The following is a 57,671-nucleotide window of genomic DNA, read 5'->3' on the forward strand; positions in this document are numbered from 1 at the left end:
AAGCCCATGCCCCAGCCGCCGATCTGGTTGAGCATCCAGGCGATAGTGCCGGTCTGTTTGCCGACATCCGGGCCGCCGATCACCTGGCCGAGCGCGATGCAGATCCCGGCGGCGACGATCAGCGGGATCATCCACGAGATCCCGGTGAGCAGATGCCCTTTGATCTCCTGGCCGTACTGACGTTTGTTGTCATTCATGATGGATCTCCTCAGGCGCGCGCCAGTGAATCCGCCACTTTTTCGAGGAATTTCACCGGTGACTTGATCACCACTTCGGTTTTCACTCGCACAATGGGTTTGCCCTGAAAGCGCTCCTCGCCTTTGATCTTCACGTCAACGGCGAGGATCACCACGTCAGCGGCGGCGATGTCTTCCTGCGTCAGCGCCGTTTCGGTGCCGATGGTGCCCTGGGTTTCAACGTGGATGGTGTGGCCCAACGCGTGGGCCCCTTTAATCAGTTTTTCGCGCGCAATATAGGTATGCGCGATGCCTGCCGTGCAGGCCGCTACACAGACGATATTCATGTGTCACCTCAGAGAGTTAGGGTGTTAACAGAGGTCGGTTTCGGCGTACTGACTAAACAGCCGGATGATATTGCTGGCGTCATTTTCGACCAGCAGTTGGGCTATCACCTCATCATCGGCCAGCGCACTGGCCACCTGCGACAACAGGCGAATATGGGTGGTGTTCTGATCTTCCAGTCGTACCGCGAACAGGATGATGCAGCGCACCTGGCTGCCATCGAGTGTTTCCCACGGAATGTCGTGTTGGGTGCGACCAATGGCGAGCGTGGTTTGTTTCACCGCGGCGGATTTACCGTGCGGAATGGCAATGTGATTTTCGAAGCCGGTGGAGCCTTCGGCTTCACGCAGCCAGACGTCTTCGATAAAGGCGGCGCGGTCGCTGATGGCGCCGTCGTGGTAGAGCAAATCGGTCAGCTCATTAATCGCTTGTTCTTTGGTGGTGGCGGTCAGCGCCAGGTTAACGCGGCGTGGCGTCAGAATGCGCGAAATATCCATGATCAATCCTCATTCAATTAATGTTCAGCCAAAGCGCAGGAGGCGCCGTCGGGCAGCTGGCTGCCAATCATGGCGTCTGTCACCCGCCGAATATCGTCATCGTTAAAAAAGGCACTGACATACACCGCCGGAACCGATCCGGCATTGAGGTGAATGGTGGTGATCACCAAATCCACCGTTTCTCGCTGGCAAAACTCCGCATGATTGCTGGCGGAAACTACGCCGACAATCGCCCAATCCGGGAAGGCGCGCAGGATGCGGCTCTTCAGCAAATGCGAGGTCCCGACGCCGCTCGAGCACACCACCAGAATACGTTTGTGGGCAATTTGTCGCTCCAGCGCCGCCTGGAAATGCACGCACAGATAACCTATTTCGTCATCCGCCACCGATGAAAGTCCCTGGCTGCGCGCGGTTAATTGCATCGCCTGTTGAGTTAAGGAAAATATTTCCTTCATCTCCTGCTGAATATCTTCCAGCAGCGGATTGCGAATATGAATGTGATATTTGAGTCGATTTAATAATGGCTTTATATGGACTAATAACCCTTCAAATAATAATCGGTCCTGTGATAAGTCCTGCTGAATAAATGACGCGAAACGATCGATTAATTCACAGGTTATTTTTACGGATTCAGCGGTGGAAAATTGATTATGCAGCGGCGCATTATCACCACGCTCTTCCACCACAATGCCGGACGAGACAATATATTGATAAATAAAACCCACTTCATCGGCTGGCAATGCGCAGCACATGCGCTGTTCAATCTGGACCACCATCTGCTGGGCAATGTTAAGAATACGCTGGTCGAGATCCTGCGCGCTGGTCAGGGTTTCCAGCGCCAGCGCGTTACCTTGCGCCATGCGATGCATCATGATCAGAATATGTGTGCAGAGATTGAGATACCACGCATCGCCCAGCGGATAACTCAGCCGCTGCTCCATCTGTTGCAGCAGCGCCTGCACAAACGCCACATCCTCATCGCCAAAATAGTGCACCAGCGCCTGCTGGCTGCCGGGATCGAGGCGCGGTAGCAGCGGCGTACCGGCAACGTTCTGCTGCATCACATCATTAATCAGCGACACCATCGCCTGGCGCAGCGTCTGCTCGTTGCCTTCAATGTGCGTGCCGCCGGGGCCGCGCTGCAGTACCAAACCCAACGGCAGCAGCCACTCTTCAATCACTTTCAGGTCATTCACGATCGACGCATGGCTGATAAAGTAGCGCTCTGACAATTTGCTGATTGAGGTCGCGCGTGGTGCATCACTCAACAGCTGCGAGGCAATCTTCACCCGTCGGCTGTTATGGCTCAGCGCATCCGAGCTGCTTTCGTCACCGTTAAGCTGCTGCTCTAGTTGCAGACGCTGCTGCAGATCGTCCACTCGCAGGCGCACGCCGCGTCCCGGCATTTTTTCCAGCTGCATCGACCAGTCGCTCAGCCAGCTCTCCAGCCACTGTAAATCGCGCTGAATGGTTTTCTCCGACACGCCAAGCTGTAACGCTAATTCTTTACTCGGCTGCGGTGCAGCATGATGCAGCAGCAATTTTACTAATCGGTGTTGTCGCGAAGTCAGTATTTGCATTCGGTCACCCTTATTTTGGCAAAACGTTTATGGCTAATTGATGTTTATATTTATTCCATGCCAGAAATCAGAAGCGCAAAAATGTGGTGCTTGTGGAGTATGAATTTAGGAGAGTAATCAGTAAGCAACAATACTAAATGTTGTCCCGGCTTGCGGACACTATTAATACGCTGAACGCATCGCGATATTAATTGCGAAGTTGCTCACATATTATTATCGATATTCACTGTGACATGGCTCCCATTCCGTTTTAATTTTTCAACCAATATCACGTTATTAAATGTAAGCCGTTTCTGTTTGCTGAACGGGCTTCTCTGTGACTAAACCGCACGAATAAGGTAATATCCTCGCCAAATGACCGCCGGATGTCCCGCCGTTGCGGGCCACGAAGTGAGGATGCGAGCTGAATGAGCGAATTGACGCAGGATGGTGCAGAGCGTCTTGCCCTGCACACGTTTACGGAAAACGCGTACCTGAACTACTCCATGTACGTGATCATGGACCGCGCGCTGCCGTACATCGGCGATGGCCTCAAGCCAGTGCAGCGCCGTATTGTGTATGCCATGTCGGAATTGGGCCTCAATTCCAATGCCAAATTCAAAAAATCGGCGCGTACCGTCGGTGACGTATTGGGTAAATACCATCCGCACGGCGACAGCGCCTGTTATGAAGCGATGGTGTTGATGGCGCAGCCATTCTCTTACCGCTATCCGCTGGTGGATGGCCAGGGAAACTGGGGTGCGCCGGACGATCCGAAATCCTTCGCCGCGATGCGTTACACCGAATCGCGCCTGTCGAAATACGCTGAAATCCTGCTGGGCGAGCTTGGCCAGGGCACGTCCGATTACATCCCGAACTTCGACGGCACCATGCAGGAGCCGAAGATGTTGCCGGCGCGCCTGCCCAACATTCTGCTGAACGGTACCACCGGCATCGCCGTGGGCATGGCGACGGATATTCCGCCGCATAACCTGCGCGAAGTGGCGGAAGCGGCGGTCAAGCTGATCGACAACCCGAACACCACGCTGCATGAGCTGCTGGATATTGTGCAAGGTCCGGATTACCCGACCGAAGCGGAAATCATCACGCCTCGCAACGAAATCCGTAAGATTTATGAAAGCGGGCGTGGTTCGATTCGCCAGCGCGCGGTGTGGAAAAAGGAAGATGGCGATGTGGTGATCACCGCGCTGCCGCATCAGGTTTCGGGCGCACGCGTGCTGGAGCAGATCGCTAACCAGATGCGCAATAAAAAGCTGCCGATGGTGGAGGATCTGCGTGATGAGTCCAACCATGAAAACCCGACGCGTTTAGTGATTGTGCCGCGCTCCAATCGTGTGGATCTCGAGCAGGTGATGAATCACCTGTTTGCCACCACCGATCTGGAAAAAAGCTACCGCGTTAACCTGAATATGATCGGACTGGATAACCGTCCGGCGGTGAAAAACCTGCTGGAAATCCTCTCTGAGTGGCTGGTGTATCGTCGCGATACCGTGACGCGCCGCCTCAACTATCGTTTAGACCGCGTGCTGCGTCGTCTGCATATCCTTGAAGGTATGCTGGTGGCGTTCCTCAATATTGATGAAGTGATCCACATCATCCGTACCGAGGATGAGCCGAAGCCGGTGCTGATGTCGCGCTTTGACATCAGCGAAACCCAGGCCGAAGCGATTCTTGAACTGAAATTGCGTCATCTCGCCAAACTGGAAGAGATGAAGATTCGCGGTGAGCAAGCGGATCTGGAAAAAGAGCGCGATCAGCTGCAGGCGATTCTGGCGTCCGAGCGCAAGATGAGCAATCTGCTGAAAAAAGAGCTGCTGGCTGATAGCCAAACCTACGGCGACGATCGCCGTTCGCCGCTGCGCGAGCGCGAAGAAGCCAAAGCGCTGAGCGAAACTGAGCTGGTGAGCGCCGAGCCGGTAACCATCGTGCTGTCGCAGATGGGTTGGGTGCGCAGCGCCAAAGGTCACGATATCGATCCGGCGGGTCTGAGTTACAAAGCGGGCGACAGCTATCTGGCCGCCGCACGCGGCAAGAGCAATCAGCCGGTGGCCTTTATCGACTCTACCGGACGCAGCTACACGCTGGATCCGACGTCATTGCCGTCTGCGCGCGGGCAGGGCGAACCGCTCACCGGCAAACTGACGCCACCACCGGGCGCGGTGATTGAGCAGGTGCTGATGGAACCCGACGATCAGAAGCTGTTGATGGCCTCTGACGCCGGTTACGGCTTCATCTGTACCTTTGCCGATCTGGTATCGCGCAACCGTGCCGGTAAAGCGCTGCTGACGCTGCCGGAAAACGCCAAAGTGATGACGCCAATGGCGGTGCACTCAGGCGATGATATGCTGCTGGCGATTACCCAGGCCGGACGCATGTTGATGTTCCCGGTTGGCGATCTGCCGCAGATGTCGAAAGGCAAAGGCAACAAGATCATCTCGATCCCTTCAGCGGAAGCCGCTGCGGGCACCGACAAACTACAATGGTTGCTGATTCTGCCGCCAGGCGCCTCGATCACCGTGTATGTCGGTAAACGTAAGCTGATCATGCGTGATGAAGATCTGCAGAAAGTGCGTGCCGATCGCGGTCGTCGCGGCAGCGTGGCGCGTGGCCTGCAACGTATCGATAGCGTAGAAGTGAATGCACCAGCGCGTCCGAAAGCCGACGCGAGTGAAGAGTAACGCTGTTATTCAGGCGATGGAATGCCCAATTTGAGGAATCTATGTTACTAATTTTACGAGCAATTATTGTTATTGTTTATTCGATTCTGGTTTGTATCTTCGGCAGTATCTGGTGTCTGTTTTCACCGCGTAACCCGCGTCATGTTGCGACGTTCGGCCATATGCTTGGTCGTCTGTCGACGATATTTGGTCTCAAGGTGGAACTGCGTAAACCGGCGGAAGCCGCGCATTACGGTAACGCGATCTATATCGCTAACCACCAGAACAACTACGACATGATCACCGCAGCGAAAATCGTGCAGCCGACCACGGTGACCGTGGGCAAGAAAAGCCTGTTGTGGATTCCGTTCTTTGGCCAGCTCTACTGGCTGACCGGTAATCTACTGATTGACCGTGATAACCGCTCCAAAGCGCACGGCACCATCGGTGAGCTGGTGGATCAGTTCAACAAAAAGCGCATCTCGTTCTGGATGTTCCCGGAAGGGACGCGCAGTCGCGGACGTGGTCTGTTGCCGTTCAAAACCGGCGCGTTTCATGCGGCGGTTGCGGCAGGTGTGCCGATCATTCCGATCGTGGTTTCTAACACCCACGACAAGATCAAGCTGAACCGCTGGAACAACGGTCTGGTGATTGTTGAGATGTTGCCGCCGGTTGATACCTCGCAGTTCGCTACCACCTCGGTGCGCAAGCTCGCCACGCACTGCCGTGAATTAATGTCGACTAAACTGGAAGAATTGAACGCCGAAGTCGCCGAACGCGAAAAAAACGGTAAACTCTGACCAGCCAAAATGGGGCAGGTGATCATCTGCCCCGTTCTCAAGCCACACAGCAACTAATCATTAATTAGAACAACATGGACACGGCGTCCTCACGCCACGCTCAAAAGGTCTGAAGTTTTATGTCTTGCAGCAGACGTCAGTTTATTCAGCTTTCTGCCGGTGTCGCACTGGCTTCCGGTGCTATGCCTTTCGCCGCCCACGCCGCCGCGCCATTGGGCGATACGCCACTTCCAATTCCACCGCTGATTGAATCCCGTCGCGGTCAGCCGCTGTTTCTCACCTTGCAGCGCAGCCATTGGTCGTTCAGCGGCAACAGCAATAAAGTGCCGGTGTGGGGCTTTAACGGCATGTATCTCGGCCCAACGGTGCGCGTTTACAGCGGCGACGATGTGAAGCTGATCTACAGCAACCGCCTCAACGAACCGGTATCGATGACCGTCAGCGGTTTGCAGGTGCCGGGCGCGTTAATGGGCGGTGCGCCGCGCATGATGTCGGCGGGAGCTGACTGGGCGCCGGTGCTGCCGATTCGTCAGGGCGCGGGCACATTGTGGTATCACGCCAACACGCCAAACCGCATGGCACCGCACGTCTACAACGGACTCGCCGGCATGTGGCTGGTGGAAGATGACGTGAGTAAATCGCTGCCGCTGCCGAAGCATTATGGCGTCGATGATTTCCCGCTGATTATTCAGGACAAGCGCCTCGATAACTTCGCCACACCGGTTTATAACCCGCCATCCAGCGGCGGTTTTATCGGCGACGTGCTGCTGGTGAACGGCGTGCAAAATCCTTATGTCGAAGTGTCACGCGGCTGGGTGCGCCTGCGTTTGCTGAACGGCTCGAACGCGCGTCGCTTCGATCTCAGCTTCTCCGATAATCGCCCCTTTACGGTGATCGCCAGCGATCAGGGCTTCCTGCCTGCGCCGGTGGCGGTGCAGCTGCTAACGCTGGCACCCGGCGAGCGTCGCGAAGTGCTGGTGGATATGTCGCAGGGCGATGAAGTTTCGATTACGGCAGGAACGGCGGCGGGTTTGATGGATCGTCTGCGCGGGCTGTTTGAGCCGTCATCAATTCTGACCAACACGCTGGTGCTGAGCTTGCGCCCAACCGGCTTGTTGCCGCTGGTAACCGACAATCTGCCGATGCGTTTGCTGGCGGATCAGATTCTCGATGGCGTAGCGACACGTACGCGTGAATTCCGCATTGGCGACAGCGAGCCGGGCATTAATGGCGTGCTGTGGGACATGAACCGCATTGATACCACTGTGCAGCAGGGCACCTTTGAGCGCTGGATTATCCACGCCGATCGCCCGCAATCGCTGCATATTCAGGGCGTAATGTTCCTGATTAAGAACGTCAATGGCGCGCAGCCGATGGGTGAAGATCGCGGCTGGAAAGATACCGTGTGGGTGGATGGCAGTGTGGAGTTGCTGGTGAGCTTCCCGCAGAGTTCGTCGGATCACTTCCCGTTTGTCTATTACAGCCAGACATTAGAGATGGCGGATCGCGGCACGGCGGGGCAGTTGTTGGTGAATTCAGTCTCTTAATAAAACGGTGCGCATAATCGCGCACCGTGGGGTCGCCATTTATGGCGACCTTTTCACATGACTACCCGTTAAACGCTTCCGGATCCGGCCCCAAACGGTTACCGCTATCCAGCTTACTGATCTCACTCACTTCAGTTTTATCCAACCTAAAATCAAACACCTGGAAATTCTCACGAATACGTTCCGGGGTAATCGACTTCGGAATCACCACCAGGCCGCTATCCAGATGCCAGCGGATCACGATTTGTGCCGGCGTCTTGCCATACTTCTTCGCCAGCTCGCGGATAATCTCCTGATCGAACACGCCTTTACCGCCTTGCGCCAGCGGGCTCCAGGATTCGGTTTGAATCTGGTGCAGCGCATTCCACGCATGCAACGTGCGCTGTTGCAGCATCGGATGCAGCTCAATCTGGTTCACCACCGGTGACACACCGGTTTCATCGATCAAACGCTTCAGGTGCGCCTCGTGGAAGTTACATACGCCAATGCTCTTGGTTAAGCCCTGTTGCTGCAGCTCAATCAACCCTTTCCAGGCTTCAACGTAGTTATCTTTTTCCGGGCACGGCCAGTGCATTAGATACAAATCCACCTGCTCCAGCTGCAACTTCTTCAGGCTGGTTTCCATCGCCTGCTGCCAGTTGGTTTGATCGTCATTCCACAGCTTGGTAGTGATAAAAATGTCTTCACGCGCCACGTCGGTCTCTTGCAGCGCTTGCCCAACCGCTTCCTCATTTTTATAGATAGCGGCGGTATCGATGGAGCGATAGCCGACTTTCAGGGCTTCCAGGATAGCGTTACGCGCATCCTCAATGCTCGCTTGCCACACGCCGAGGCCAAGCTGCGGCATCATGTTGCCGTCGCGCAATTTAATAATGGGTTGCTCTGCCATAGTTGCTCCTTATCTGTTGCAGTGACTTACCGTAGAAAAGATGTGCTTAAGTCTAGTCAACAAACCTCACCTCAGGATCATTGTGGCAAGCGGACGGCACTTTTGCCTGATGGATTTCTGCAAGAATCTTGCCTGATTCTCCAGAATGGTGGAGCTTTGCACAGCCTTACGGCAAACTGACTTTTTTGCTGCCCGAGAGAGATGCATGCCAAACGACGCCCTTTGTCGCCAGCTGGCGCAGCGCGTAGTTGCGCTGATGAGTGACCTGCATAAGCCGCTGTGCGCGGTAGAAAACGTCAAGCTGATCTACGCCTGCGAAACCTTGCCGCGTACGCCGATGATGTATCAACCCGGCATTGTGATTCTGTTTCAGGGGCGTAAAACCGGTTATCTCGGCAGCACGGTTTTTCACTACGACGCCACCAAATATCTGATGCTCACCGTGCCGCTGCCGGTGGAGTGTGAAACCGAAGCCACGCTGACGGAGCCGCTGGCCGGCATGTGTTTAAGCGTGGATGTCGCCAGCCTGCAGGATTTGCTGATGGATATCGGCGATGACGAGCAGTTCCAGCCACAGGCGCAAACCTCCGGCATCCATTCGGCGTTTATGAGCGAAGAGATGCTGTGTGCGGCGGAACGCTTGCTGGATGTGATGAACACTCCGCGCGACGCTCGCGTGCTCGGTCCGCAGCTGGTGCGTGAGATTATCTATTACGTATTAACCGGACCGATTGGCGGCGCGCTGCTGTCGCTGGTCAATCGGCAGACGCAGTTCAGCCAGATTGCCCGTGCGCTGCGTCGCATCGAAAGCCACTTTGCGGAAAGCCTGAGCGTTGACATGCTGGCCGCCGAAGTGAACATGAGCGTTTCGGCGTTTCATCACAACTTCAAAGCGGTGACGCAAACCTCGCCGCTGCAATACCTCAAGCGCTATCGCCTGCATCAGGCACGCCTGATGATGCTGCAGGATGGCATGAAAGCCAGCGCGGCGGCGGTGCGCGTCGGTTATGAAAGTCCGTCGCAGTTTTCGCGTGAGTTTAAGCGCTATTTCGGCGTGACGCCGGGAGAAGAGGCGAGCCGCGTGCGTCAAACCTTACCGTTTGACGCCGCGTCGTAATCAGGAGATTTTCTGGCGGCGTTTTTTCCAGATCACCACAATGCTGCCGGCGAGGCCGATAAACAGCAGCGCGATCGGCAGAATCATCAGGATCGCCATCACCTGATCTTCGTGGCGCTTGATAAAGGGCACATGGCTGATGCCGTAACCCAGCGTCACCACAATCCCAACCCACAACAAGCCGCTCAGCCAGTTAAACAGCTGGAAGCGGCCATTGTTCAAACCGGAAATACCGGCCATGGTGGGCAGCAAGGTGCGTACAAAAGCGAGGAAGCGGCCAACCAGCAGCGCCATCAAACCGTGGCGGTTAAACATATTCCACGCGCGCTGATGATATTGCGCGGGCAAATGCAGCAACCAGCTTTTCACTAGTTTGGTGTTGCCGAGCCAGCGCCCTTGCAGATAGCTGAGCCAGCAGCCGAGACTGGCCGCCGTGGTCAAAATCACAATCGTCGGCACAAAATCCATCACACCTTTGGCGACCATCGCGCCCGCCAGTAATAGCAGGCTATCGCCCGGCAGGAATGAGGCGGGCAGCAAACCGTTTTCCAGAAACAGCGTTAAAAACATCACGCCGTAAACAATCCAAACGACATCCGGATTACCTAGCGCGGCAAAATCCTGATGCCAAAGCGCCTGGACAATCTCATGTAAAACACCCATCAGCTATTCCATCGAGTCACAAGGAGTCTAATTTTAACCTTCTGTGGCATCGTATACGTTGATCTCTCATCGCCGCCACAGCATGGTTTATCTTCTGTTTAACTTCTTAAACGTGCAAAACCGGCTTTAAGGTCATCCAGCAAGTCATCGACATGTTCGAGGCCGATATGCAGACGCACCAAAGTGCCGTCAAAATCCACGCCGCCCGACGGACGAATCGCCGCCAGCTCTTCAGGCTGATTTGCCAGAATCAGTGATTCATAGCCGCCCCACGAATAGGCCATGCTGAAATGGTGGAAGTGATCGAGGTAATTCGCCAGCTGCTCACGGCTCAGTTTTTCATGCAGGATGAAGGAGAATAAACCGCTGCTGCCGCTGAAATCACGCTGCCAGAATTCATGGCCCTTACACTGCGCCAGCGCCGGATGATTCACGCGCGCTACTTCCGGCTGCGTTGCCAGCCATTCGGCCACCTGCAATCCGCTCTCTTCGTGCTGACGCAAACGCGTGCCCAGCGTACGAATGCCGCGGCTCGCCATATAGGCAGTATCGGCATCAACCATCTGGCCCATCAAATAGGAATTCTCGCGCAGCTGTGGCCAGCAACGTTCATTCGCTACCGCAGTGCCAATCATCGCATCGCTGTGACCAATGATGTATTTGGTACCGGCCTGAATCGAAATATCGATGCCATGCTCCAGCGCGTTAAACAACACGCCCGCCGCCCAGGTATTATCGATCATGATGATCGCATCCGGCGCTTTGGCGCGCACGGCGGCAACAATCGCCGGAATATCCTGCACTTCCATGGTGATCGATGCCGGTGATTCCAGGAACACCACGCGCGTATTCGGCTGCACCAGTTCGCCAATTTCGCTGCCGATGCAGTGGTCGAAATAGGTGGTGGTGACGTTCAGCTTACTGAGAATTTTCGAGCAGAAATCCTGCGTCGGTTCGTAGACCGCGCCGCTGACCAGAATATGGTCCCCGGCTTCGACAAAGGACAAAATGGCATTGGAGACCGCCGCCGCACCGCACGGATAAAGTGCGCAACCTGCGCCGCCTTCCAGCTCGGTCATGGCGTCTTGCAGAGAGAAATGGGTGAGGGTGCCGCGACGGCCATAAAACAGCTCGCCTGAAGCGCGACCGGCGGTAGCACGTTTCTTGTCGGCGACCGTGTCAAAAACCAGGGATGAAGCGCGTTGAATTACGCTGTTAACTGAGCCTTGAGTGTAACGTTTACTGCGTCCCGCGCTGACAAGCGTGGTGTCTATTTTCTTCGTTGCCATCACTGCCTTTCCTGACATTTCCCACAAAACATCCACGTTACCACGAATCAGCGTAGTGGGTTGAGCCTGATTGCGGATTATCAGAGTGAGGCCAGTATTGCGCATAACATCAGCTAAATTGTGGAAATTGTTGGCCTCTTTGCTTTGTAAATAGTAATGAGAACCACTATCACTTCGGTCGTTTTTTTTGCTATGATCCGCGCTTCAATCGTGAACTGTGCAACAGAAGTTGGAGATGCAGCGTGGTAGCCAGTGATTTGATGCAAACGGATCTCTCCGTTTGGGGCATGTATCAGCATGCCGATATCGTGGTAAAGATTGTGATGATTGGCCTGTTACTGGCTTCCGTTGTCACCTGGGCAATTTTCTTCGGTAAGTTTGCTGAGCTGAGCGGGGCGAAACGTCGCCTGAAACGCGAGCAGCAAGCGCTGGGCGAAGCCCGCTCGTTAAACGATGCTTACCGTGCTGCTGAAACCTTCAAAGCCAACAGCCACAGCGCTGTGCTGCTTAACGATGCGCAGAATGAGCTGGAGCTGTCCGCTGGCACCGAAGATCTGGATGGCATTAAAGAGCGTACCAGCTTCCGTCTCGATCGCCGCGTGGCCGCATTCAGCCGTCATGCCGGTCGCGGTAATGGCTTCCTCGCTACCATCGGTTCCGTTGCGCCGTTTATCGGTCTGTTTGGTACCGTTTGGGGCATCATGAACAGCTTCATCGGTATTGCCAAAACGCAAACCACCAACCTCGCCGTGGTTGCGCCGGGCATCGCCGAAGCGCTGCTGGCCACCGCGATTGGTCTGGTTGCGGCAATCCCTGCCGTGGTTATCTACAACGTCTTCGCGCGTATGATTGCCAGCTACAAAGCGTCGCTGGGCGATGTCGCCGCGCAGGTCATGCTGCTGCAGAGCCGCGACCTTGACCTCGGCAACGTTGATACCGCGAAAGAAGCCAACCGTCCAGCGGCGGCACAGAAACTGCGCGTAGGATAAGTATTATGGCGATGCGTTTAAACGATGACTCGGTCGGCGATGGCGAAATGCACGAAATCAACGTGACGCCGTTTATCGACGTCATGTTAGTTCTGCTGATCATCTTTATGGTCGCCGCGCCATTAGCCACCGTCGATGTGCGCGTTAACCTGCCAGCATCGACCAGCGCGCCGCAGCCGCGTCCGGAAAAACCGGTTTATCTCTCTATTAAGGAAGATAAGCAGATTTTCATCGGTAACGATGCGGTCACCAAAGAGACGCTGGTGAATGCACTGACGGCACAAACCGAAGGCAAGAAAGACACCACCATCTTCTTCCAGGCGGATAAATCGGTTGATTACGCCACCCTGATGGAAGTGATGGATCAGCTGCGTGAAGCCGGTTATCTGAAGATTGGCCTGATGGGCATGGAAACGGTCAAAAAGTAATATTTTTCAGCGTAGACGTAGGGTCGCCATTAATGGCGACCTTTTTTATTTCCCGCACTTAACTTGTTAATTTATTGTTACTATTGGTCTTATTTTTGTAAACTGCAATGGTGAAGAAGATCACGTTTATTCCTGGCCCGGCACGTTAAAACGGAAGAAAAACTAGGAAGGACAATATGAGCTCGAGTCACTCTTTACAAAAGTCGTCGCAAGGCGGTGCCAAAACCATCTTTAGCGTTACCAGCGGTAACTTCCTTGAGATGTACGATTTCATGGTGTTTGGCTATTACGCTACCGCGATCGCCAAAACCTTTTTCCCCGGCGATGATCCCTTTGCCTCTTTAATGCTCACGCTGATGACCTTCGGCGCAGGCTTCCTGATGCGCCCGCTCGGCGCGATTATTCTCGGCGCTTACATCGACCATCACGGCCGTCGTAAAGGCTTGCTGTTAACGCTCGGCTTAATGGCGATTGGTACCTTAACTATTGCCTTGGTGCCCGGATACGCCACGTTGGGTGCTGCCGCGCCGATTTTGATTCTGCTTGGCCGTTTATTGCAGGGCTTCTCGGCGGGCGTTGAGCTGGGCGGCGTGTCGGTTTATCTGGCGGAAGTGGCGCCGAAAGGGCGCAAAGGCTTTTATGTCAGCTGGCAGTCGGGCAGCCAGCAGGTGGCGGTAATCTTCGCCGCGCTGCTCGGTTTAGGTCTGAACCATCTGCTGGCGAAAGACGCCGTCACCGAATGGGGCTGGCGTATTCCGTTTGTGGTGGGATGTATGATCGTGCCGTTCCTGTTCTACATTCGTCGCATGCTGGAAGAGACCGAAGCCTTCAGCCAGCGCAAACATCATCCTTCCATGAGCCAGATAATGCGTTCGGTCGGGCAGAATTGGGCGCTGGTGCTGGCGGGAATGTTGATGGTGGTCACCACCACCGTGATGTTCTACATGATCACCGCGTTTACCCCGACGTTTGGCAAAACGGTGCTGATGATGAGCGATAAAGAGAGTTTCCTGGTGACGCTGTTTGTCGGCATTTCCAACCTGTTCTGGCTGCCGGTGATGGGTTCGTTGTCGGACCGCGTTGGCCGCCGTCCGCTGCTGATTGTCTGCACCATTTTGATGATTTTAACCACCTGGCCGGTGCTGCATTGGCTGGTGGGCGCGCCGACCTTTGCCCGTCTGGTTGAGGCCGAACTCTGGCTGTCATTCCTGTATGCCAGCTACAACGGCGCGATGGTGGTTTATCTGGCTGAGATCATGCCAGCAGAAGTGCGTGCTTCGGGCTTCTCGCTCGCTTACAGCCTGGCAACCGCACTGTTTGGCGGCTTCACGCCAGCGGTGTCGAGCTACCTGATTCATGCCACCGGAGATAAAGCGATGCCAGGCGTGTGGCTGTCATTCGCGGCGGTGTGCGGGCTGGTTGGTACGCTGCTGATTGGCCGTATGGTGAAGCAATATCAGTCACGACATAACGCAGCACCTGTCAGCGCATAACCGTAGGGTCGCCATTCATGGCGACCTCTTTTCTCAAAACGACACATCCACCACCACGCTATCGGTATAATTCCCCGCCGCTGGCGTATTCTGCGTCGTCAAAATCTGCGCCGTATAGGTAAAGTTGCGCGTCACGGTATCCGCATTCAACGAGGTCGAGGTGGTGCTGCTCCAGCGATCGGTGCCGGTCGGTCCCCAGCGCGAAGTGGTGGTGGTGCCTTTGTAGATGTCATACGCCAACCGGTTGGTTCCGCTCGCCATCTGCCGCGTGGTGCCGCTGTAGTAACTGCCGTTGCTCAGGCCCACGGTATAAGTGCTGCCCTTCGAACACACCACGTTAATCGTCTGCTGCACGGTTGAGAAACTGCCCACCAAAGGTGCGCTGCCGAAACTAACATTCGGCGCGGTGATGGTGGTGCAGTCGTTGGTAACCACAAGATTCACGGTAATCGGCATCGCCGTACCGGTGCTGCTCTGTACCGTTCCCACGCACAATCCCCCCACGTTCAACCCGGCACACACCGTATAACTCACGGTCAGCGTGATGGTGGTGGTATAGGTGCCGGCAGCGATCACCTGCCCGGTAAGGGTGCGGAAGTAGAGCGGAATGTTGAAGTTGAGGGTGTTACCCAGCGCCAGCAGTGATGCGGAACTCCAGCGATAGCTGCCGCCCTGCTGTAATTCGGTGGCACAGGCGCTGTCGATACACAGCTGTATCGGAATGTTATCGGTGCCGCCGCTGGCGGTTTTCAACACGGCGCGTGTGCCGCTGAGGTTAGAGGCGGTGGTAAAGGCATAGGTGATGTTATCGGAGCCCAACAGCGAAAGCGTGCCAGAGCCGCAATTCACGTTGGTGGTGCTGGAGGTGTTATTCACCGTCGAAGCCACCGAAAATGTGGTGACCGAACCAAAGGTCGCAGTAGGCGCGGATAAGGTACAAAGCGCATAGCTGGTGCCAGGCAGTAAAAACAGCGCCAGCAGGAGCAGAAGCTTTCTCATGGTGAAATCCCTGACTGTGAATTATCCGCGCTACTCACCGCCGAACCTTGCGGCGGCGGTGGCAGCGGGCAGGTAAGCGGTCCGTAGGTTTCCAGCGCTTTTGGCTGGCCGTCGGTGATGTCCAGTTGCGTATCGCAGCTGCGTCCATCTGGCGTCACCACGTGAATCGGGTTGCTGGCAGCGAGATCTTCCATCCACACAATGCCGTCCCAGCCGACATATTCGGTGGCCTGATTCGGACGTAGCACCTGGCTGGAAATCGGCAGCGGCTGATGATTGCTGTCATGCAGTACCACGCTGGCGGCACGCAGGCGCTCGACCGGGAAGTTGAGCAGATAACCGCTCTTTCGCTTCACGGCAAAGCGCTGTTCGACCTTCGGCGCGGTGCGATCGGCAGGCAGATCCAGCGTATCGATATCGTACTTCGCGCCGTAATAGCTGCTGATTGAGGGCACCAGCAGATAGCCTTGTTTATCGGTGCGGCCCATGGTCTGGTTCTCATAACGCACCGTTACGTCGGGATAATCGGTTTTCACCACCACAAAGGCATCGTTGATATCGTTGGCAGCGAACACGCGGTTATCCATCAACACCACCGAACCGGTGAAATCGGCCCATTGCGTGGTGTTGTCGTTGTCGCCATAGAAACCGGCTGAGGTATCAATTTTGTTGTTGCGATAACGCAGGCTGGCCTGGCGATAATCGCCGCTGTCGCTGGCCTGATTAGCCCATGCAGCATCGTAGGAGAAACCACCATCGGTTGGCATGGCGCGCGATACATACAGACGCTGGCTGTTATTGCCCTCCTGATCGCGTTCGGTGCTGACCGAGGCGCTGCTCTGTTCGCCAAACGGGATGACCAGCGAAATCGCGCCGCTCCAGTTGCCCTGTTCCTGATCGCGGCTGGCGGAGATGTACAAACTGCTGTTGCCCCACAGATTTTTACTCCACGACAGATTCAGTAACCGTGTGCGGTCGCCGTTACCGCCGGAGATATCAAAATAGGCCAATCCCAGGCTGCCGTAATCATTCAGCGACACGCTGGCGGTGTACTGCGCGCTGCGTCGCGCCAGTGAATAGCTGGTGTTCGCGCTGTCGCCGCGACTGCCAACCAGCGCGAGGTTGCCGAAATCGGCACTGCGAATGATGTGCTGAGTTCCGAGGCTGAACCAGCTGTTGTTGTACTGATAGCCCCAGCTGTATTGCGTGCCTGGATTGCCGTCCATCTGGCTTTGTGCCAGCGCACCATTCACCACGCCAAAACTGCCGAGCTTCACCAGCCCACCTGCGCCGCCCATCGCCACGCTGTCGCTGCCTTCTGCGTGACTCTCCAGCGTCAGCCAGTCGTTGATACCGTAGCGATACGAACCGCTGGCCGCCGCTGCGCCGTAATCAAAATTGTTTATGCCGTAGTTTTCGCGAATGGCACCGGCGGAAAACGAGTAATCGGATAACCCGGTTTTCAGCAAACTGCTGGAGACGTAAAACGGCAGCGTGGTGGTGACTTGTCTGCCCACCGCATCGGTGGTGGTGATCACCGCATCGCCAGCGCCGTTAACGAAAGGCACGTTAGTGAGCGACCACGGACCCGGCTGCACATCGGCCTGCGTGCTGCGGTAACCATTAATGAACAGATCGACCGAAGAGGGCACCGCCGCCTGGCCGGAAAACGCCGGCAGCGGATAGGTCACTAAATCTGGCCGCACGCTGAAGTCGCGGCCAATCTGCACGCCTCCCAGCCGCACGCTGTTGCTCCAGCTCAACGCATCTGTAACCAAATCCCCAGCGCGCCAGCTGATCGCCGCATTCTCGTTTTCATTACTGAACCAGGTGTCGTAGCGGATGTAGCCTTCCTGCTGACCGGCAACGCCACCTTCCAGTTGCTGCACATAAACACCGTTGGTAGAAAACTGCCCAACCGGACCAAAGAAGCGCAATTCGTTCCAGCTGGAGAGGCGCGAACCGGCATTATCGGTGCGCGTGGCGTAGAAGTCATAATTGAGCAGGGCACCGTTGCTGGCGCGGCCGGGAAATCGCGGTGCATTCTGCAGTTGGCCAATGGTTTGACCCGGCAGCCAGGCGGGCGGCACCGTCAATAACAGGCGTTGGCGTCGTTCGTCATACTCCACTTTCGCTCCGCTCAGTTGATTGATATCGATCTGCTGCCCCTGCAGTTTCTCGGCCGGAATACCGGCGCGTTGCAGATCGCCGCGTCGCAGCCAGAAATCACCGTTCTTGCGTTCAACCGGCACGATGTCGCCGCGTTCGCCTTGATTCACCACCAGCTCCAGCATGTATTGCTGACCGCTGGCGTTATTCTCCAGCGCAGGCGGCGGTGGCAGTTCGGAGAAAGTTTCCGCACTGCTACTCATCGGACTGATACAGAGCACGCTGGCAACGGCCAGCGCGCAGGGATGCGGCGTTAACTTCATCAACGCGCGGCAGCGCTGCTCCAGTGTCCTTTGTTCATTTCGGCCGACAGTTCACCGCTCACGCTGCTGGTTAACGGCCAGCGATTGCTGCTGTTGGCCAGCACATAGCCAAACAAGCCGTTGCCCATTCTGCGTCCGCCAATGGTGACGTTGCTTAAACGCGCGTGGCCGTTACCGTGATTGGTCAGCTCCAGCCAGCGCTTGCCGCCGCTGTTCACTTCCTGCCAGCTTAGCTGCGGTTTCGCCGTGTCGCGTGTTACGCCGTCGCCATAGATGAACAGCGGCACCGAATAGCGCATCTGGAAAGTGAGTCCAGCCTGGTTCTCACCCGGCGTGCGCGGGGTGGGGATCTCATCCAGCACCACGCGATAGGACATCTCACGTCCGGCTTCGGGCGGCGTTTGCTTGATTAAACGCACCAGCTGCTTTTGCCCTGGCTCCAGCCGCACCATCGGCGGGCTCGCCACCACTTGCTGCTGGGTTTGATACTGCTCCTGACCGTTGACCTGCTGCCAGCTGAAGATACGCACCTGCATCATGGTGGTGGCGTTGCCACGGTTTTCCAGCCACAGCTCGCTGGCTTTATCTTGCGGATCGATTGCCGGATCGATCGGCCACACCATCAGTGAATTGGCGGCGTGTACCGCAGGCGTTAGTGCCACGCATAACAACAGAATCAGGGCGCGCAGGTTCATCATCATTCATCCTTCTTATTGACGCCGTCACCAACTCAGCGTGACGGTTAAGGTGTCGGTATAAGTCCCGGCGCGCGTGGGGCCGGGCAGCGTTAATAAGCCGTAAATCGGCAAAGTGATGTTATTGGCATTGCTGTAGCTCAGCGCCACAGCGCTACTCACGGGAATCGCCACGGTATGCGCGGCATTCGTAAAGAGGCTGTAAGCCACGGTATTAGTGCTACTGGTATTTTTGAGGTTGCGCGTGGAGGTGTAATTGTTGCCACCGTTAATGCTCATGCTCACGGCGGTGCCTGGCGTGCAGGCGAGAGTGATAGTGGTGCTTTGCACATAGCTAGCGCTGACGCTGTTGGAAGCCACGCCAGACTGTGTTCCAAAATCAAGCGTGCCAAAGACCCCGGTATTGGTACCGGAGACAACACAGCCTGCCACTACTGATGCTGAAACCTGAAACGTTGCAGTGGGCAACCCCCAGGCGGAGACGCTCCCTATCAGCAGGGCAAGGCCGCCTGCACTGTGCATCAACCGCTGCACCACGGCCACCCTGATTATCCTTTCCCTCAGTAATTCACCGCCACGTTAATGGTGTCGGTATAGGTGCCTGCGGGAATCAACGGGTTAAAGCCGCCGCCCACCACGCGACCATAAATGGCGTAGTTGGTACCGAGCGTCGGATCCGTGGTGCCACTGGCGGCAATATTGGTGTTGTTGGCGATAGCAGTGGTAAAGGCGGCGTCGCTATACAGCGTATAGGCAATGCCCTGCGTATTGTTGGAGCCGAGGATCAGGTAGCGTGGCTGGCCGCTCACCGTGCCGTAAATGGTCGCCGGAGCGGCATTACTGCTGGTGACCTGCACGTTAAAGGTTTGTCCGGTGGTGCAGCGGACAAAGATGCCGTTACCCGAGGCGCCGACCAGCGTGGCGTTGAGCGTATCAAAGGTGGCTGCGCTGCTACCAAAGTTCAGGGTACCGAAGTTCACCCCTGTTGTTGCCGATTGACCGTTCACTAAACAACCGGTGGTCAGCGTCAACGTCGCATTGATGGTTCCCGTTGTGGTGGCGGCAAAAACAGCAGTAGGGGCTAGCGCGGCGCTTAGGCTAGTAGCCACAAGAAAAAGCTTGAGTTTCATAATCATTCCTTACTGATTATCCAAGGTCAGTGCTTTTTCACCTGGTCATACATTTATGGAAATACATCCGAAATCAAACAAGAGCCGCAATCGGCTCGACAGCGTAAGCGCCTGCCATCTAAGAAAAATCCTAGATGGCGGATTAATGATTTATATCAGTTTTCTTTACTATAGATCAGCAAATCGGCCCTTGTACGCCGATGGTTCAATTTTTCCCTAATCAATTCACACTTTTCGCCGATAACTCAGTAATCACAAGGGGTAGCGAGCGGTTAAAAAAACTAAACAGCCGATGATTCCTCCCTCTACCGCGCGCTTCGGTTCAATGTTATGTTCGTGCATTAATCAGATATTATTAATTTTTCGCTTAACGACTGACGATGAAAATAAAAAAAATCCGCACGACGACTCCAGATTTGTCTGGATCGACTTTTTGTTGAGTTTCGCCGCAGGCGGTCATTAATCGCCCTTGATCGGCGCTTTATCATCCTTGTTCTAATTTGACGACATCGCACCTGCTCCGAAGCGGGTGGAATTTAGGAGCGCACATGCTGCTGGTTACCTGGGATAGCGTTCTGGTTACTGTTTCACTGATCGTGGCCTTCATTGCCGCGTTTACCGCCTTAGATACCGCCGGGCGCGTTGCCGTTTCACGCGGTTGTCTGGCAAAACTGTGGTTGATCGGCGGTGGCACCGCGATGGGCATCGGCGTGTGGGCGATGCACTTTATTGGCATGCTGGCGATGATGATGCCAATGACCATGCGCTACGACGTCGAGCTCACCGCCATCTCATTGCTGGTGGCAATTATCACCGCCATCTTCGCTTTTGCCCAGGGCGTGCAGGGCAGCCATCTCACCCGCCGACGCCTGGTGCGCGGCACCCTGATCATGGGCAGCGGCATCATTGTCATGCATTACCTCGGCATGAACGCGCTGATGATTGAAACCCCCATTAACTGGAATCTGCCGCTGGTGGCGCTCTCGGTGCTGATTGCCTATGCCGCATCGGGCGCGGCATTATGGCTGGCGTTTCATCTGCGTCAGGGTGAAAGCCTGTTGTTACTGCGCGCCTGCGCAGCGCTGGTAATGGGGATTGCGATTGCCGGGATGCATTACACCGGCATGGCGGCGGCAGAGTTCGTTATGCCGGTGAGCATGCAGCATCACGGTGCCAGCGAAGAGGGACTGGCGGTGTGGGTCACGATTATCACGCTGAGTATTCTCGGGCTGATGTTGCTGATTTCGATGCTGGATGCGCAGCTACGCGCCGCGCGCCTCGCCGCCAAGCTTAAGCGCGCCAACAGCGAGCTGCGCCAGCTGGCGATGCATGACAACCTCACCGCGCTGCCGAATCGCGTGATGCTGGAGCAGCAACTTACCACGGAGATCAAACAGGCGACGCTGCAGGATGAGAATTTTGCGCTGATGTTCATGGATCTCGATGGTTTCAAAGCCATTAACGATACCTGGGGCCATCACGTCGGCGACCGCCTGCTGATTGCCGTAGCCGATCGTTTGCGGGATGAACTCGCTGAAGAGATTCTGCTGGCGCGTCTGGGTGGCGATGAATTCGTGCTGCTGTGTCCGCAATACCATCTTCATCAGGCCACCAAACTGGCACAGCGGCTGGTGCAGGTAATTGATGCGCCTTTCGATCTCGATCGCTATTCGCTGCGTGTCTCCTTGAGCGTTGGCATTGTTATCTTCCCGCTGCACGGCCGCAGCCAGCAGGAGCTGATGTTCAACGCCGACTCCGCCATGTATCACACCAAACACAGTGGCCGTAACGGTTGGTGCCTGTTTGAACCGGCGATGAGCGCGGTGGCGCAGCATCAGCTGGCGCTGGCCAACGATCTGTGGAACGCGCTGGAATATCATGAGATGCGCCTGTTCTATCAGCCAAAATTCCGCGCGGGCGGCACGGTATTAATCGGTTTTGAGGCGCTGCTGCGCTGGCAGCATCCGCGTCGTGGGCTGCTGATGCCAGATATGTTCCTGGCGCGTGCCGAGAAAACCGGGCAAATTGTCGCGCTGGGTAACTGGGTGATCAACGAAGCCTGCCGCCAGCTCAGGCAGTGGCACGATGAAGGCAACGGCGACTGGACCGTATCGGTCAATCTCTCGGCTTTGCAATTCCAGCAGCGTGATTTGATTGAGAGCCTGCGTCAGGCGTTGCAGCACCATCAGATCCCGGAAGGGGCGTTGATGCTGGAAATTACCGAGAACATCGCGATGCGCGATCCGCAGTTCAGCCAGCAGCGCATTGCCGAGTTGCATCGTCTTGGGGTGAAAGTGGCGATTGATAACTTCGGCATTGGCTACGCTAACTTGCTGCATTTGAAACATCTTGAAGCCAGCGAGCTAAAAATCGACCGCGCCTTTATCAACAGTTTGCGCGCCGGCAGTGAAGACGCCACGGTGGTGACAGCGATGTTGACGCTGGCGCAAACGCTCAACTTGCGCATGGTGGCGGAAGGCGTCGAAACAGAAGAACAGCAGCGTTTGCTCACTGGTTTAGGCTTCGACACACTGCAAGGTTATCTGCTCGGCAAGCCAACGCCAGCCGACCGCATCGGTGAATTTACCGCTGCGCTTACCGTGCCGCTGGCGTTTAGCGATAACGTGGTGCCACTGGCTGGCGCGCAATAAACAATTTTTATTTTCTTCCGCATCGGAAGGTTTCATCGTTCAAAAACTCAGATCGGCAGTTACGCTGCCGATAATTCCTACAATAAAACCAATAGATCTCACTTTTAACAACAACACCACAGCTGACTCAAACCGGCTTTTACTTGGGAAATCACTATGTTAGTGACTTCGTACGACTCGTTTACCGTCATCGTCTCGATCCTGGTGGCAATGCTGGCCTCGTTTACTGCACTAGATATGGCAGGACGCGTGGCTTCCTCAACTGGCAAGGTGGCGCTGGTTTGGTTATTTGGCGGTGGATTCGCTATGGGCGTCGGCATCTGGGCGATGCACTTCATCGGCATGCTGTCGATGAGCGTCGACATGGTGATGAGCTACGATCCCGCACTTACCGTCACCTCCATGGTGGTGGCGGTGCTGGCGTCGGTATTTGCGCTGTGGCTAGTGTGTTCAACGCCGACGTTGCCGTGGCCGCGACTGTGCGGCGGCGCATTGGTGCTGGGTTCCGGCGTGGTGGCGATGCATTACACCGGCATGGCGGCGCTGATGTTTGCGCCCGGCATCACCTGGAATTGGGGTTGGGTGGCGGCATCGGTGGCGATTGCGCTGGTGGCGTCTGGCGCCGCGCTGTGGCTGGCGTTTAACCTGCGCGAAGGTCACGGTCGTGTCACCGTGTTGCGTTTAGGCGCATCGGTGGTGATGGGCTGCGCGATTGCGGGTATGCACTACACCGGCATGGCGGCGGCCAACTTCCCGATGCACAGCCACGCGACGCAAATGGGCGTTAACAGCAACTGGCTGGCGATTGTGGTGACAGTGGTAACGCTGGCGATCCTCGGCATTACCTTGCTGGTATCTATGCTCGATGCGCGTCTGCAGGCACGCACTTCCATCCTTGCCCACTCGCTGGCCGAGGCCAACCGCGAACTGGCGCAGCTGGCGCTGCACGATAACCTGACGCGCTTACCCAACCGTATTTTGCTGGAAGATCGCCTCGAACAAGCCCTCAATAAAGCCAACCGTGAGAAGTCGCAGTTTGCGCTGATGTTTATGGATCTCGACGGCTTCAAAGCAGTTAACGACGCCTTTGGTCACCACGTTGGCGACAATTTGCTGATCGGCGTCACCGAGCGCATGACCGACCAGATGAAAGGGCACTACACGCTGGCGCGTATGGGCGGCGACGAATTTGTGCTGCTGCTGGAAATTGATGATCCCAACGATGCCGCAGCAGTTGCCGATACGCTGGTGAAAGCGGTGGATCGTCCGTTCGATATCTCGCGCTATGAGCTGGTGGTGTCGCTGAGTATCGGTATTGCGGTCTATCCTGGCGATGGCAAAGATGAGCGCGAGCTGATGTTCAACGCCGATGCCGCCATGTATCACACCAAAAACAATGGTCGCAATGGTTACACCTTCTTCCAGCCGTCGATGAACACGCTGGCGCAATCGCAACTGCAGTTGAACAACGATCTGTGGCAAGCGCTGGACAACGAAGAGTTACGCTTGTTTTACCAGCCAAAATATTGCGCGCCGAGCGGCCCGATCCTTGGCTTTGAAGCGCTGTTGCGCTGGCAGCATCCTTCACGCGGTTTGCTGGCACCGGACGCCTTCCTGCCGATGGCGGAAAAGACCGGCATGATCATTAACATCGGCAACTGGGTGATCAACGAAGCCTGTCGCCAGCTGCGTTCCTGGCATCTGCAAGGCCATCCGCACTGGTCGGTGGCGGTTAACCTCTCGGCGCTGCAGTTTGAGCAGAATAACCTGGTCGAAACCGTTACCGAGGCGCTGGCGCAGCACCAGATTCCTGCTGAGCTGCTGACGCTGGAAGTGACCGAAACCACGGCGATGCGCGATCCGGAAGAGAGCGTGCGTATCCTCACTGAGCTTACCAACATGGGTGTGAAAGCCTCGATTGATGATTTCGGCACCGGCTACTCCAGCTTGTTGTATCTCAAGCGTTTACCGGCCAGCGAGCTGAAAATCGATCGCGCCTTTGTTAACGAACTGCAGGCGCATTCCGAAGATGCCACTATCGTCTCTGCGATTGTCGCGCTGGCGCAGTCGTTGCACCTGAAAGTGGTGGCTGAAGGAGTGGAAACTCAGGATCAGCAGGCGTTCCTCACCGGCTTGGGCTGCGATACCTTGCAGGGCTATTTGCTGGGTAAACCGGTTCCGCCGGAGCGTATTGCTGAGCTACCGAATTTCTACGAAGAAGTGTTAGAGCTGGAGCGCATGCCTTAACGCCGATTCATTCCCTCTCCCGCTTGCGGGAGAGGGTTAGGGTGAGGGAAACTAGCCGCCAAATCCTCTACATCGGAGTTAGGGTGGCGAAATATCAGCAGTTGGTGGAGCAGCTTCGCACGCAAATCGAGGCCCGCATCTGGCCGCCGGGCGAAAAACTGCCATCTTTACGCCAGCAGGCGGAACAAAGCGGATTAAGCCTGATGACGGTGATGCACGCCTATGAAGTGCTGGAGAGTCAGGGCTGGATCGTCTCGAAGCCGCAATCTGGCTACTACGTGGCGCCGCGCGCCGCCGAAAGTCGTCCGCGGCTGCCAACCCAGGAGATTGCCAAAACCGATCAGGCCGATACCAACAGCTTCGTGTTTGACGTGCTGCAGGCCACGCGCAATCCCGCCATCATGCCGTTTGGCTCCGCCTTTCCCGATCCTGAACTCTTCCCGCAGCGTCAGCTGATGCGCTCGCTGGTAAAAGTCTCACACAACCTAAAACCCACCGATGCGCTCAATAATCTGCCGCCAGGTAATGAAGCGCTGCGTAAAATTCTGGCTCAGCGCTATGCGCAGCAGGGCATTACGCTGTCGCCGGATGATATCGTCATCACCAACGGTGCAATGGAAGCGCTCAATTTGAGCCTGCAAGCGGTCACCGAACCCGGCGATTGGGTGATCCTCGAAAACCCGTCGTTTTATGGCGCGCTGCAGGCGATTGAACGTCTCAAGTTGAACGCGATTGCCATCGCCAGCGATGTCGAGCACGGCATGGATCTGCAGGAGCTGGAGCAGGCGCTGCAGCGCTGGCCGGTGAAAGCCTGCTGGCTGATGACCAACCGGCAAAATCCGCTCGGCTTTACCCTGAGCGCCGAGCGCAAGCAGCAGCTGGTGGCACTGCTGGCAAGCTACAACGTGGCGATGATTGAAGACGATGTGTATGGCGATTTGTATGAAGGCCATGACAAGCCGCTGCCGGCCAAAGCCTTTGATCGCGACGGCAACGTGCTGCACTGCGGCAGTTTTTCGAAGAATCTGGTAGCGGGCTTTCGCGTCGGTTGGGTGGCAGCAGGACGTCACGCGCAGCGCGTGCAGCGTATTCAGCTGATGAGCACGCTGTCGACCAGCGCGCCGATGCAGCTGGCGCTCGCCGATTTCCTCAGCACGCGCAGCTACGATACCCATTTAAAGAAGCTGCGTCAGACGCTGGCAAAGCGTAAGCAGCTGGCGCAACAGGCGCTGCGCCGCGTATTACCTGCCGATGCCAGCATCAGCGACACGCCGGGCGGCTATTTTCTCTGGGTGGCGCTGCCGGCGCAGATCAACACTACAGAGCTCTATCATTTGGCGTTGCAGCAGGGGATCAGCATCGCGCCCGGCCAGCTGTTTTCCAGCAGCGAAGGTTTCAGCCACTGCTTCCGCTTTAACACCGCCTGGCCGTGGGATGCACGCGCCGAAGCGGCGGTCGAGACGTTGGGAAAACTGATCGCCAGGCTAAACGGCTAAACGTGGGCCGCCTGCTGGTGGCCCCAGGTGAGATAGTAGACGTCGTAGAAATCCACTTCACCTTTCTGTTTCATCAGGCGATCAATGCCGCTGCGCACGCGATCTGGCGTGTGCGGATTATCGAGAATTTTGTCCAGCGCCTGCTGCGAAACTGGCTGCACGTAATACCACTCGCCGTTGTAGCACACGCGCAGATCCAGCGTATCGATATCTTCGAAGCGATATTTCGGGTTGATGTCCATCAGCATCAGCACGCTCATCACCACCACAAACGCCGTGGCAAACCAGAAGGCCGGCCAGCCAAGCATGTCGGTTGAGAAGATCAGCGCCACGCACAGCGCGTAGCACAGATACATGATGGCCCAGAGTCCCGGATGGGTTTTGAGGAAGGAAAAGCTAAAGCGCGGCAAATTATCACGCTGTCCTTCGCGGTTCAGCGTGGCGATTTCGTCGAGCAGAATTTGTTTGATCGCGTCCATTGTTCACCTCTAATTATCACTGCCTGCCAGTAAAGCACATAACAGTGAAGCGAATTAGAGACAGATTTGGTGTGATTTTTTATAACAGTTGGGAGTGTGCGGTGTTTCCCTCACCCTAACCCTCTCCCGCAAGCGGGAGAGGGAACTGATCGAGCATGTGGCAGCGTCTCCCTCTCCCGTGGGAGAGGGCCGGGGTGAGGGCATCAGCCCGCAGAGGCGCTAATTAAGAAACCTGCCCCACAATCTGCAAATTCGCATCATCCGGAACTTCGTTATACGACAGCACATTCAGCCCGTTTGCAAACAGACGTGCGTAGCGCGCAATCAGCGGACGCAGCTGCGGCGTCACCAGCAGCACTTGCGTCAGGTTCTGCGCTTTCAGCTGCTCCATCATCACCGGCAGCGTGCTTTGTAGCTGCGTCAGGATATTCGGATCCACCGGGAAGCTATCCAGCGCCACTTTGCCGGCTTGCTGCGCCTGATTCAGCGCCGCCAGCAGCAGGTTCTCAAGACTGTTCTCCAGCGTATACGCCGACAACGGTTTATTGTCTGGCGCAATCGCCGCCACCATCGCACGGAGCAAGGCGAAGCGCACATCGGAAGAGAGCAGGATCGGATCTTTGGTGATCGACGCGCTTTCCAGCAAGGTGGTGGCGATGGTGGTGATGTCTTTCAGCGACACCTGATCATTGAGCAGTAAACGATAGACTTTCAGCTGCAAACTGTAATTCACTGCCGCATTAAGATCGTCGGACAGTTTTGGTGCCACGCTCGCCAATCTTTGATGCAGCTGCGTGATGTCGTCATAATTGAACAACTCTGGCAGATTCTCGCGCACCACTTTATTGACATGCGTTGCTACCACGCTGGCGCAATCCACTACCTGATAACCCAGATTAAGCGCCTTCGCCTTCTGCTCGGGCAGGATCCACGTCACCGTCATGTTGTAAGCCGGATCGATATCCAGCACGCCATCGATCTCGCCATACTGTTCAGGCGTAGGGATCGCCATCAAACGATCGGCATGCACTTCACCCACAGCGGTACGTACACCGTTGATCTTTATTGCATACTGCGCGGGTTTGAGATGGAAATCCTCGCGCAGGGCGATCTCTGGCAGCAGTACGCCGCTGGTTTCAGACACCACTTGCCGCACGCCGCGCATCCGTTGAGTCAGCGGCGCACCTTTACCTTTATCCACCAACGTCACCAGCTTATAGCCGAGATTCAGGCCAATGGGCTCCACCATCGGAATATTATCCCAGCCAATTGCCAGCTGATCTTCCGGTTGCGCCAGCGCCTGCTGGATGGCATCCATGTCGTTGTGATCTTTGGTCGGTGCTTTTATTCCACGGCCCTGACGCCAGGCGGAGAACAGCAGCAGACCGGCGAACAGCAGAAACACCGTATGTGGCATGCCAGGCACGATGGCCAGCACAAACATGACGGCTGCTGCGGTATAAAGCGTTCCCGGCTTTGCCAGCAGCTGAGACTTAATGTCATCGCCCATGTCCGCACCATCGCTGATGCGCGTAACGATAATCGCCGCCGCAGTTGAAAGCAGTAACGATGGAATCTGCGCGACTAAACCATCACCAATGGTCAGCAACACATACTGTTCAAACGCTTGTCCTGCCGGCAAACCGTGCTTGAACACACCAATCAAAATACCGCCAATCACGTTGATCAGCAGGATCATGATCCCGGCGATGGCATCACCACGCACGAACTTAGATGCGCCATCCATTGCCCCGTAGAAGTCGGCCTCGTTCGCCACATCTTTACGGCGCAGGCCGGCCTGTTCCTGATTGAGTAAGCCGGCATTGAGATCGGCATCGATCGCCATCTGCTTGCCGGGCAACGCATCCAGCGTAAAGCGCGCTGATACTTCCGAGATACGCTCTGCGCCTTTGGTCACCACCACGAAGTTGATCATCAAACGTGCCGCTAAGAGGGCGAATCACAGCCATCACGGTGGCGCGTGGAAAGTTGCTTTTGCCGACTTCACCCTGGCGATGATGGCGCTGTTTATGGTGCTGTGGATTACCGCGTCGGTGAGTGTCGAAGAGCGTAAAGAGATCGTCGCCCAATTGAACGGTGCATCAATTTTTGATGGCGCGGCGTTCAACCCGTTTGAGCAACACGGCGGCAAGAGTGATGCGCTGATTGGCGACACGCTGGAACTAAGCAAAGCGGAAGAAACCGCCAAAGCCGGTGAAATGCTGCAATCGGGCGGCAAACCACAGGAACATCTCGATAGTGTGCTGTCACGCTCCGATGCTGAGCTGGCGAAACTGTACCAGCAGATTCAACACATCATCAAAAGCTATAACGCCCAGGATGTACTGTCGCTGGAAACCCTGCCGCAAGGCCTGCGCATCCTGGTGCAGGACGATCAGTCGCGCATGATGTTTCCACGCGGCAGTGCGGTGTTGACACCTTATTTCCAGAAATTGCTGACCGAACTCGGCCCGGTGTTTAACCGCATCGATAACAAAATCATGATCAGCGGGCATACCGATGCCGCGCAATACAGCGGCAATGCCGCCTACAACAACTGGAATCTGTCCGGCGATCGCGCACTGGCGGCGCGCCGCGCGCTGGAGCGTGGTGGGCTGGAGAGTGAGCGCGTGTTGCAGGTTAATGCAATGGCCTCACGTATGCCGCTGGATAGAGAAGATGCGATGAGTGCGCGCAATCGCCGCATCGAAATTCTGGTGTTAACCGATGCCGCTGCAGAAACCTTATTCCAATTTTATGGCCGCGAAGGGGAGAACGTTGTGAAACCCATCGCTGAGCGCCTGCGATAACCTGTCAGTGCCTTTGAATCGCTTTTTTTGATTCGACCGGTGGCGAAATCCACCGGTTTTTTTTCGTTTAAAATTTATGCGGCGTTCCACCGTAGGGGCGCCATTTATGGCGACCATCATTCACCCGCACGCGATGTTAATAATGTTGCCAATAAATTTGACTTTAGTTAGCTAAATCATTCTTTTATGTGAATTTTGTTGGCGGGCGCACATTGCAATGCCGCTTTGGTAAGCCACAATTAAGCATCGTGATTAACCGGAGAAAGAGTATGACTGCCAACCACTCCAGCCTGCTGTTACTGATGTCTTTCGCCGCCGGCACCTTTTCTGCTGGATCCTCCAGCAATCCGCAACATCTGATGCTATCGCTGCCCTCCGGCGGCGTGCCTAATAATCCTCTACCGCTAATTATCTGGCCCGGCATCGTGCCGTATGACGCTGAAAATCCAACCGAAGACAGCGCCGCCTGGTTTGAAACCACCTTTACCCGCAACGGTTGGCCCGCCGCATGGCGTGCGCCGATCTTCCCGTATACGCATTACCATCCGAACACCCATGAAGTGCTGGGCGTAGCTGCCGGTTGGGCGGAAGTACTGTTCGGCGGCGACAGCGGTCGCATGGTGACGTTGCGTGAAGGCGATGCGGTGCTGATCCCCGCCGGCGTCGGCCACAAACAGGTATTTGCCTCAGAGGATTTTTTCACCGTTGGCGCCTATCCTGAAGGCATGTCCCCGGAAACCGTGCGTGATGAGCCGTCGCGTTTACGTGCGTCGAAGGAGATGATCCAGCATGTTCCACTGCCGCACCGCGATCCCTTTACCGGTGGCGAAGGCGCGATGACGGAGATCTGGCTGCCAATCGCGCAGCAGCTGATGCACCAGTAAAGTGCAAAACAGCCATTTCCGTGGACGCGGCGCGTGTGCCATGCCGGGGGCAAGCCTCTGGCACAGTTTGTGCAGGAGAGAAATATCTCTAGACAAGCGCCGGGTAAATCATGAAAGAAAGCTACCAGATAGCATCGCACTTCTATGATGAGATGTTGCTGAGCGATGGCCAACACCGCGCTCACTACCAGCAATACTGGGAATGGTTACAACAGGCGGACAAAGAGGCAGTGGCGCGCAAGCGCGAAGAGGCGGAACTGCTGTTTCATCGCGTCGGTATCACCTTTAACGTCTACGGTGATGATGGCGGCGCGGAACGTTTAATTCCTTTCGACAGCGTGCCGCGAATTATTCCTGCCAGCGAGTGGGCAATGCTCGATCGCGGCATTCGCCAGCGCGTGCAGGCCCTCAACGCCTTCCTGCACGACATCTATCATCAGCAACTGATCCTCAAAGCGGGCATCGTGCCTGCCGAACAGGTGCTGGTGAACGATCAATATCAGCCCTGTATGCAAGGCGTCGATCTGCACCGCAACATCTACGCGCACATTGTCGGTGTGGATATGGTGCGCAATAACGATGGCGAATATTACGTGCTGGAGGACAATCTGCGCACGCCGTCTGGCGTCTCCTACATGCTGGAGAACCGCAAGATGATGATGCGCCTCTATCCGGAGTTGTTCGCCGGGCAGCACATCGCGCCGGTTGAGCGTTATCCCTCGCATCTGCTGCAAACCCTGCGGGAAAGCTCGCCGGTCAACGATCCGGTGGTGGTAGTGCTGACGCCGGGTCGTTTTAACAGCGCCTATTTCGAGCACAGTTTCCTTGCGCAGCAGATGGGCGTTGAGCTGGTGGAGAGCGCCGATCTATTTGTGAAAGATGGCGCGGTGATGATGCGTACCACCGCCGGACCGTGCAAAGTCGATGTGATCTATCGCCGCGTGGATGATGCCTTCCTCGATCCACTGGCGTTCCGCCCGGATTCGATGCTCGGCGTGCCGGGCTTATTATCGGTATATCGATCTGGCAACGTGGTGCTGGCGAACGCGATCGGCACCGGCGTCGCCGATGACAAATCGATCTATCCGTATGTGCCGGACATGATCCGCTTCTATCTCGACGAAGATCCGATCCTTAATAACGTGCCGACCTGGCAATGCCGCAAACCGCAGGATCTCACCTATGTGCTCGCCAATCTGGCGAAAATGGTGGTGAAAGAGGTACACGGCGCGGGTGGTTACGGCATGTTGATTGGGCCGGTGGCGAGCCAGCAGGAGCTGAGTGATTTCCGCGACCGCCTCAAAGCGCGGCCAGAAAACTACATCGCGCAGGACACGCTGTCGCTCTCGACTTGCCCGACCTTTATCGACAACGGCCTCGCGCCACGCCATATCGATCTGCGTCCGTTTGCGCTGTGCGGCGCGGATATTCGTCTGGTGCCCGGCGGCTTAACTCGCGTGGCGTTGAACGAAGGTTCGCTGGTGGTGAACTCGTCGCAGGGCGGCGGCACCAAGGACACGTGGGTTCTGGAGGATGACGCATCATGCTAAGCCGCACGGCCAGTGGCCTCTATTGGATGGCGCGCTATCTCGAACGCGCAGAACAACTCGCACGCGTGTTGGACGTGACCAATCGTTTGTCATTAATGCCGGTGCGCGGCAGCCAGGGCGATGAGCTGCTGCTGCCGCTCAATCTCACCGGCACACGTGAACTGTTTGAAACCCTGAATGGCCGCTTCACCATGCCGCAGCTGTTCAACTTCTTCGCCCTCGACGACCGCAATCCGTGCAGCATTTTTAGCTGCTGGCAGGAGGCGTGGAACAACGCGCATGCGGTGCGCGGCAGTTTGTCGTCGGAAGTGTGGGAGAGCATCAACTCGACGTGGATTGAGATGCGCAATACGCGGCGGCGCGGCATTACCAGCGCGAACGCCGACACCTTTTTCGATTGGGTGAAAGAGCGCTCGCACCTGTTTCGTGGCGCGATGTTCGGCACCTTGCTGCGCGGCGATGCGATGAGTTTTATCCGTATCGGCACCTTGATGGAGCGCAGCGACGGGACTGCGCGTTTGCTGAGCGTGAATCAGCAATTGCTGGAGCAGCAGTCGGATTCGGTACGCGAGTATTATTGCCTCGACACCTTATTGCGCGCGGTATCGGCGCGTGAAGCTTACAACGCCATCTTCAAGCAGCAATTGTTGCCCGATCTGGTCAATGAGATGCTGATCCTGCGCAGCGAAAGTCCGCGATCGCTGCACTCCTGTATTGATGAGATCGCCACACAGTTAGAGAACATCGGCAGCAGCGGCGAAGATCGCCCGCGCTATTTGATCACCGTGCTGCTGGCCGAGATGCGCTTCAGTACCTGGGAAAGCCTGACTCAGGAAGGCTTGTATCACTGGCTCAATGAATTCCTGACGCGCCTGAATGCGCTGGCAGACAGCATCAATCACACCTATCTGGAGGCGAAATGAGACTAAACATCGAGCATAAAACCCGTTACGCCTATGAACATCAGGTGACACTCAGCACCCAATATCTGCGCCTGACGCCGCAAAATTCGGTGCATCAGCAGATAATCTCGTGGGATCTCGAGCTGCCGTGTGAAGCCACCTGCACCCAGGATGCGTACGGCAATGTAATGCATGTGCTGACGCTGGATACGCCGCATCAGCAGTTGGATATCGCCGCGCGTGGTGTGGTGGAGATCCTTGATGATGGCGAATGGGCGCCCGATCCAGAATCGTTATTGTCGCCGTTGGTGTTTCTGCGCTCGTCGCCGCTGACGCAGCCTGACGGTGAAATCCGTGAGTTCGCCAAGCGCTACTGGCGACCGGAAAAACCACTGGCCAGCCTGGAAAAACTCATGGACGAACTGCTGCTGAAGATGCCGTATCGTCCCGGTAGCACTCTGGTCACTGATGCCGCCACGAAAGTATTTGCCGCCGGCAGCGGCGTTTGCCAGGATCACAGTCACGTGTTTCTCGCCTGCTGTCGTAGTCTGGGGATTCCGGCGCGCTATGTAAGCGGCTATCTCTATACTGAAAACGTTGAGCACGTCGCCACTCACGCCTGGGTTGAAGCCTGGCTGGATGGCAGTTGGCACAGCTTTGATATCACCAATAATACCCGCAGCACGCGCCAGCATTTACGCCTGGCGGTCGGCGTGGATTATCTCGATGCGTGTCCGGTGCGCGGTATGCGGCTGGGCGGCGGCGGTGAAGATATGCTGGCGGTGGCTGCGGTGCTTCAGGTGCATGCGCAGCAGTAATCAGAACAGGCGTGACTATGACTTATTGTGTGGCAATGCGTTTATCGTCAGGGATGATTTTTGTATCCGATTCACGCACCAATGCGGGCGTCGATCATATTTCCTCGTTCCGCAAATTGCATGTGTTTCAGGTCGATGATGAACGCACGCTGGTGCTGCAAAGTGCCGGCAATCTGGCCACCACGCAGAGCGTGCTGAGCCTGCTGCGACGCAACAACGGCGATAGCGATCAACCGAATTTACTGAATGGACGATCGCTGTATGACATTGCGCTGATGGTGGGCGAAACGCTGCGCGAGGTGATCAAGCGCGATGGCGAGGAGTTTGGCGGCACGCTGCTGCTGGGCGGGCAGATTCGCGGCGAAGAGCCGCGACTGTTCCAGATCTACCCGCAGGGCAACTTCATCGAAGCCAGCGTCGATACGCCGTATTTTCAGATTGGTGAAAGCAAGTACGGTAAACCGATCATTGACCGCGTGCTGCGTTACGAAACGCCGCTGAGTCAGGCGATGCAGTGCGCGTTGATTTCGATGGATTCGACGCTGGCGAGTAATATTTCGGTGGGCTTGCCGCTGGATGTGATGGTCTATCGCACCGACAGTTTTAGCGACAGCGAGCAATATCACATCACCGAACATCATCCCTATTTTTCACAAATTCGTCAGCTGTGGAGTAAAGGCCTGTTAAGTGTCTTTTCACAGCTGCCGCCGTTGAAGCTCTAAATTAGTAGGGTCGCCATTTATGGCGACCTGGTTTTTCACACTAACTCATTCATCTTCGCAGTCATATTAATTCCGCTAATCCCTTTCAATCCTAATTTGCGCAGGATTTTTATTTTATAGGTACTCACAGTTTTACTACTCAACTGCAATTGTGAAGCGATCTCTTTATTACTCATTCCCGACGCGAGTTTGACTAAAACAATCAATTCACGTCGCGTCAGGCTCATCAATTTCTCGCTTTCAATCAATTCGCCGGCATCAGCAGCGGCATGGGTTACGGGATAAAAACGTTTGCCGTGTTCCACTTCTTTTATTGCGGTAATCAGCGTGTCTAAATTCCCGCGCTTGTAGACATAACCTTCAACGCCTAATTGCAAGCAACATCGTTGATAAAAAAGGCTTTCTGACGCAGTAAATACGATGATTTTCTGTTCTGGCATCGCGCGCTTGATATCCGCAATCAGCGGAATACCGGCACGACCGGGCATGGTGAGATCAAGCAGTAAAACGTCCGGACGCATTTGGTGTAACTCGGTAATCAGTAAATCTCCTTTCTGCGCAATGCCGACAATTGCATAGTGATAAGAATCTAATAGTGCCTGAATACCCGCACAGATTAGCGGATGGTCATCAACAATAAATACCGAATGAATCATATGTGTAGCCCAGAAAAAAAAGAAAAAACCCAAGGGTTAAAACACTCATAAAAAACACAACCAGAGGTGTGACCAGATTAATTCACGGGGCTTAACATTAAGATTTAAGCCATGTCTTGAATTTCTCCTTTTAAGATCAATCGATGGTTTTTATGCGTTAGAACAATGCGCCTTGCTGATTTATCCATTCTTACTGGGCGGCAGTCATAAATCTGAAAACAAGCCGTTTTAACGTCGAGGCGATAAACCGCTGCGCATAAAAAGGTGAATGATGTTTTCAGTTGATCAGCTTCTCGATACTTACTGGCCTGGCCATCAACCGGCGAACTGGCAAAAAAAAGCCCTGAAATGGGCGGTTCGTGAACATGAATTCCAGGCATTTGCCGCCCGCTATCGCCACCTCAAAGGCGTGGATATGGTGGAGCAAGTGCTGGAGCACCTGGATGTGCGTTGTGAACTGAGCGAGCGCGATTTAGAGCAGATCCCAACGCGCGGCCCGGTGGTAATTGTTGCCAATCATCCGCTCGGTGCACTGGACGGCCTGGCACTGCTGGCGGCGGTTTCGCAGGTGCGGCGCGATGTGAAAATTGTCGCTAACCGCATGTTGATGATGCTGGAACCGATCAACAACATGATGCTGCCGGTGGATAACATGGGCAACCGCACCAGCCGCGAACAGCTGACGCACATGCAGCAGCATCTGGATAATCAGGGCGTACTGATCATCTTCCCAGCGGGTGAAGTGTCGCGCCTTTCCAGCCGTGGCGTGCGCGATCGTCACTGGCATCACAGCTTCTTACGTCTCGCCGCCCGCGCTCGCGCGCCAATCGTGCCGGTGCATGTGGTGGGACGCAACAGCCTGGCGTTCTACGCCGCCGCTAAAATTGCCTCGCCGCTGGCATTACTGATGCTGGTGCGCGAAATGTTTCGCCAGCGCGGTTCGCGCATCAAGCTGCACATCGGCGAGCAGATCCCGTTTGCCAACTGGCATGATGGCCACACGCCGGGCAAAGAGCTGGCGAAGCGGCTGCGCAAACATCTGTATCGCATTGGACAAGGGCGGCGTGGCCTGTTCCAGACCGAAGCGGCGATTGCGCGCCCGGAAGATCGCGCCGAGCTGAAAAAAGCGCTGATGGAGAGCGAGCGACTCGGCACGCTGCCGGATGGCAAGCAGATCTACCTGTGGCGACGTAACGGTGCCAGCTGGGTGCCGTTGCTGCGTGAGCTTGGACGTTTACGTGAAGTGGCGTTTCGCGCAGTGGGCGAGGGCAGCGGCCGTCGTCGCGACCTCGACAAATACGATGACGATTACTATCACCTGATTCTGTGGGATGACGATGCGCTGGAAATCGTCGGTGCCTATCGCTTTACTCCCGGCGCTGAGCAGCTGGAGCGCCGCGGGCTGGAAGGTATTTATAGCGACAGCCTGTTCCACTATGACGAGCGCATGTTGCCGATCATCAATCAAGGTCTGGAGCTGGGGCGCAGTTTTATTCAGCCCGCCTATTGGGGTAAACGCGGCCTCGATTATTTGTGGATGGGCATTGGTGCCTACATCGCCAGGTATCCGGAAACCCGCTATCTGTTTGGTCCGGTCTCGATCTCGGGCGGCATGCCGCTGGCGGCGCGCGATCTGCTGGTGGCGTTCTATCGCCTGTATTTCCCCACCGAACTGCCGCTGGCAACCTCACGCCGCCCTTATCCGGCTTCGCTGCCGGAAGTGTTAGCGCAGTTCACCGGCGATAACTACAGCGAAGATTTACGTCGGTTGAAGCATCTGCTGGCGAATCTCGGCACCGCCATTCCCACGCTCTACAAGCAATATTCCGAGGTGTGCGAGCCGGGCGGCGTGCAGTTTATCGATTTCGGCAGCGATCCCGATTTCAACAACTGTATCGATGGTTTGGTGCTGGTGGATCTGACGCGGGTAAAGCCCGCGCGTTATGAGCGCTATATCGGCATGCACCTGTGAATCGGTCGCCATGAATGGCGACCCTACGACGGGACCCGAGCAATTGTAGGGGCGACATTTATGGCGACCTGGTTGGTTGCATTGTGTGAATCGGTCGCCATGAATGGCGACCCTACGACGGGATACCAGCATTTGTAGGGTCGCCATTTATGGCGACCTGGTTTGAAGCATGCATTTGTAGGGGCGCCATTTATGGCGACCTGGCCCAATGTCATGGAATCGTCATCACAGTGTCGTAGGGTCTTAGCCGGACTGTTAGCGAAAGGCCAGAAACATGGCATCAATCACACTGCGCGGGCTGCGCAAATCCTTTGCGGCGCAGCCGGTATTGCAAGACATCTCGCTGCAGATTGCGCAGGGAGAATTCATCGCCGTATTGGGGCCGTCGGGCTGCGGCAAAACCACCTTGCTGCGCCTGCTGGCCGGATTTGAAACCGCCGATGGCGGAGAAATTCACGTTGGCGACCGCTGCTTCGCCGCGCCGGGCGTGCATCTGCCGCCGGAAGATCGCCAGCTTGGCGTGGTGTTCCAGAGCTACGCGCTGTGGCCGCATATGACGGTGGCGGAGAATGTCTCCTACAGCCTGAAAGTCAACGGTGTAGCGCGTGCCGATCGCGAGCGCCGCACGCAGCAGGCGCTGGAGCTGGTGGGATTAGAAGCGTTCGCCGCACGTCGTCCTGCCGATCTCTCCGGCGGCCAGCGTCAGCGTGTGGCGCTGGCGCGTTGTTTAGTGGCGCAGCCAACGCTGGTTTTGCTCGATGAGCCGCTCGCCAACCTTGATGTCCACCTGCGCGCCACCATGGAAGAGGAGTTTCGCCGCTTCCATCATCACAGCCGCGCCACCTTGCTCTACATCACCCACGATCAACATGAAGCGATGGCGCTGGCCGATCGCATCGTGGTGATGGATGCCGGGCGCGTGATGCAGTTCGCCACGCCGCAAACGCTGTGGCGCGAACCGGCGAATGCCATGGTCGCGCGCTTTATTGACGACGGCAAAGTGCTGCCGATCAGCGATATCGAACCGCTCGGCGATGGCCGCGCCTTTGCCACGCTGTGCGGCCTACGCGTGCCGCTACGCTGCGCGCGGGATCAGCGCCCGCAGCCACAGGCGCAAGCCAGTTTTCACGCGGTGGATTTCCACTTAGCCGCGCCGGGCGAACCTCAGTTTGTCGCGCGTGTGCAACGAGTGATTTATCGCGGCGGCCATCACCAACTGAATGTGGTGCCGCTGGATGCGCCCGAGTGCAGCATCACGCTGCTGCTGGCCGATCAACCTTTACCCGCTGTCGACGCCACTGTCGGTGTGGCGCTGCGCGACGGCTGGATTCTTCCTTCTTAACTCTTAAACCTTCAGGGAAATGCTATGCGTACGTCGTTCAACGTGTTGATGTTAGCCAGTGGATTATTCGTTTCTGCCGCCAGCCTTGCCGATGAGGCACCGGCGGGAAAATTGGTGGTTTACACCTCGCAGGCACCGGAAATTGCCCAGCAAACCATGGATGCCTTCAAAGCTGCTTATCCCAATGTGCAGGTCGAATGGACGCGCAACGGCACCACGCAGTTAATGAACGTGCTGCGTACCGAAATGATGAGCGGCGAAGCTAAGCCGGATGTGCTGCTGATTGCCGATGCCATCAACCTTGGCGCGCTGAAAAACGAAAATCATCTCTACAGCTACAGCGATGCGCCGCTCAGCCACATCAATCCGTCGTTCTACGATAAAGACAAAACCTTCTTTGGCACTAAAATCATCGCCACCGTGATTGCTTACAACACCCAGCACGCGCAGCCGATTGATAGCTGGAACGCGCTGGCGGTCGATGCCAATAAAGGGCAGATTGCGGTGCCAAGCCCGCTCTACTCCGGCGCGGCGCTCTACAAGCTGCACACCGATATCAACACGCCGTCGATTGGCTGGAGCTTCTATAAGAAGCTGGCGGCCATCGGCGTTGCGCCGCAGGGAGGCAACGGACCGGCGCTGAAAGCGGTCGCCAGCGGGCTGGATAAGTACGGCATCATCACCGACGCCGACGTGATTCTGGCGAAGAAAAAGGGTTCGCCGGTGGATCTGGTCTATCCGAAAGAGGGCGTTTCCTATGTCACCGAGCCGGTTGCCATCATGAAAACCGCGCACAACCTGCCGGCCGCCAAAGCCTTCGTCAACTTTATGCTCTCCGAGCAAGGCCAGAAGCTGGTGGTCGAGCAGGGCAACCGTCCGGTGGATGATCGCGTCTCAGCACCGGAAGGCTTCACGCCGATCAATAAAATCAAACTGCTGTCGCCGGACGTAGCGAAAGCGATCAAAGAAGATGCGGCAGTGCGCGATCAGTTCACCGCGCTGTTCGGCGGCTAAGCATGAGCGTGTTGAGCAACGAATGGCGCAGTGCGGCGCGCAAAGCGCCGCGCGTCAACAGCGAACGGCTGATTCTGGCATTGATGGTGCTGCTGATAGGTTTGCTGTCGGTGGCGCCGCTGATGCGGCTGGTGTGGACCGCCATTGCGCCCAACGGCGTGCCGGACATCGCGCGCTTAACGCGCCTGCTGGCGAGCGATCGCGTGTTGATCGCCAGCGGCAATACCTTGCTCATCGCGCTCAGTTCTACCCTGATTTCCGTGGTGCTCGGCACCGCCGCCGCATGGCTGGTGGCGCTCAGCGATCTGCGCGCTAAAACCGCGTGGGTGTTTGCGTTTATCCTGCCGCTGATGATTCCGCCGCAGGTGACTGCGCTGGCCTGGCTGCAGGCGCTGGCACCGAGCAGTCCGCTGGCGCTGCTGTTCGCCACGCTAGGATTGCCGTGGTTTGCGCCCGGCGAGCAGCCGCTCTATTCCTTAACCGGCATTGTGCTGCTGCTCGGCACGCACAATGCGCCGCTGGTGTTTCTCACCGTACGCGCCGGTCTGCGCCGTTTGCCTGCCGATTTGGTGGAAGCGGCGCAGGCCAGCGGTGCGTCTCGCGCACGCATTCTGTTCACCATTGTACTGCCGCTGGCGCGCCCGGCGATTTTTGCCGGAGCCGCGCTGACCTTTGTCGCGGCGGCGGGCAACTTCGGTATTCAGGCGATGCTGGGGATCCCGGCGCGCGTGCCAACGCTGATCACGCTGGTGTATCAGCAGCTGAATGGTATTGGCCCGAGTGCGCTGCCGAACACGGCGGTGTATGCGTTATTGATTGCGGTGATCACGTTAGCGGGCATGGCGGCCAGCGCCTGGCTAGGCGGACGCCATGATGTGCGCGTCAACGGTGCGCCGCGTTTGTGGCAGCAATCGCTGGGGCGCGGGCGTGTGGCGATTGAAGGCGTCGCCTGGCTGTGGATGGCGCTGACCTTGCTGTTACCGCTCAGCGCGCTGCTAATCACCGCGCTCACCAGCGGCTTTGGCCAGGTGCTCAGCTGGCAAACACTGACGCTGGAGAACTTCCGCGCCGCGTTGTGGGGCTATCCGGCGGTGCGGCACGCGTTTCTCACCAGCCTCGGATTAACCACGTTGGCGGCGCTGATTTTGACGGTTTGCGCGCTGTTTCTTGCCTACTTCCTCAGCTGGCGTCGAACCAAACTGGTGCGCGGTTTGTGGCTGGCGAGTGAACTCACCTATGCGCTGCCGGGCATTGTCACCGGCGTGGCGGCAATGTTGTTCTTCCTGCGTCCGCTGCCGATCGTCAACGTTTCGCTGTACGGCACGGTGTGGATCATTCTCGCCGCTTATCTGGCGAACTTCCTCGCGCTGGTGTTGCGCCCGACGTTAGCCGGATTTGCTCAACTGGAACCGGCACTGGATGAAGCCGCACGCTTGTGCGGCGCCGGTTTTCTGCGCCGCATGCGCGACATCTTGCTGCCGCTGGCGGCACCTTCCGCGCTGGCGGGCAGCGTGCTGGTGTTTCTTACCGCGCTGAATGAAATCCAGGTTTCGGTGTTACTGGTCACCTCGCAAACGCAAACCATCGGGCCGACCATTGTGTTTCTCGATGAAGGCGGATCCGCTTCGCTGGCGGCGGCGGTCGGCTGCCTGATGATTGTGGTGGTGTGCTTATTAATGGCGCTGGCGACTCGCCTGACCCGACGCCTGCCGCACGGCATTTTGCCGTGGCAAGCGTAACGCCAGCCTGCCGTCAACGCATGATGATTTATGAAGTATCCTGCTGAACATTTTCTCGCCACTGCCGATAACTTACCTACCAACATTTGTCTGTGGATGAATAGCGCTTGTCAGCGCTGCGTATTTGCGCTTAAGTCTGCATGATAATTAAGAATTTTCTTAATAGTCTCGACGATACCAGGCCAGCAATAGGCGAATAACAATGAATAATAACTCTGACGTCATGTACCGACTGTTGGTACAGAGCGTGGTGGATTACGCCATTTACATGCTCAAACCCGATGGCACCGTGGCGAACTGGAACGCCGGCGCGCAACGTGCCAAAGGCTACACGCCCGATGAAATCGTGGGGAAGAATTTTGCGCTGTTTTACAGCGAAGAGGATCGCAAAAACGGCGCGCCGCAGCGCGGGCTGGCGATAGCAACGGCGACCGGGCGCTTCGAAACCGAAGGTTGGCGCTATCGTAAAGATGGCAGCGCGTTTTGGGCGCATGTGGTGATCGACGCCATCCGCGATGAATTTGGTGAGCTGCTGGGCTTTGCCAAAATCACCCGCGACTGCACCGAGCAGCAAGAGCAACAGCGCAAACAGCGTGAGCAGGAACAGCGTTTCCGCATGCTGGTGGAAGGCGTTAGCGATTACGCCATCTATATGCTCGATTTGGACGGCAACGTTGAAAATTGGAACGTAGGCGCACAGCGCGCGAAGGGCTACGTTGCCGAAGAGATCGTTGGACAGCACTTCTCACGCTTCTACAGCGCGCAGGATCGACTAAATCATATCCCGGAAAAAAACCTCACCACCGCCTTTAAAACCGGCCGTTTCGAAGACGAAGGCTACCGTTACCGCAAAGATGGCAGCGCGTTTTGGGCGCATGTCATCATTGATGCGATCCGCGATGATGCGGGCAAGCTGATCGGTTACGCCAAAATTACCCGCGACTGCACCGAACAGCAGGCGCTGCTGCGTAAACAGCACGAGCAGGAGAAGAATTTCCGCTTGCTGGTGGAAGGGGTGCGCGATTACGCCATCTATATGCTGGATGTGCAGGGCCGCGTGGTGAACTGGAACAACGGGGCGCAGCGCGCCAAAGGTTATGTGGCTGACGAGATTGTCGGCCAGCACTTTTCGGTGTTTTACAGTTCAGCGGAACGTAATGCCAACGCGCCCGAAGCCAACCTCGGCATTGCGTTGAAAACCGGCCGTTTCGAAGATGAGGGCTGGCGCTACCGCAAAGATGGCTCGGCTTTTTGGGCGCATGTCGTCATTGAGGCAATCCGGGATGAGAGCGGCAAAATGATCGGTTTTGCCAAAATTACCCGCGATATCACTGAACGCCGTGAGAACGAACAGCAGCTGCTGCGCGCGCGCGATCTGGCGCAATCGCAGAGTGCTAAAATGTCGGAGCTGTCGGGCTTCCTCGACACCATCATCAGCAATATTCCATCGTGCGTGATTGTGGAAGATGCCATCAGCCGTGAAATCCTGATGGTGAACGACAAAGCCGAGCAGCTGTTTGGCGTCAACAAAGCGCTGATCATGCATAAACGCCCGCACGAATGTATGTCGGCGGAACTGGGCGATTACTTCAACAGCCTGGCGGATGTGGCGCTGCGCAGCGAAGGTATTCATTCGCGTGAACAGCTGCTGCTGACGGCGGGCGGCGAGCGTATTCTGCATACGCGCGCCACCACCATCAGCGGCAAAGATATGCGTCAGAACTACGTGATGCTGATTGTCGAAGACGTGACCGACCAGCGCGAAGCCGATGCGCGCATCCGTCATATGGCGCATCACGATAATCTCACCAGCCTGCCGAACCGCGTGCTGTTCCGCCAGAAACTCAGCGAAGCGCTGCGCGTGGATAATCAGAATAACCAGGTCAGCGCCACGCTGTGTCTCGATCTCGATAACTTCAAAAACGTCAACGATGCGCTCGGCCATCAGATTGGTGATGACCTGCTGCGCGTGGTGGCGAAACGCCTGCGCAGCGCGCTACGCGATCACGATACGCTGGCGCGTATTGGCGGCGACGAGTTTGCCATCGTGCTGCCGAATGTTCGTTCTGCTGATGAAGCGGCGGTGGTGGCGCAGCGGCTGATCGAGGGAATCCGTCCGCCAATTAATGTTGAAGGACATAACCTGTCGGTGGGTTTGAGCGTCGGTATCGCGCTCACCTCGCAAACCACCAACACGCCGGAACATATGCTGCGCTGCGCCGATATGGCGCTGTATGAAGCGAAACGTAATGGCCGCAATCGCTTCGAACACTTCACCATAGAAATGGACGATCAGGCGCGCAGTCGTCGCGTGATTGAGAACGATCTGCGCGAGGCGATCTCCGGTCGTCAGCTCAAGCTCTATTACCAACCGATCACCGACGAGAAGGGCATCATCGGCTATGAAGCGCTGATGCGCTGGCATCACCCGATTAAAGGGCTGATCATGCCGAACGATTTCATCCCGATCGCCGAAGAGACCGGCTTGATTCATATGCTTGGCGCTTACGCGCTGTATGAAGCCTGCCGGGAAGCGCAAAGCTGGAACACCGAACAATCGGTGTCGGTGAACCTGTCGCCGTTGCAGTTTAAGAACAGCTCGCTGGTTTCGGTGGTGGAAGGCGCGCTGCGTGAATCGGGACTGGCGCCGCATCGGCTGGAAGTGGAGATCACCGAATCGGTGCTGCTGGACGATACGCTCGGGAATATCCGCACGCTGCAGAGTTTGAAAACCCTTGGCGTGCAGATTGCGCTGGATGATTTCGGCACCGGCTACTCATCGCTCAGCTATTTGCGTTCTTTCCCGTTCGACAAGATCAAAATCGATAAGTCGTTCATCAACGATATGGGCGACAGCCGCGAGGCGCTGGCGATTATCCGCGCCATTACTGGTATGAGTCGTAGCCTCGATATTCAGATCACCGCCGAAGGCGTGGAGAGCGGCGAGCAGTACGCCAAACTGCGTGAAGAGGGTTGTACGCTGTTCCAGGGTTATTTCTTTGGCCGTCCGCAGCCATCGGAGTTGCGGTTGAAAGAGTTGGAGTAAATGCGTTGGTCTCGGTCGCCATAAATGGCGACCCTACAAAGCATAAAAAAACGCCCGACATGTCGGGCGTTCTCTGTTTTGCTGTGTGTAATCTTTATTATTATGCGCCGTGGCCGTCGACAGACATGTGGCCGAGATCTTTATCCACCAGGAACAGGCCTTCGCCTTTGGTGCCGACCATCGCCAGTTTATCCAGCACGGTTTTGAACAGCTTCTCTTCTTCATGCTGCTCGGCAACGTACCACTGCAGGAAGTTGAAGGTTGAGTAATCCTGCGTGGTCAATGCGGTGTGCACCAGCTCGTTGATTTTTTTGGTGATCAGCTGCTCATGCTTCAGCGCTTCTTCCAGCACGTCGTTCAGTGACGTCCAGCTAATGGCCGGAGCGGCAATGCTGCCCAGTACCGGCAAGGCACCGGCATCGCTGACGTAATCAAACAGCTTCTGCATGTGCTGCATCTCTTCACGAGAATGCATTTTCAGGAATGAAGAGGCGCCTTCATAGCCTTTATCGCTGCACCAGGCGCTCATCTGCAGATACAGGTTGGCAGAGAAGAATTCGAGGTTCAGTTGGTCGTTTAAACGCGAGGTCATTTCAGCAGTTAACATGGCTGAGTCCTTTTTAATTTGTCAGGTGAAGTACGGCGAATTATGCATCAATCTATACTTTTTTGTGAAGGACTTTCCTTAAAAAAGTTGAATTTATCTTATTGATTGTAAATGGAATTATTCCACATGTTGAATGCGAAGAGTTCTCACTTTTGACTAATTTTCATTCACGCTGGATTGATTATAGCTGCACATCGGGCGATGCTGAGGCTTGCCTTTACTTGTCAGGAGCTTAGCGGTGTCGAACGTCTTAGAGCATTACCATTTTCTGCATGAAATCCCCGAGCTGGGTTTTCAGGAATTCAAAACCTCTGCTTATATTGCCGATCAGCTGGAAAGCGCCGGAATAAAGGTGACGCGCGGCATCAATAACACCACCGGCATCGTGGCGGAAATCGACAGCGGCGTGCCCGGTCCGGTGCTGGCGCTACGTGCGGATATGGATGCGCTCGGTCATATCATTGACGGCGTGGCGTGTGCGCGTCACACCTGCGGCCACGATGGCCATTCGTCAGTGGTGCTGACGGCAGCGCAAGAGCTATTGAAAGAGGGCGCGATCAAGAAAGGGCGGCTCAAGCTGCTGTTCCAGCCAGCGGAAGAACTCGGTGCCGGCGCGCTGGCGATGATTGAGGGCGGCGCGCTGGATGATGTGGAGATGATTCTCGGCTTCCATGTGCGTCCGCTGGAAGAGTGCCATATTGGGCAGGCGACTCCAGCGGTGATCTACTCCGCCTGCAGCACGCTGGAAGCCACCATCAAAGGTGCACCCGCGCATGCAGCGCGTCCGCATTTGGGCGTTAACGCGCTGGATGCGGCGGTGCAAGCGGTGCAGGCCGTCAACGCCATCCATCTGCCGCCGGATTTGACCTGGAGCGTGAAAGCCACGCGTTTTCTTTGCGATGCGGGCGTGACCAACTCGGTGCCGGATGAGGCGCGCGTGGTGTGGGATTTGCGTTCGCAGGAAAACGCGCCAATGGATGTGCTGAAAGAGAAAGTGACGCTGGCGATTCAGCACAGCGTGGCGGCGTTGGGTGCCACGGCTGACGTGGTGGTGCTGAAAGAGATGCCGGCAGCAGAAATTCATGAAGAAGCCACGGCGGTGATTCGCGCGGCGATTGTCGATGTGCTGGGTGAAGAAGGTTTGCTGGATACCAAAACCACGCCGGGCAGCGAAGATTTCTTCTATTATCCGGTGAAAAATCCGCAGGTGAAAGCCGGTTTCTGGGGGCTGGGAACTAATCTGGTGCCGGGCCTGCATCATCCCGAGATGCGCTTTGAGCTCAGCTCGCTGGAGATTGGCGTGAAGATCTTTAAAGCGGCGGTGGTGCGGGTGTTAGGCTGAATGTGAGTGGGTCGCCATGAATGGCGACCCTACAAGGGCAATACCATGCGGCGATTTCCCCCTTCGGTGAAATATTGTATGCTATGCCGCCTCAATGCTGCCGGGATAATCGGAACTGCCGCCAATGTAGATCGCACACCTCTTGCTGTGAACTGACGCCACTGCGTCGCCATTGGCCGCGTTATCCTGCGGAATGACCCCGAAACGATTTATTCGCAGCGCGCCGCCCGCGTGTTGCCCTTGAAGAAGAATTCACTCAATGTCTAATGCTCCCTTTTTAGAAGAAGTGGCGCGCCGCCGTACTTTTGCGATCATCTCGCATCCGGATGCCGGTAAAACCACAATCACCGAAAAAGTGCTGCTGTTCGGACAGGCGATTCAAACCGCCGGTACCGTCAAAGGCCGCGGCTCCAATCAGCACGCAAAATCGGACTGGATGGAGATGGAGAAACAACGTGGTATCTCCATCACCACCTCGGTGATGCAGTTCCCGTATCGCGACAGCCTCGTGAACCTGCTGGATACCCCAGGACACGAAGACTTCTCCGAAGATACTTACCGTACGCTGACGGCGGTTGACTGCTGTTTGATGGTAATCGACGCCGCGAAAGGTGTTGAAGATCGTACTCGTAAGCTGATGGAAGTCACGCGCCTGCGTGATACGCCGATCATCACCTTTATGAACAAACTCGACCGTGACATCCGCGATCCAATGGAGCTGCTGGATGAAGTGGAGAGCGAGCTGAAGATCGCCTGCGCGCCCATTACCTGGCCGATTGGCTGCGGCAAGTATTTCAAAGGGGTTTATCACCTCTACAACGACGAAACTTACCTGTATCAAACCGGTAAAGGCCACACCATTCAGGAAGTGCGCATCGTTAAAGGTTTGGCTAATCCCGATTTGGACGCAGCGGTGGGTGAAGATCTGGCACAGCAGCTGCGCGATGAGCTGGAGCTGGTGCAGGGCGCCTCGCACGAGTTCGATCAGGAGCTGTTCCTGAGCGGCGAACTCACGCCGGTGTTCTTCGGCACCGCGCTGGGTAACTTCGGCGTTGATCACATGCTGGATGGACTGGTTTCCTGGGCGCCGCGCCCAATGCCACGCAACACCGACACGCGTCTGGTGGAAGCGAAAGAAGAGAAATTCAGCGGCTTCGTGTTTAAGATCCAGGCAAACATGGACCCGAAACACCGCGACCGCGTCGCCTTTATGCGTGTGGTATCCGGCAAGTACGAAAAAGGCATGAAGCTGCGCCAGGTGCGAACCGGTAAAGACGTGGTGATTTCCGATGCACTGACTTTTATGGCCGGTGACCGTTCGCACGTGGAAGAAGCCTATCCGGGCGACATCATTGGTCTGCACAACCACGGCACCATTCAGATCGGCGACACCTTTACCCAAGGTGAAAATATGAAGTTCACCGGCATTCCGAACTTCGCGCCAGAGCTGTTCCGTCGTATTCGCCTGCGCGATCCTCTGAAGCAGAAACAGCTGCTGAAAGGGCTGGTTCAGCTGTCGGAAGAGGGCGCAGTGCAGGTGTTCCGTCCGGTGCATAACAACGATCTGATCGTGGGCGCGGTTGGTGTGCTGCAGTTCGAAGTGGTGGTGGCGCGCCTGAAAAGCGAATACAACGTTGAAGCGATTTACGAAGCCATCAACGTCTCAACCGCTCGCTGGGTTGAGTGTGATGACGCGAAGAAATTCGACGATTTCCAGCGTAAAAACGAAGTGAACCTGGCGCTCGATGGCGGTGATAACCTCACGTATATCGCGCCGACCATGGTGAATCTCAACATCACCCAGGAACGCTATCCTGACGTGCGATTCCGCAAAACGCGCGAGCACTAATCGGCGTTGCCAGCAGGGCCTGTGATTTTAACTGGCCCTGTTTTATTTGTTACAGACTCCTCCTAATTCCGCTGTTTTTTTCTCTTTTTGGCGATATATCAACCACAAGAGACAGCAAAAGCTGTAATCCCTACTACTATTATCCTGTCGGACGAGAAAAGAGACCTTTCGGGTTTCATTACGTCCAGTAACTCAGCAACGCCGTTCGTTGCTGGCGCATCCGCGATAACGGATGAGTTAACTGATAGAAGGATGATATCGATGAATAAGACTAAGATTGCCAAAACCCTGATTGCTGCCCTGGCCGGTTCTGCTCTGCTGAGCGGTGCGGCGTTCGCAGATGAATCACTGTCGCAGAAAGCACAGCAAACCTCCGACAGCGCGGGTGCGAAGATCGATAGCTCTATGAAAAAAGTCGATGGTTATATGGATGACAGCGGCATCACTGCTAAAGCCAAAGCGGCGCTGGTGGATGATGAAGCGATTAAAAGCACGGATATCTCCGTCAAAACGCATGATGGCGTGGTGACACTGAGCGGCTTTGTGGCTTCTCAGGATCAGGCTGAAAAAGCCGTCGCGCTGGTGCAGAAAGTCGAAGGTGTGAAATCCGTCAGCGACAAACTACACGTTAAAGACAGCAAAAATGCTTCTCTGAAAGGTTATGCGGGCGATACCGCAACCACCAGCGAAATTAAAGCTAAGCTGTTAGCAGATGACATCGTGCCATCACGCAACGTTAAGGTGGAAACCACCGACGGCGTGGTGCAGTTATCAGGGGAAGTGGCGAACCAGGCACAGTCCGATCGTGCTGAGAAAATCGCCAAAGCCATTGAAGGCGTGAAAAGCGTGAAGAATGACCTGAAGGTGAAATCTTAACGCGAGCGACTCGGCACCCGCTGGTGCCGTTTCGTAATAAAAACAAAGGTGTAAATAAGCAGTTCGATTTTCACAATGGTAAAGGAGAGGCTTATGTTTCGTTGGGGTATTATCTTTCTGGTCATCGCTCTGATTGCTGCAGCATTAGGTTTCGGCGGTCTGGCGGGTACGGCAGCATGGGCAGCTAAAATTGTCTTCATTGTCGGTATTATTCTGTTCCTCGTGAGCCTGTTTACCGGGCGCAAACGACCCTGACTACTTGCGTCTCAATAGACGCTAACCCGCGAGTCACCTAAAGCGGAGACCGGTCATTTGCGGCATACTACGAAGCCGCAACGATTGCAGAAGCAATTGGTCAGGGAACGACAATGACTGGTTCTCCGGGATGCTGCTTCGGCGACTCCCTCAGAGCAAGCAACACTGAGGGACATCCATTGGGAACACGTATTCCGTTGACGTTAGGTTCACTTGAACCGCTAGCTTTAACCCCTTTCAAATCCAGTAAAATCGCCTTGGTGTGCGAAGGCGGCGGCCAGCGCGGCATCTTTACCGCAGGCGTGCTGGATGAGTTTCAACGCGCAGGTTTCAATCCCTTTCAACTGTTACTCGGCACCTCGGCCGGGGCACAAAATCTGTCGGCGTTTGTCTGTGGCCAGCCTGGCTACGCGCGACGCGTGATCTCCCGTTACACCACCAGCAAACTGTTTTTTGATCCGCTACGATTCGTGCGCGGCGGACATCTTATCGATCTCGATTGGCTGATCGACATCACCAAACAGGAATTCCCGCTGGCGCTCAATACCGCCGAAGGGCTGTTTGCCAAAGGCAGCGAGTTTTATATGTGCGCCTGCCGCAGCGATGATTACCGCGCCGAGTACTTCAATCCGATTAGCTCCAACTGGCATGACATCCTAAAAGCGTCCAGCGCGATTCCAGGCTTTTACCGCAGCGGCGTGCAAATGGACGGCGTGAGTTATCTGGATGGCGGCATCAGCGATGCAATCCCGGTACGCGAAGCCGCACGCCGCGGCGCGGATACCATTGTCGTGATCCGCACCGTGCCGTCGCAGGTTTCATACACGCCGAAGTGGTTTAAACGCATGGAGCGCTTCTTGTCTGACAGCGCCTTGCAGCCGATGATCAACATCCTGCATCAGCATGAAGAGAGCTATCGCGAGATTCAGCAGTTCATCGAGCAACCGCCGGATAACCTGCGCATCATCGAAATCTGTCCGCCGAAACCGTTGGCGAGCATGGCGCTTGGCAGCCGCTTATCATCGCTGAATCAGGATTACCATTTAGGCCGCCGCAGCGGGCGCTATTTCCTCGCCACGCTCGGTCAATGGCTGAGTGATGCCGAGCCGCTGATACGGCAAACCACGGTTACGCCGCCAGCCGCTGTGGCGAATTCACCCGACAACCGCCCACTGATTACGCCCGCGCTGGCGGAAAACGATGCGGATTATGATAAAGGCTCGCTGGCATGAAGTTTATCGATACGCACTGCCACTTCGATTTCCCGCCGTTCGTTGACGATGCAGACGCCAGCATTGCGCGCGCTGCGCAGGCGGGCGTGGAACGCATCATTGTACCGAGCGTGGACGCCAGCCGTTTCGCGCGGGTGACGCAACTGGCGCAGCAGCATCCGGCGCTGTATGCCGCGCTCGGCCTGCATCCAATCAATATCGCTGAGCATCAGGAAGATGCGCATCTTGATGAGTTAGAGCGCTGGCTGAAAAAGCCGGATAGCAAGCGGGTGGCGATCGGCGAGATCGGTCTCGATCTCTATATGGACGATGCGCAATTTGCCAAACAGACGCGGCTGCTCGATAAGCAACTCAAGCTGGCGAAGCAGTACGATCTGCCTGTGATCCTCCACTCGCGTCGCACCCACGATCAGCTGGCGCTGCACTTACGTCGTCACGATCTGCCGCGCCGTGGCGTGGTACATGGTTTTGCTGGCAGCCAGCAGCAGGCAGAGCGCTTTATTCAGCTCGGCTATGCGATTGGCGTGGGTGGCACCATCACCTATGAACGCGCCAGTAAAACCCGCAACACCATCGCCAGCCTGCCGCTCAGTGCGTTATTACTGGAAACCGACGCGCCCGATATGCCGTTGCAAGGTTTTCAGGGCCAGCCCAATCGTCCTGAGCGGGCGCGCAACGTGTTTGACGTGTTGTGCCAGTTACGCAGTGAATCTCCCGAAGTGATTGCCGACGCGCTGTGGCATAACAGCCAGCAGCTGTTCACCTTGCCTGCCTGATTCTCCCCCCGACAGATTCTGCATTTACGCTGCCTTACGCCTGATTAGCTACATTGATAAAGCTGAGAGTACACTTTCGCGCCCATTTTTGTGATAATAATAACAACGGCCATCGCGGCGCATTTCGGCCTGACTGGTGGTTATTTGTGATTCACATCACTAAATAACTGTATTTAAATGACAGGTTTTCTTTTTCGTGTGACACGAAGCGCAATTCATCGTCACGGTAGTTGTTAGAATTGTCACATTCCCCGGTGGATTGTGCCCGCCGATCTGAATTTTGGAGAGCATCATGACCGACCTGAAAGCAGCAGCACAGCGCGCATTGCAACTGATGGATTTAACCACCCTGAACGAAGATGACACCGACGAGAAAGTGATCGCGCTGTGTCGTCAGGCGAAATCCCCAGCCGGTAATACCGCTGCCATCTGCATCTATCCGCGTTTCATCCCGGCGGCACGTAAAGCGCTGCGCGAGCAGGGCACGCCGGAAATCCGCATCGCCACCGTCACCAACTTCCCGCACGGCAACGATGACGTTGAGATCGCGCTGGCTGAAACCCGCGCGGCCATCGCCTACGGCGCTGACGAAGTGGACGTGGTGTTCCCGTATCGTGCGCTGATTGCTGGCAACCGTGACATCGGTTTCGAGCTGGTGAAAGCCTGTAAAGAAGCCTGCGCACAGGCAAACGTGCTGCTGAAAGTGATCATCGAAAGCGGCGAGCTGAAAGACGAAGCGCTGATTCGTGCCGCTTCGGAAATCGCTATTGATGCGGGCGCCGACTTCATCAAAACCTCCACCGGTAAAGTGCCGGTCAACGCGACGCCAGAAGTGGCGGCGATCATGATGCAAGTAATCCGCGATAAAGGCGTGAAGCAGCAGGTTGGTTTCAAACCGGCGGGCGGCGTGCGCACTGCGGAAGACGCGGCGCTGTATCTGAAGCTGGCGGACGATCTGCTGGGTGAAGGCTGGGCGGATGCGCGTCATTTCCGCTTTGGCGCTTCCAGCCTGCTGGCAAGCCTGCTGAATACGCTGGGCCACGAAACCGCGACCAGCAAAGCGGGTTATTAAGTTCATATCGATGTTCGTAGGGTCGCCATTTATGGCGACCTCTCTATTCCGGGGAGGCAACCGTGTTCCTGCCACAAGAAATTATTCGTAAAAAACGCGACGGCCAGGCGCTGAGTGAAGCGGAGATCCGCTTCTTTATCAACGGCGTGCGCGACAACAGCGTTTCAGAAGGTCAAATTGCCGCGCTGGCGATGACCATTTATTTCCATGATATGACGCTCGACGAGCGCGTGGCGTTGACCATGGCGATGCGCGACTCCGGCACGGTGCTGAACTGGAAATCGCTCAATCTCAACGGCCCGATTGTTGATAAGCACTCCACCGGCGGCGTTGGCGATGTCACTTCGCTGATGCTCGGCCCGATGGTGGCGGCATGCGGCGGTTATGTGCCGATGATCTCCGGGCGCGGCCTCGGCCATACCGGCGGCACGCTGGATAAACTGGAAGCGATTCCGGGCTTCGATATCTTCCCGAGCGACGATCGTTTCCGCCAGATTATTAAAGACGTCGGCATCGCGATTATTGGCCAGACCAATTCGCTGGCACCGGCCGACAAACGTTTCTACGCCACGCGTGATATCACCGCCACCGTGGATTCGATCCCGCTGATCACTGCGTCGATCCTCGCCAAAAAGCTGGCGGAAGGACTGGACGCGCTGGTGATGGATGTCAAAGTGGGTTCCGGCGCCTTTATGCCGACCTTCGAAGCCTCAGAAAATCTGGCGCAGGCGATTGTTGGCGTAGCGAACGGCGCAGGCTGCAAAACTACTGCTCTTCTCACCGACATGAATCAGGTGCTGGCTTCTACTGCGGGTAACGCGCTGGAAGTGCGTGAAGCGGTGCAGTTCCTGACCGGCGAAGCGCGCAATCCGCGCCTGCTGGAAGTGACGATGGCGCTGTGCTCGGAAATGCTGATCTCCGGCAAACTGGCTGAAAACGACGCCGATGCACGCAAAAAGCTGCAGCAGGTGCTGGATAACGGTAAAGCCGCTGACGTGTTTGCCCGCATGGTGGCGGCGCAAAATGGCCCGGTCGATTTCATCGAGCGCATGGACAGCTATTTGCCAGCGCCAACGCTAAGCAAAGCGGTGTACGCCGATGGCGCCGGTATCGTCAGCGCAATGGATACGCGTGCGCTCGGCATGGCAGTGGTTGCGCTTGGCGGTGGCCGTCAGCGCGCCAGCGACAGCATTGATTACAGCGTGGGCCTGAGCGACATGACCACGCTCGGCGCGCAAGTTGATGCGCAGCGTCCGCTGGCGATTATCCACGCCGCGTCTGAAGCGCAGTGGCAACAGGCCGCCGCCGCCGTTAAAGCGGCCATCACGCTGAGCGATACTGCGCCAGCGATCACGCCAGTAGTTTATCGTCGCGTCAGCGAATAACTGGCGCTTCTTCGTGCCAGGCAGCGGCCGTTCGGGTATACTGATCTGATCGCTTTTTTTTGACTTGTCATCGCGCATTGCGCAGGAGACTTGCATGAAACGTGCTTTTATTATGGTTCTCGACTCCTTTGGGATCGGCTCCAGTAAAGACGCCGATAAATTCGGTGATGAAGGATCGGACACGCTCGGCCATATCGCCGAAGCTTGTTTCGAAGGCCGCGCCAATGAAGGCCGCGAAGGCCCGCTGCACTTACCCAACCTGACCAAACTGGGCCTCGGCAAAGCGGCTGAGCTCTCCACCGGTCGTTTCCCGCCAGGCCTCGATCCCAACGCGGAAATCATCGGTGCGTACGCTTACGCCAGCGAATTGTCGTCCGGTAAAGATACGCCGTCGGGCCACTGGGAAATCGCCGGCGTGCCGGTGCTGTTTGATTGGGGCTACTTCAGCGACAAAGAGAACAGCTTCCCGCAAGAGCTACTGGATATTCTGGTGAAACGTGCCGATCTGCCGGGATATCTCGGTAATTGTCACTCATCGGGCACGGTGATCCTCGACCAGCTCGGCGAAGAGCACATGAAATCCGGCAAGCCGATTTTCTACACCTCGGCGGATTCGGTGTTCCAGATTGCCTGCCACGAAGAGACCTTTGGCCTCGACCGCCTGTACGAGCTGTGCGAAATCGCCCGTGAAGAGCTGACCAATGGCGGCTACAACATCGGCCGCGTAATTGCGCGTCCGTTCGTCGGCGACAAAGCGGGCAACTTCGAGCGCACCGGCAACCGTCACGATCTGGCAGTGGAACCGCCTGCGCCGACCATGCTGAAAAAGCTGGTCGATGAGAAGGGCGGTGAAGTGATTTCGGTGGGTAAAATCGCCGACATCTACGCCGAGCAGGGCATCACGCAGAAAGTTAAAGCCACCGGCTTAGACGCGCTGTTCAACGCCACCATCGAGCAGATGAAGAAAGCGCCAGATACCTCGATTGTGTTCACTAACTTCGTTGATTTTGACTCAACGTGGGGACATCGTCGCGATATCGCCGGTTATGCGGGCGGGTTGGAGTTCTTCGATCGTCGCTTGCCAGAGCTGATGGAGTTGGTGAAAGAGGGTGACATTCTGATCCTCACCGCCGATCACGGCTGCGATCCAAGCTGGAAAGGTACTGAACACACGCGTGAGCACATCCCAATTCTGATCTACGGCCCGAATGTGAAGCCAGGATCGTTGGGATATCGCGATACCTTCGCTGATATCGGCCAGACCATCGCAAAATATTTCGGCCTGTCCAGCATGGACTACGGCAAGAGCATGCTGTAAAACAGCGCCCCAAATTTAATAAGGAAAATAACCATGGCAACGCCTCATATTAATGCAGAAATGGGTGATTTCGCGGACGTCGTACTGATGCCGGGCGATCCGCTGCGCGCTAAGCACATCGCTGAAACCTTCCTTGAAGATGTGGTGGAAGTGAACAACGTGCGCGGCATGCTGGGTTACACCGGGACTTATAAAGGCCGCAAGATTTCGGTGATGGGTCACGGCATGGGCATTCCATCTTGCTCGATCTACACCAAAGAGCTGATCACCGATTTCGGCGTGAAGAAGATCATCCGTGTCGGTTCTTGCGGCGCGGTGCGCGCAGACGTGAAACTGCGCGACGTGGTGATTGGTATGGGTGCCTGCACCGATTCCAAAGTGAACCGCATGCGCTTCAAGGACCACGACTTCGCCGCAATTGCGGACTTCGACATGGTGCGTAACGCGGTTGATGCTGCAAAAGCGCTGGGCGTTGATGCGCGCGTGGGTAACATCTTCTCGGCCGATCTGTTCTATACGCCAGATCCGCAGATGTTCGACGTGATGGAGAAGTACGGCATTCTCGGCGTGGAAATGGAAGCGGCGGGTATTTACGGCGTGGCAGCAGAGTTTGGTGCCAAAGCGCTGACCATCTGTACCGTGTCGGATCACATCCGCACCCACGAGCAGACCACCGCGGCTGAGCGTCAGACCACCTTCAACGATATGATTAAGATCGCGCTGGAGTCAGTGCTGCTGGGCGATTAATCACTGCGTTAAACCAGGTCGGCATAAATGCCGCCCCTACATTCGTCGTAGGGGCGCCATTAATGGCGACCTGGCTTCCCCCCGTAAACATCTGACACACTTTTACCCAGGCTTGTGCATCTTCGTGCTGGCTCTAAAGCAATCTCTGCTTATCATTAGCGTGATAACAAAGAGACTAAGCCCACCTGATGAATTTCCGTAATTTCGAAGCAGAAGAAAAGCTGTTTGCCCGCCGTGCGATTGTCGCTTTTGCCCTGGTTGTCATCTGCTTTACCATTTTAGGCATCAACCTGTATCGCTTGCAGGTCGATCAGCATAGCTATTACCAGACGCGTTCCAACGAGAACGACATCAAAATGATCCCCATCGCGCCCACGCGCGGACTGATCTTTGATCGCAACGGCATTCCGCTGGTGCGCAACGTCAGCTGGTACGACATTCACATCACGCCGTACAAAATCGACAACATGCAGGAAACGCTGAAGGAGCTGACGCCGATTGTCGATCTCACACCGGAAGAGATTGAAACCTTCGAGCACGAGCTCAAACAGAACAGCCGCTACAAACCGGTTGAACTGAAAGCGGAACTGACTGACGAAGAGGTGGCGCGCTTCGCCGTCAATCAATTCCGCTTTACCGGCGTTACCGTCGATACCTATCAGGACCGCGAATATCCTTACGGCGCCGACCTGGCGCACGTGCTCGGCTACGTCTCGAAAATCAACGATAACGACTACAAACGCCTGAATGCAGAAGGCGTTGGCGAGAACTACGCGGCGGACCACAACATCGGTAAGCAGGGCATTGAAGGCTATTACGAATCGCTGCTGCACGGCAAAACCGGCTATCAGGAAGTGGAAGTGGATAACCACGGCCGCATCGTGCGCGTGCTGAAAGAAGTGCCGCCGGTGGCCGGTCAGAACATCACGCTAACGCTCGATCTGCATTTGCAGCAGTATGTCGAGAGCCAACTGGCCGGGCAACGTGCGGCGGCGCTGATTGAAGATCCGCATGACGGCAGCGTGCTGGCGATGGTTTCCGCGCCGAGCTACGATCCCAACCCGTTCGTCAAAGGCATCAGCTACAAAGCCTATAAAACCCTGCTGCAGGATAAAGACCTGCCGCTGATCAACCGCGTCACCCAAGGCTTGTATCCGCCGGCGTCCACAGTAAAACCTTATATGGCGATGTCGGCGCTGCTGACCAAAGTTATCACGCCGAGTTTCACGATATTTGGCGCGCCCACCTGGACGCTGCCGGGCACCGATCGTAAATATCGCGACTGGAAAAAAACCGGTCACGGCATGCTGGACGTGACGAAAGCCATCGAAGAGTCGGCGGATAGCTTCTTCTATCAGGTGGCGTTCATGATGGGCATCGACCGCATCCACACCATGCTGAGCCAGTTTGGTTACGGCAAATCCACCGGTATCGATCTCAACGAAGAGTACGCCGGATTATTGCCAAGCCGTGAATGGAAGCAAAAAGTGCACAAAAAGATGTGGTATCAGGGCGATACCGTGTCGGTTGGGATTGGGCAAGGTTATTGGGTGGCGACGCCGATTCAGATGGTGAAAGCGCTGGTGGCGCTGTTGAATAATGGCCGCGTCATTAATCCGCATCTGCTGGAGAAATCGCAGCGCGGCACGGTGGTGCAGCCGTATCAGGCAAAATTGCCGCAGCCGCAGATTGGCGATGCCAAATCGCCGTACTGGTCGCTGGTGCGCCACGCCATGTTCGGCATGGCGAATGCGCCAAACGGCACCGGCTACAAATACTTCCACACCGCGCCGTACGGCATTGCGGCGAAATCGGGTACTTCGCAGGTATTCAGCCTGAAAAAGAATCAGGTCTATAACGCCAAAATGACGCCAATGCGCCTGCGAGACCACATCTTCTACACCGCGTTTGCGCCGTTTAACGATCCCAAAGTAGCGGTGGCGTTGATTCTGGAAAACGGCGGCAACGAAGGCGTCACGGCAGCGCCGCTGATGCGTAATATTCTCGACCACATCTTTGTGCCGGAAACAACACCGCCGCCGGTAGCAACGGCGGCACAGTAATCAGCGGAAGAACACCCGATTGCGGCCATGATTTTTGGCGTCGTACAGCGCCACATCGGCGTTGTTATACAGCGTCTCAAAATCAGATCCCGGCT

General features: G+C 56.1%; 48 protein-coding genes and 1 pseudogene (2 of these 49 only partly in view). 32 read left to right on the forward strand and 17 right to left on the reverse strand.

The features are described from left to right. The 4 genes in view from BM323_RS07590 to BM323_RS07605 are tightly spaced (at most 24 nt apart) and all read right to left on the reverse strand, a layout consistent with a single transcriptional unit that may run on beyond the window. On the reverse strand, window positions 1–197 hold the beginning of the coding sequence (locus BM323_RS07590) for a PTS fructose transporter subunit IIC (protein ID WP_008103374.1). 895 nt of this gene lie to the left of the window's left edge; 197 of the gene's 1,092 nt are visible here — the first part of the coding sequence; its start codon is at window positions 195–197; the stop codon falls past the left edge of the window. 11 nt (window positions 198–208) lie between these two features. Further along, complete coding sequence (locus tag BM323_RS07595; RefSeq protein ID WP_008103372.1) at window positions 209–523, reverse strand: PTS fructose transporter subunit IIB; 315 nt, start codon at window positions 521–523, stop codon at window positions 209–211. A 24-nt stretch (window positions 524–547) separates the two neighbouring features. Then, on the reverse strand, window positions 548–1,018 hold the full coding sequence (locus tag BM323_RS07600; protein ID WP_008103369.1) for a PTS sugar transporter subunit IIA: 471 nt from the start codon (window positions 1,016–1,018) through the stop codon (window positions 548–550). A gap of 17 nt (window positions 1,019–1,035) precedes the next feature. After that, complete coding sequence (locus BM323_RS07605) at window positions 1,036–2,598, reverse strand: BglG family transcription antiterminator (protein WP_008103367.1); 1,563 nt, start codon at window positions 2,596–2,598, stop codon at window positions 1,036–1,038. Between the two features lie 407 nt (window positions 2,599–3,005). On the opposite strand from BM323_RS07605, the gene parC reads away from it, so the two are divergent. The 3 genes from parC to ftsP all read left to right on the forward strand — a co-directional run bounded on the left by parC (window position 3,006) and on the right by ftsP (window position 7,602). Continuing rightward, window positions 3,006–5,276, forward strand: a complete 2,271-nt coding sequence (gene parC / locus BM323_RS07610) for a DNA topoisomerase IV subunit A (RefSeq protein WP_008103365.1) — start codon at window positions 3,006–3,008, stop codon at window positions 5,274–5,276. A gap of 41 nt (window positions 5,277–5,317) precedes the next feature. Beyond that, window positions 5,318–6,055, forward strand: coding sequence for a 1-acylglycerol-3-phosphate O-acyltransferase (locus tag BM323_RS07615; protein WP_008103364.1), 738 nt, complete (start codon window positions 5,318–5,320; stop codon window positions 6,053–6,055). Between the two features lie 119 nt (window positions 6,056–6,174). Continuing rightward, entirely contained in the window at window positions 6,175–7,602 is a 1,428-nt protein-coding gene (gene ftsP, locus BM323_RS07620) for a cell division protein FtsP (protein ID WP_008103362.1), read from the forward strand. 61 nt (window positions 7,603–7,663) lie between these two features. Here ftsP and dkgA read toward each other — a convergent pair whose 3' ends face one another. Beyond that, window positions 7,664–8,491 carry a 2,5-didehydrogluconate reductase DkgA gene (dkgA, locus tag BM323_RS07625; protein WP_008103359.1) on the reverse strand — a complete coding sequence of 276 codons (828 nt, stop codon included), beginning with the start codon at window positions 8,489–8,491 and terminating at the stop codon, window positions 7,664–7,666. A 205-nt stretch (window positions 8,492–8,696) separates the two neighbouring features. Here dkgA and BM323_RS07630 point away from each other — a divergent pair, with 205 nt between their 5' ends. Further along, complete coding sequence (locus BM323_RS07630; protein WP_008103357.1) at window positions 8,697–9,608, forward strand: AraC family transcriptional regulator; 912 nt, start codon at window positions 8,697–8,699, stop codon at window positions 9,606–9,608. On the opposite strand, the gene BM323_RS07635 is transcribed toward BM323_RS07630, so the two are convergent. Both BM323_RS07635 and metC read right to left on the reverse strand, forming a co-directional pair. Next, on the reverse strand, window positions 9,609–10,271 hold the full coding sequence (locus BM323_RS07635) for a DedA family protein (RefSeq protein ID WP_008103355.1): 663 nt from the start codon (window positions 10,269–10,271) through the stop codon (window positions 9,609–9,611). It lies immediately after the preceding gene. Window positions 10,272–10,369: 98 nt separating this feature from the next. Continuing rightward, on the reverse strand, window positions 10,370–11,560 hold the full coding sequence (gene metC / locus BM323_RS07640) for a cystathionine beta-lyase (protein ID WP_008103353.1): 1,191 nt from the start codon (window positions 11,558–11,560) through the stop codon (window positions 10,370–10,372). A 260-nt stretch (window positions 11,561–11,820) separates the two neighbouring features. On the opposite strand from metC, the gene exbB reads away from it, so the two are divergent. The 3 genes from exbB to BM323_RS07655 all read left to right on the forward strand — a co-directional run bounded on the left by exbB (window position 11,821) and on the right by BM323_RS07655 (window position 14,470). Then, a complete protein-coding gene (exbB, locus tag BM323_RS07645; RefSeq protein ID WP_071531643.1) occupies window positions 11,821–12,549 on the forward strand; it encodes a tol-pal system-associated acyl-CoA thioesterase in 729 nt (242 codons plus the stop codon). 5 nt (window positions 12,550–12,554) lie between these two features. Further along, window positions 12,555–12,977, forward strand: a complete 423-nt coding sequence (gene exbD / locus BM323_RS07650; RefSeq protein ID WP_008103349.1) for a TonB system transport protein ExbD — start codon at window positions 12,555–12,557, stop codon at window positions 12,975–12,977. A gap of 176 nt (window positions 12,978–13,153) precedes the next feature. After that, a complete protein-coding gene (locus tag BM323_RS07655) occupies window positions 13,154–14,470 on the forward strand; it encodes an MFS transporter (RefSeq protein WP_008103347.1) in 1,317 nt (438 codons plus the stop codon). Between the two features lie 33 nt (window positions 14,471–14,503). Here BM323_RS07655 and BM323_RS07660 read toward each other — a convergent pair whose 3' ends face one another. Genes BM323_RS07660 through BM323_RS07680 form a run of 5 tightly spaced genes read right to left on the reverse strand, consistent with a single transcriptional unit; the run spans window position 14,504 to window position 19,726 of the window. Continuing rightward, a complete protein-coding gene (locus BM323_RS07660; RefSeq protein WP_008103346.1) occupies window positions 14,504–15,469 on the reverse strand; it encodes a Csu type fimbrial protein in 966 nt (321 codons plus the stop codon). Further along, window positions 15,466–17,901, reverse strand: coding sequence for a fimbria/pilus outer membrane usher protein (locus BM323_RS07665; protein WP_008103344.1), 2,436 nt, complete (start codon window positions 17,899–17,901; stop codon window positions 15,466–15,468). The genes BM323_RS07660 and BM323_RS07665 overlap by 4 nt, the downstream gene beginning before the upstream one ends. Further along, window positions 17,901–18,599 (reverse strand): fimbrial biogenesis chaperone, encoded by a 699-nt coding sequence (locus BM323_RS07670; RefSeq protein ID WP_175501696.1) that lies wholly within the window; start codon window positions 18,597–18,599, stop codon window positions 17,901–17,903. The genes BM323_RS07665 and BM323_RS07670 overlap by 1 nt, the downstream gene beginning before the upstream one ends. A gap of 24 nt (window positions 18,600–18,623) precedes the next feature. Further along, a complete protein-coding gene (locus BM323_RS07675) occupies window positions 18,624–19,118 on the reverse strand; it encodes a Csu type fimbrial protein (RefSeq protein WP_154155515.1) in 495 nt (164 codons plus the stop codon). Between the two features lie 38 nt (window positions 19,119–19,156). After that, window positions 19,157–19,726 carry a spore coat protein U domain-containing protein gene (locus tag BM323_RS07680; protein WP_008103338.1) on the reverse strand — a complete coding sequence of 190 codons (570 nt, stop codon included), beginning with the start codon at window positions 19,724–19,726 and terminating at the stop codon, window positions 19,157–19,159. A gap of 548 nt (window positions 19,727–20,274) precedes the next feature. Here BM323_RS07680 and BM323_RS07685 point away from each other — a divergent pair. The 3 genes from BM323_RS07685 to BM323_RS07695 all read left to right on the forward strand — a co-directional run bounded on the left by BM323_RS07685 (window position 20,275) and on the right by BM323_RS07695 (window position 26,120). Further along, window positions 20,275–22,377 (forward strand): putative bifunctional diguanylate cyclase/phosphodiesterase, encoded by a 2,103-nt coding sequence (locus tag BM323_RS07685; protein WP_008103336.1) that lies wholly within the window; start codon window positions 20,275–20,277, stop codon window positions 22,375–22,377. A 156-nt stretch (window positions 22,378–22,533) separates the two neighbouring features. After that, window positions 22,534–24,624 carry a putative bifunctional diguanylate cyclase/phosphodiesterase gene (locus BM323_RS07690; protein ID WP_008103334.1) on the forward strand — a complete coding sequence of 697 codons (2,091 nt, stop codon included), beginning with the start codon at window positions 22,534–22,536 and terminating at the stop codon, window positions 24,622–24,624. Window positions 24,625–24,707: 83 nt separating this feature from the next. Then, a complete protein-coding gene (locus BM323_RS07695) occupies window positions 24,708–26,120 on the forward strand; it encodes an aminotransferase-like domain-containing protein (protein WP_036648108.1) in 1,413 nt (470 codons plus the stop codon). On the opposite strand, the gene BM323_RS07700 is transcribed toward BM323_RS07695, so the two are convergent. Then, entirely contained in the window at window positions 26,117–26,599 is a 483-nt protein-coding gene (locus tag BM323_RS07700) for a YlaC family protein (RefSeq protein ID WP_008103330.1), read from the reverse strand. The two genes, BM323_RS07695 and BM323_RS07700, sit on opposite strands and share 4 nt — an antisense overlap. A 223-nt stretch (window positions 26,600–26,822) precedes the next feature. Then, window positions 26,823–28,535, reverse strand: a pseudogene (locus tag BM323_RS07705) (flagellar biosynthesis protein FlhA); the annotation flags it as partial. On the opposite strand from BM323_RS07705, the gene BM323_RS07710 reads away from it, so the two are divergent. The 6 genes from BM323_RS07710 to BM323_RS07735 all read left to right on the forward strand — a co-directional run bounded on the left by BM323_RS07710 (window position 28,528) and on the right by BM323_RS07735 (window position 34,285). Continuing rightward, window positions 28,528–29,409 (forward strand): flagellar motor protein MotB, encoded by an 882-nt coding sequence (locus BM323_RS07710; RefSeq protein WP_238541696.1) that lies wholly within the window; start codon window positions 28,528–28,530, stop codon window positions 29,407–29,409. The pseudogene BM323_RS07705 and the gene BM323_RS07710 sit on opposite strands and share 8 nt — an antisense overlap. Before the next feature lie 269 nt (window positions 29,410–29,678). Further along, complete coding sequence (locus BM323_RS07715) at window positions 29,679–30,293, forward strand: cupin domain-containing protein (RefSeq protein WP_008103323.1); 615 nt, start codon at window positions 29,679–29,681, stop codon at window positions 30,291–30,293. A 110-nt stretch (window positions 30,294–30,403) separates the two neighbouring features. After that, the gene (locus tag BM323_RS07720) at window positions 30,404–31,843 is read left to right on the forward strand and encodes a circularly permuted type 2 ATP-grasp protein (protein WP_008103320.1); all 1,440 of its coding nucleotides are present in this window, start codon (window positions 30,404–30,406) and stop codon (window positions 31,841–31,843) included. Then, window positions 31,837–32,766: an alpha-E domain-containing protein gene (locus BM323_RS07725; protein WP_008103318.1), complete on the forward strand. Its 930-nt coding sequence runs from the start codon at window positions 31,837–31,839 to the stop codon at window positions 32,764–32,766. The genes BM323_RS07720 and BM323_RS07725 overlap by 7 nt, the downstream gene beginning before the upstream one ends. Then, a complete protein-coding gene (locus BM323_RS07730; RefSeq protein WP_008103316.1) occupies window positions 32,763–33,563 on the forward strand; it encodes a transglutaminase family protein in 801 nt (266 codons plus the stop codon). The genes BM323_RS07725 and BM323_RS07730 overlap by 4 nt, the downstream gene beginning before the upstream one ends. A gap of 17 nt (window positions 33,564–33,580) precedes the next feature. Then, the gene (locus tag BM323_RS07735; RefSeq protein WP_008103315.1) at window positions 33,581–34,285 is read left to right on the forward strand and encodes a proteasome-type protease; all 705 of its coding nucleotides are present in this window, start codon (window positions 33,581–33,583) and stop codon (window positions 34,283–34,285) included. Window positions 34,286–34,320: 35 nt separating this feature from the next. Here the strand turns inward: BM323_RS07735 and BM323_RS07740 are convergent, their stop codons facing one another. Further along, window positions 34,321–34,941 (reverse strand): response regulator, encoded by a 621-nt coding sequence (locus tag BM323_RS07740; RefSeq protein WP_008103313.1) that lies wholly within the window; start codon window positions 34,939–34,941, stop codon window positions 34,321–34,323. Window positions 34,942–35,212: 271 nt separating this feature from the next. Here BM323_RS07740 and BM323_RS07745 point away from each other — a divergent pair, with 271 nt between their 5' ends. The 5 genes from BM323_RS07745 (at window position 35,213) to BM323_RS07765 (ending at window position 44,054) form a co-directional block, all read left to right on the forward strand. After that, window positions 35,213–36,913: a bifunctional ornithine lipid synthase OlsF gene (locus BM323_RS07745; protein WP_008103311.1), complete on the forward strand. Its 1,701-nt coding sequence runs from the start codon at window positions 35,213–35,215 to the stop codon at window positions 36,911–36,913. A gap of 274 nt (window positions 36,914–37,187) precedes the next feature. Continuing rightward, the gene (locus tag BM323_RS07750; RefSeq protein ID WP_008103309.1) at window positions 37,188–38,255 is read left to right on the forward strand and encodes an ABC transporter ATP-binding protein; all 1,068 of its coding nucleotides are present in this window, start codon (window positions 37,188–37,190) and stop codon (window positions 38,253–38,255) included. A gap of 24 nt (window positions 38,256–38,279) precedes the next feature. Beyond that, window positions 38,280–39,269 carry an ABC transporter substrate-binding protein gene (locus BM323_RS07755; RefSeq protein ID WP_008103307.1) on the forward strand — a complete coding sequence of 330 codons (990 nt, stop codon included), beginning with the start codon at window positions 38,280–38,282 and terminating at the stop codon, window positions 39,267–39,269. 2 nt (window positions 39,270–39,271) lie between these two features. Then, window positions 39,272–41,008, forward strand: coding sequence for an ABC transporter permease (locus BM323_RS07760; RefSeq protein WP_008103305.1), 1,737 nt, complete (start codon window positions 39,272–39,274; stop codon window positions 41,006–41,008). Window positions 41,009–41,210: 202 nt separating this feature from the next. Continuing rightward, window positions 41,211–44,054 (forward strand): bifunctional diguanylate cyclase/phosphodiesterase, encoded by a 2,844-nt coding sequence (locus BM323_RS07765; protein ID WP_091003502.1) that lies wholly within the window; start codon window positions 41,211–41,213, stop codon window positions 44,052–44,054. A gap of 100 nt (window positions 44,055–44,154) precedes the next feature. Here BM323_RS07765 and ftnA read toward each other — a convergent pair whose 3' ends face one another. Then, window positions 44,155–44,661: a non-heme ferritin gene (ftnA, locus tag BM323_RS07770; protein ID WP_008103301.1), complete on the reverse strand. Its 507-nt coding sequence runs from the start codon at window positions 44,659–44,661 to the stop codon at window positions 44,155–44,157. Between the two features lie 238 nt (window positions 44,662–44,899). Here ftnA and BM323_RS07775 point away from each other — a divergent pair, with 238 nt between their 5' ends. From BM323_RS07775 to mrdA, 11 genes are all read left to right on the forward strand, one after another. Continuing rightward, the gene (locus BM323_RS07775; RefSeq protein ID WP_008103300.1) at window positions 44,900–46,003 is read left to right on the forward strand and encodes a M20 peptidase aminoacylase family protein; all 1,104 of its coding nucleotides are present in this window, start codon (window positions 44,900–44,902) and stop codon (window positions 46,001–46,003) included. A gap of 259 nt (window positions 46,004–46,262) precedes the next feature. Then, the gene (gene prfC / locus BM323_RS07780) at window positions 46,263–47,852 is read left to right on the forward strand and encodes a peptide chain release factor 3 (protein WP_061720497.1); all 1,590 of its coding nucleotides are present in this window, start codon (window positions 46,263–46,265) and stop codon (window positions 47,850–47,852) included. A 261-nt stretch (window positions 47,853–48,113) separates the two neighbouring features. Further along, the gene (gene osmY, locus BM323_RS07785; RefSeq protein WP_008103296.1) at window positions 48,114–48,728 is read left to right on the forward strand and encodes a molecular chaperone OsmY; all 615 of its coding nucleotides are present in this window, start codon (window positions 48,114–48,116) and stop codon (window positions 48,726–48,728) included. A gap of 93 nt (window positions 48,729–48,821) precedes the next feature. Further along, window positions 48,822–48,983, forward strand: a complete 162-nt coding sequence (locus BM323_RS07790) for a DUF1328 domain-containing protein (protein WP_007893192.1) — start codon at window positions 48,822–48,824, stop codon at window positions 48,981–48,983. Window positions 48,984–49,162: 179 nt separating this feature from the next. Further along, the gene (locus BM323_RS07795; protein WP_008103294.1) at window positions 49,163–50,215 is read left to right on the forward strand and encodes a patatin-like phospholipase family protein; all 1,053 of its coding nucleotides are present in this window, start codon (window positions 49,163–49,165) and stop codon (window positions 50,213–50,215) included. Beyond that, window positions 50,212–50,991, forward strand: a complete 780-nt coding sequence (locus BM323_RS07800; protein WP_008103291.1) for a metal-dependent hydrolase — start codon at window positions 50,212–50,214, stop codon at window positions 50,989–50,991. Before BM323_RS07795 ends, BM323_RS07800 begins: the two co-directional genes overlap by 4 nt. A gap of 292 nt (window positions 50,992–51,283) precedes the next feature. Continuing rightward, a complete protein-coding gene (gene deoC, locus BM323_RS07805; RefSeq protein WP_008103289.1) occupies window positions 51,284–52,063 on the forward strand; it encodes a deoxyribose-phosphate aldolase in 780 nt (259 codons plus the stop codon). Between the two features lie 62 nt (window positions 52,064–52,125). Then, complete coding sequence (gene deoA / locus BM323_RS07810; RefSeq protein WP_008103287.1) at window positions 52,126–53,448, forward strand: thymidine phosphorylase; 1,323 nt, start codon at window positions 52,126–52,128, stop codon at window positions 53,446–53,448. A 94-nt stretch (window positions 53,449–53,542) separates the two neighbouring features. Continuing rightward, on the forward strand, window positions 53,543–54,766 hold the full coding sequence (deoB, locus tag BM323_RS07815; RefSeq protein ID WP_008103285.1) for a phosphopentomutase: 1,224 nt from the start codon (window positions 53,543–53,545) through the stop codon (window positions 54,764–54,766). 33 nt (window positions 54,767–54,799) lie between these two features. Beyond that, entirely contained in the window at window positions 54,800–55,513 is a 714-nt protein-coding gene (gene deoD / locus BM323_RS07820; RefSeq protein WP_008103284.1) for a purine-nucleoside phosphorylase, read from the forward strand. Window positions 55,514–55,701: 188 nt separating this feature from the next. After that, window positions 55,702–57,576: a penicillin-binding protein 2 gene (gene mrdA, locus BM323_RS07825; RefSeq protein WP_008103282.1), complete on the forward strand. Its 1,875-nt coding sequence runs from the start codon at window positions 55,702–55,704 to the stop codon at window positions 57,574–57,576. On the opposite strand, the gene BM323_RS07830 is transcribed toward mrdA, so the two are convergent. Then, window positions 57,577–57,671: the end of a GGDEF domain-containing protein gene (locus BM323_RS07830; RefSeq protein WP_085982347.1), read on the reverse strand. 616 nt of this gene lie beyond the right edge of the window; only the last 95 of its 711 coding nucleotides appear in the window; the start codon falls outside the window, past its right edge; the stop codon is at window positions 57,577–57,579.

Source organism: Pantoea sp. YR525 (assembly GCF_900116775.1).
GTDB classification, from domain to species: domain Bacteria; phylum Pseudomonadota; class Gammaproteobacteria; order Enterobacterales; family Enterobacteriaceae; genus Pantoea; species Pantoea symbiotica.

What these genes read in the sequence shown, in the direction of transcription:
- BM323_RS07665 (WP_008103344.1), bottom strand. Translation starts at nt 17,901, where the DNA reads ATGAAGTTAACGCCGCATCCCTGCGCGCTGGCCGTTGCCAGCGTGCTC.
- BM323_RS07765 (WP_091003502.1), top strand. Translation starts at nt 41,211, where the DNA reads ATGAATAATAACTCTGACGTCATGTACCGACTGTTGGTACAGAGCGTG.
- BM323_RS07800 (WP_008103291.1), top strand. Translation starts at nt 50,212, where the DNA reads ATGAAGTTTATCGATACGCACTGCCACTTCGATTTCCCGCCGTTCGTT.
- BM323_RS07740 (WP_008103313.1), bottom strand. Translation starts at nt 34,941, where the DNA reads ATGATTCATTCGGTATTTATTGTTGATGACCATCCGCTAATCTGTGCG.
- BM323_RS07675 (WP_154155515.1), bottom strand. Translation starts at nt 19,118, where the DNA reads ATGCACAGTGCAGGCGGCCTTGCCCTGCTGATAGGGAGCGTCTCCGCC.
- BM323_RS07790 (WP_007893192.1), top strand. Translation starts at nt 48,822, where the DNA reads ATGTTTCGTTGGGGTATTATCTTTCTGGTCATCGCTCTGATTGCTGCA.
- BM323_RS07660 (WP_008103346.1), bottom strand. Translation starts at nt 15,469, where the DNA reads ATGAGAAAGCTTCTGCTCCTGCTGGCGCTGTTTTTACTGCCTGGCACC.
- BM323_RS07685 (WP_008103336.1), top strand. Translation starts at nt 20,275, where the DNA reads ATGCTGCTGGTTACCTGGGATAGCGTTCTGGTTACTGTTTCACTGATC.
- BM323_RS07630 (WP_008103357.1), top strand. Translation starts at nt 8,697, where the DNA reads ATGCCAAACGACGCCCTTTGTCGCCAGCTGGCGCAGCGCGTAGTTGCG.
- BM323_RS07605 (WP_008103367.1), bottom strand. Translation starts at nt 2,598, where the DNA reads ATGCAAATACTGACTTCGCGACAACACCGATTAGTAAAATTGCTGCTG.
- BM323_RS07725 (WP_008103318.1), top strand. Translation starts at nt 31,837, where the DNA reads ATGCTAAGCCGCACGGCCAGTGGCCTCTATTGGATGGCGCGCTATCTC.
- metC (WP_008103353.1), bottom strand. Translation starts at nt 11,560, where the DNA reads ATGGCAACGAAGAAAATAGACACCACGCTTGTCAGCGCGGGACGCAGT.
- BM323_RS07755 (WP_008103307.1), top strand. Translation starts at nt 38,280, where the DNA reads ATGCGTACGTCGTTCAACGTGTTGATGTTAGCCAGTGGATTATTCGTT.
- deoC (WP_008103289.1), top strand. Translation starts at nt 51,284, where the DNA reads ATGACCGACCTGAAAGCAGCAGCACAGCGCGCATTGCAACTGATGGAT.
- mrdA (WP_008103282.1), top strand. Translation starts at nt 55,702, where the DNA reads ATGAATTTCCGTAATTTCGAAGCAGAAGAAAAGCTGTTTGCCCGCCGT.
- BM323_RS07615 (WP_008103364.1), top strand. Translation starts at nt 5,318, where the DNA reads ATGTTACTAATTTTACGAGCAATTATTGTTATTGTTTATTCGATTCTG.
- BM323_RS07730 (WP_008103316.1), top strand. Translation starts at nt 32,763, where the DNA reads ATGAGACTAAACATCGAGCATAAAACCCGTTACGCCTATGAACATCAG.
- BM323_RS07680 (WP_008103338.1), bottom strand. Translation starts at nt 19,726, where the DNA reads ATGAAACTCAAGCTTTTTCTTGTGGCTACTAGCCTAAGCGCCGCGCTA.
- deoD (WP_008103284.1), top strand. Translation starts at nt 54,800, where the DNA reads ATGGCAACGCCTCATATTAATGCAGAAATGGGTGATTTCGCGGACGTC.
- BM323_RS07760 (WP_008103305.1), top strand. Translation starts at nt 39,272, where the DNA reads ATGAGCGTGTTGAGCAACGAATGGCGCAGTGCGGCGCGCAAAGCGCCG.
- ftsP (WP_008103362.1), top strand. Translation starts at nt 6,175, where the DNA reads ATGTCTTGCAGCAGACGTCAGTTTATTCAGCTTTCTGCCGGTGTCGCA.
- BM323_RS07635 (WP_008103355.1), bottom strand. Translation starts at nt 10,271, where the DNA reads ATGGGTGTTTTACATGAGATTGTCCAGGCGCTTTGGCATCAGGATTTT.
- osmY (WP_008103296.1), top strand. Translation starts at nt 48,114, where the DNA reads ATGAATAAGACTAAGATTGCCAAAACCCTGATTGCTGCCCTGGCCGGT.
- BM323_RS07735 (WP_008103315.1), top strand. Translation starts at nt 33,581, where the DNA reads ATGACTTATTGTGTGGCAATGCGTTTATCGTCAGGGATGATTTTTGTA.
- BM323_RS07715 (WP_008103323.1), top strand. Translation starts at nt 29,679, where the DNA reads ATGACTGCCAACCACTCCAGCCTGCTGTTACTGATGTCTTTCGCCGCC.
- dkgA (WP_008103359.1), bottom strand. Translation starts at nt 8,491, where the DNA reads ATGGCAGAGCAACCCATTATTAAATTGCGCGACGGCAACATGATGCCG.
- exbB (WP_071531643.1), top strand. Translation starts at nt 11,821, where the DNA reads ATGCAAACGGATCTCTCCGTTTGGGGCATGTATCAGCATGCCGATATC.
- prfC (WP_061720497.1), top strand. Translation starts at nt 46,263, where the DNA reads ATGTCTAATGCTCCCTTTTTAGAAGAAGTGGCGCGCCGCCGTACTTTT.
- parC (WP_008103365.1), top strand. Translation starts at nt 3,006, where the DNA reads ATGAGCGAATTGACGCAGGATGGTGCAGAGCGTCTTGCCCTGCACACG.
- BM323_RS07670 (WP_175501696.1), bottom strand. Translation starts at nt 18,599, where the DNA reads ATGATGAACCTGCGCGCCCTGATTCTGTTGTTATGCGTGGCACTAACG.
- exbD (WP_008103349.1), top strand. Translation starts at nt 12,555, where the DNA reads ATGGCGATGCGTTTAAACGATGACTCGGTCGGCGATGGCGAAATGCAC.
- BM323_RS07595 (WP_008103372.1), bottom strand. Translation starts at nt 523, where the DNA reads ATGAATATCGTCTGTGTAGCGGCCTGCACGGCAGGCATCGCGCATACC.
- BM323_RS07745 (WP_008103311.1), top strand. Translation starts at nt 35,213, where the DNA reads ATGTTTTCAGTTGATCAGCTTCTCGATACTTACTGGCCTGGCCATCAA.
- BM323_RS07700 (WP_008103330.1), bottom strand. Translation starts at nt 26,599, where the DNA reads ATGGACGCGATCAAACAAATTCTGCTCGACGAAATCGCCACGCTGAAC.
- BM323_RS07600 (WP_008103369.1), bottom strand. Translation starts at nt 1,018, where the DNA reads ATGGATATTTCGCGCATTCTGACGCCACGCCGCGTTAACCTGGCGCTG.
- ftnA (WP_008103301.1), bottom strand. Translation starts at nt 44,661, where the DNA reads ATGTTAACTGCTGAAATGACCTCGCGTTTAAACGACCAACTGAACCTC.
- BM323_RS07750 (WP_008103309.1), top strand. Translation starts at nt 37,188, where the DNA reads ATGGCATCAATCACACTGCGCGGGCTGCGCAAATCCTTTGCGGCGCAG.
- BM323_RS07690 (WP_008103334.1), top strand. Translation starts at nt 22,534, where the DNA reads ATGTTAGTGACTTCGTACGACTCGTTTACCGTCATCGTCTCGATCCTG.
- BM323_RS07655 (WP_008103347.1), top strand. Translation starts at nt 13,154, where the DNA reads ATGAGCTCGAGTCACTCTTTACAAAAGTCGTCGCAAGGCGGTGCCAAA.
- BM323_RS07720 (WP_008103320.1), top strand. Translation starts at nt 30,404, where the DNA reads ATGAAAGAAAGCTACCAGATAGCATCGCACTTCTATGATGAGATGTTG.
- deoB (WP_008103285.1), top strand. Translation starts at nt 53,543, where the DNA reads ATGAAACGTGCTTTTATTATGGTTCTCGACTCCTTTGGGATCGGCTCC.